The sequence below is a fragment of the Sphingobacterium sp. genome, from assembly GCF_039596235.1.
Lineage (GTDB): Bacteria > Bacteroidota > Bacteroidia > Sphingobacteriales > Sphingobacteriaceae > Sphingobacterium.
In genome coordinates, this window is the sequence record NZ_JBCNKE010000002.1 from 1 (window position 1) to 57,671 (window position 57,671).

At 41.0% G+C, this 57,671-nt stretch carries 46 protein-coding genes and 1 pseudogene (1 of these 47 running past the window's edge); 40 read left to right on the top strand and 7 right to left on the bottom strand.

All coding sequences use genetic code 11. The annotated features are described in order from the left end of the window. From ABDW32_RS04065 to ABDW32_RS04075, 3 genes are all read left to right on the top strand, one after another. Positions 1-647 (top strand): DUF4876 domain-containing protein (locus ABDW32_RS04065; protein WP_343559675.1); only part of this gene is annotated, 647 nt, incomplete at its 5' end. A gap of 141 nt (positions 648-788) precedes the next feature. Continuing rightward, on the top strand, positions 789-2,345 hold the full coding sequence (locus ABDW32_RS04070; protein ID WP_343559677.1) for a DUF6850 family outer membrane beta-barrel protein: 1,557 nt from the start codon (positions 789-791) through the stop codon (positions 2,343-2,345). Between the two features lie 63 nt (positions 2,346-2,408). Next, positions 2,409-3,539, top strand: a complete 1,131-nt coding sequence (locus tag ABDW32_RS04075) for a cytochrome c peroxidase (protein ID WP_343559681.1) — start codon at positions 2,409-2,411, stop codon at positions 3,537-3,539. Between the two features lie 220 nt (positions 3,540-3,759). Here the strand turns inward: ABDW32_RS04075 and ABDW32_RS04080 are convergent, their stop codons facing one another. Further along, positions 3,760-4,077, bottom strand: coding sequence for a hypothetical protein (locus ABDW32_RS04080; RefSeq protein WP_343559684.1), 318 nt, complete (start codon positions 4,075-4,077; stop codon positions 3,760-3,762). Positions 4,078-4,220: 143 nt separating this feature from the next. Between ABDW32_RS04080 and ABDW32_RS04085 the strand changes: the two genes are divergently transcribed. The 6 genes from ABDW32_RS04085 to ABDW32_RS04110 all read left to right on the top strand — a co-directional run bounded on the left by ABDW32_RS04085 (position 4,221) and on the right by ABDW32_RS04110 (position 9,457). Next, entirely contained in the window at positions 4,221-5,204 is a 984-nt protein-coding gene (locus ABDW32_RS04085; RefSeq protein WP_343559686.1) for an AraC family transcriptional regulator, read from the top strand. A gap of 275 nt (positions 5,205-5,479) precedes the next feature. Next, entirely contained in the window at positions 5,480-6,202 is a 723-nt protein-coding gene (locus ABDW32_RS04090; RefSeq protein ID WP_343559687.1) for a response regulator transcription factor, read from the top strand. Between the two features lie 28 nt (positions 6,203-6,230). Next, positions 6,231-7,589, top strand: a complete 1,359-nt coding sequence (locus ABDW32_RS04095) for a HAMP domain-containing sensor histidine kinase (protein WP_343559688.1) — start codon at positions 6,231-6,233, stop codon at positions 7,587-7,589. Positions 7,590-7,718: 129 nt separating this feature from the next. After that, the gene (locus tag ABDW32_RS04100) at positions 7,719-8,237 is read left to right on the top strand and encodes a hypothetical protein (RefSeq protein ID WP_343559691.1); all 519 of its coding nucleotides are present in this window, start codon (positions 7,719-7,721) and stop codon (positions 8,235-8,237) included. Further along, complete coding sequence (locus tag ABDW32_RS04105; protein ID WP_343559692.1) at positions 8,224-8,724, top strand: hypothetical protein; 501 nt, start codon at positions 8,224-8,226, stop codon at positions 8,722-8,724. The genes ABDW32_RS04100 and ABDW32_RS04105 overlap by 14 nt, the downstream gene beginning before the upstream one ends. Next, a complete protein-coding gene (locus ABDW32_RS04110) occupies positions 8,708-9,457 on the top strand; it encodes a YoaK family protein (protein ID WP_120258523.1) in 750 nt (249 codons plus the stop codon). Before ABDW32_RS04105 ends, ABDW32_RS04110 begins: the two co-directional genes overlap by 17 nt. A 59-nt stretch (positions 9,458-9,516) precedes the next feature. Here ABDW32_RS04110 and ABDW32_RS04115 read toward each other — a convergent pair whose 3' ends face one another. After that, complete coding sequence (locus tag ABDW32_RS04115) at positions 9,517-11,994, bottom strand: kelch repeat-containing protein (RefSeq protein ID WP_343559701.1); 2,478 nt, start codon at positions 11,992-11,994, stop codon at positions 9,517-9,519. Positions 11,995-12,397: 403 nt separating this feature from the next. Between ABDW32_RS04115 and ABDW32_RS04120 the strand changes: the two genes are divergently transcribed. The 5 genes from ABDW32_RS04120 (at position 12,398) to ABDW32_RS04140 (ending at position 22,494) form a co-directional block, all read left to right on the top strand. Then, positions 12,398-13,855 carry a glycoside hydrolase family 76 protein gene (locus tag ABDW32_RS04120; RefSeq protein WP_343559703.1) on the top strand — a complete coding sequence of 486 codons (1,458 nt, stop codon included), beginning with the start codon at positions 12,398-12,400 and terminating at the stop codon, positions 13,853-13,855. Positions 13,856-13,920: 65 nt separating this feature from the next. Then, positions 13,921-17,100, top strand: a complete 3,180-nt coding sequence (locus ABDW32_RS04125) for a TonB-dependent receptor (RefSeq protein WP_343559706.1) — start codon at positions 13,921-13,923, stop codon at positions 17,098-17,100. A 19-nt stretch (positions 17,101-17,119) separates the two neighbouring features. Then, a complete protein-coding gene (locus tag ABDW32_RS04130; RefSeq protein ID WP_343559708.1) occupies positions 17,120-19,180 on the top strand; it encodes a RagB/SusD family nutrient uptake outer membrane protein in 2,061 nt (686 codons plus the stop codon). A gap of 150 nt (positions 19,181-19,330) precedes the next feature. After that, entirely contained in the window at positions 19,331-20,143 is an 813-nt protein-coding gene (locus ABDW32_RS04135) for a DUF3823 domain-containing protein (protein ID WP_343559711.1), read from the top strand. Positions 20,144-20,316: 173 nt separating this feature from the next. Then, positions 20,317-22,494, top strand: coding sequence for a hypothetical protein (locus ABDW32_RS04140; protein WP_343559714.1), 2,178 nt, complete (start codon positions 20,317-20,319; stop codon positions 22,492-22,494). Positions 22,495-22,818: 324 nt separating this feature from the next. On the opposite strand, the gene ABDW32_RS04145 is transcribed toward ABDW32_RS04140, so the two are convergent. Both ABDW32_RS04145 and ABDW32_RS04150 read right to left on the bottom strand, forming a co-directional pair. Then, positions 22,819-23,586, bottom strand: coding sequence for a response regulator (locus ABDW32_RS04145; RefSeq protein ID WP_343559717.1), 768 nt, complete (start codon positions 23,584-23,586; stop codon positions 22,819-22,821). Between the two features lie 2 nt (positions 23,587-23,588). After that, the gene (locus ABDW32_RS04150; RefSeq protein ID WP_343559719.1) at positions 23,589-26,744 is read right to left on the bottom strand and encodes a two-component regulator propeller domain-containing protein; all 3,156 of its coding nucleotides are present in this window, start codon (positions 26,742-26,744) and stop codon (positions 23,589-23,591) included. Positions 26,745-26,915: 171 nt separating this feature from the next. On the opposite strand from ABDW32_RS04150, the gene ABDW32_RS04155 reads away from it, so the two are divergent. From ABDW32_RS04155 to ABDW32_RS04170, 4 genes are all read left to right on the top strand, one after another. Then, the gene (locus tag ABDW32_RS04155; RefSeq protein ID WP_343559721.1) at positions 26,916-28,079 is read left to right on the top strand and encodes an aldose epimerase family protein; all 1,164 of its coding nucleotides are present in this window, start codon (positions 26,916-26,918) and stop codon (positions 28,077-28,079) included. A gap of 158 nt (positions 28,080-28,237) precedes the next feature. After that, positions 28,238-30,283: a beta-L-arabinofuranosidase domain-containing protein gene (locus tag ABDW32_RS04160; RefSeq protein WP_343559725.1), complete on the top strand. Its 2,046-nt coding sequence runs from the start codon at positions 28,238-28,240 to the stop codon at positions 30,281-30,283. 29 nt (positions 30,284-30,312) lie between these two features. Next, complete coding sequence (locus ABDW32_RS04165) at positions 30,313-32,157, top strand: sugar-binding domain-containing protein (protein WP_343559727.1); 1,845 nt, start codon at positions 30,313-30,315, stop codon at positions 32,155-32,157. Between the two features lie 123 nt (positions 32,158-32,280). After that, positions 32,281-33,360: a family 43 glycosylhydrolase gene (locus tag ABDW32_RS04170; RefSeq protein ID WP_343559730.1), complete on the top strand. Its 1,080-nt coding sequence runs from the start codon at positions 32,281-32,283 to the stop codon at positions 33,358-33,360. Between the two features lie 184 nt (positions 33,361-33,544). Here ABDW32_RS04170 and ABDW32_RS04175 read toward each other — a convergent pair whose 3' ends face one another. Then, complete coding sequence (locus ABDW32_RS04175) at positions 33,545-34,492, bottom strand: alpha/beta fold hydrolase (RefSeq protein ID WP_343559733.1); 948 nt, start codon at positions 34,490-34,492, stop codon at positions 33,545-33,547. A gap of 308 nt (positions 34,493-34,800) precedes the next feature. On the opposite strand from ABDW32_RS04175, the gene ABDW32_RS04180 reads away from it, so the two are divergent. The 8 genes from ABDW32_RS04180 to ABDW32_RS04215 all read left to right on the top strand — a co-directional run bounded on the left by ABDW32_RS04180 (position 34,801) and on the right by ABDW32_RS04215 (position 42,308). Next, positions 34,801-36,312, top strand: a complete 1,512-nt coding sequence (locus tag ABDW32_RS04180; protein WP_343559736.1) for an ankyrin repeat domain-containing protein — start codon at positions 34,801-34,803, stop codon at positions 36,310-36,312. 4 nt (positions 36,313-36,316) lie between these two features. Further along, a complete protein-coding gene (locus ABDW32_RS04185) occupies positions 36,317-36,802 on the top strand; it encodes a DUF2271 domain-containing protein (RefSeq protein WP_343559738.1) in 486 nt (161 codons plus the stop codon). Positions 36,803-36,808: 6 nt separating this feature from the next. Then, positions 36,809-39,007, top strand: a complete 2,199-nt coding sequence (locus ABDW32_RS04190; RefSeq protein ID WP_343559741.1) for a PepSY domain-containing protein — start codon at positions 36,809-36,811, stop codon at positions 39,005-39,007. Positions 39,008-39,048: 41 nt separating this feature from the next. Further along, complete coding sequence (locus ABDW32_RS04195; RefSeq protein ID WP_343559743.1) at positions 39,049-40,029, top strand: FAD:protein FMN transferase; 981 nt, start codon at positions 39,049-39,051, stop codon at positions 40,027-40,029. Between the two features lie 267 nt (positions 40,030-40,296). Next, entirely contained in the window at positions 40,297-40,854 is a 558-nt protein-coding gene (locus ABDW32_RS04200) for an RNA polymerase sigma factor (RefSeq protein WP_343559747.1), read from the top strand. A gap of 10 nt (positions 40,855-40,864) precedes the next feature. Then, complete coding sequence (locus ABDW32_RS04205) at positions 40,865-41,203, top strand: hypothetical protein (RefSeq protein WP_343559749.1); 339 nt, start codon at positions 40,865-40,867, stop codon at positions 41,201-41,203. 257 nt (positions 41,204-41,460) lie between these two features. Then, positions 41,461-41,754, top strand: a complete 294-nt coding sequence (locus tag ABDW32_RS04210) for a hypothetical protein (protein WP_343559752.1) — start codon at positions 41,461-41,463, stop codon at positions 41,752-41,754. Between the two features lie 101 nt (positions 41,755-41,855). Beyond that, positions 41,856-42,308: an Hsp20/alpha crystallin family protein gene (locus ABDW32_RS04215; RefSeq protein ID WP_343559755.1), complete on the top strand. Its 453-nt coding sequence runs from the start codon at positions 41,856-41,858 to the stop codon at positions 42,306-42,308. A 153-nt stretch (positions 42,309-42,461) separates the two neighbouring features. On the opposite strand, the gene ABDW32_RS04220 is transcribed toward ABDW32_RS04215, so the two are convergent. Then, on the bottom strand, positions 42,462-43,043 hold the full coding sequence (locus ABDW32_RS04220) for a DUF4126 domain-containing protein (RefSeq protein WP_343559758.1): 582 nt from the start codon (positions 43,041-43,043) through the stop codon (positions 42,462-42,464). Positions 43,044-43,311: 268 nt separating this feature from the next. Between ABDW32_RS04220 and katG the strand changes: the two genes are divergently transcribed. Continuing rightward, positions 43,312-45,591: a catalase/peroxidase HPI gene (gene katG / locus ABDW32_RS04225; RefSeq protein WP_343559760.1), complete on the top strand. Its 2,280-nt coding sequence runs from the start codon at positions 43,312-43,314 to the stop codon at positions 45,589-45,591. A 146-nt stretch (positions 45,592-45,737) separates the two neighbouring features. On the opposite strand, the gene ABDW32_RS04230 is transcribed toward katG, so the two are convergent. Continuing rightward, positions 45,738-46,484 (bottom strand): DUF2071 domain-containing protein, encoded by a 747-nt coding sequence (locus tag ABDW32_RS04230; RefSeq protein WP_343559763.1) that lies wholly within the window; start codon positions 46,482-46,484, stop codon positions 45,738-45,740. Between the two features lie 204 nt (positions 46,485-46,688). On the opposite strand from ABDW32_RS04230, the gene ABDW32_RS04235 reads away from it, so the two are divergent. From ABDW32_RS04235 to ureC, 13 genes and pseudogenes are all read left to right on the top strand, one after another. Further along, positions 46,689-47,087 carry a hypothetical protein gene (locus ABDW32_RS04235; protein WP_343559766.1) on the top strand — a complete coding sequence of 133 codons (399 nt, stop codon included), beginning with the start codon at positions 46,689-46,691 and terminating at the stop codon, positions 47,085-47,087. A gap of 87 nt (positions 47,088-47,174) precedes the next feature. After that, positions 47,175-47,519: a hydrogenase maturation nickel metallochaperone HypA gene (locus tag ABDW32_RS04240; RefSeq protein WP_343559768.1), complete on the top strand. Its 345-nt coding sequence runs from the start codon at positions 47,175-47,177 to the stop codon at positions 47,517-47,519. A gap of 13 nt (positions 47,520-47,532) precedes the next feature. Continuing rightward, positions 47,533-48,261, top strand: a complete 729-nt coding sequence (hypB, locus tag ABDW32_RS04245; protein WP_343559770.1) for a hydrogenase nickel incorporation protein HypB — start codon at positions 47,533-47,535, stop codon at positions 48,259-48,261. 80 nt (positions 48,262-48,341) lie between these two features. Further along, positions 48,342-48,821: a hypothetical protein gene (locus ABDW32_RS04250; RefSeq protein ID WP_343559772.1), complete on the top strand. Its 480-nt coding sequence runs from the start codon at positions 48,342-48,344 to the stop codon at positions 48,819-48,821. Continuing rightward, positions 48,811-49,812: an ABC transporter substrate-binding protein gene (locus ABDW32_RS04255; RefSeq protein ID WP_343559775.1), complete on the top strand. Its 1,002-nt coding sequence runs from the start codon at positions 48,811-48,813 to the stop codon at positions 49,810-49,812. The genes ABDW32_RS04250 and ABDW32_RS04255 overlap by 11 nt, the downstream gene beginning before the upstream one ends. Further along, a complete protein-coding gene (locus ABDW32_RS04260; RefSeq protein ID WP_343559777.1) occupies positions 49,809-50,825 on the top strand; it encodes an iron ABC transporter permease in 1,017 nt (338 codons plus the stop codon). The genes ABDW32_RS04255 and ABDW32_RS04260 overlap by 4 nt, the downstream gene beginning before the upstream one ends. Then, on the top strand, positions 50,822-51,643 hold the full coding sequence (locus tag ABDW32_RS04265; protein WP_343559780.1) for an ABC transporter ATP-binding protein: 822 nt from the start codon (positions 50,822-50,824) through the stop codon (positions 51,641-51,643). Before ABDW32_RS04260 ends, ABDW32_RS04265 begins: the two co-directional genes overlap by 4 nt. Before the next feature lie 78 nt (positions 51,644-51,721). Continuing rightward, a complete protein-coding gene (locus ABDW32_RS04270; protein WP_343559782.1) occupies positions 51,722-52,303 on the top strand; it encodes a GNAT family N-acetyltransferase in 582 nt (193 codons plus the stop codon). Between the two features lie 384 nt (positions 52,304-52,687). Continuing rightward, complete coding sequence (locus tag ABDW32_RS04275) at positions 52,688-55,126, top strand: TonB-dependent receptor (protein WP_343559784.1); 2,439 nt, start codon at positions 52,688-52,690, stop codon at positions 55,124-55,126. Positions 55,127-55,247: 121 nt separating this feature from the next. Then, on the top strand, positions 55,248-55,649 hold the full coding sequence (locus tag ABDW32_RS04280) for a hypothetical protein (RefSeq protein ID WP_343559786.1): 402 nt from the start codon (positions 55,248-55,250) through the stop codon (positions 55,647-55,649). Between the two features lie 159 nt (positions 55,650-55,808). Continuing rightward, on the top strand, positions 55,809-56,111 hold the full coding sequence (gene ureA / locus ABDW32_RS04285) for an urease subunit gamma (RefSeq protein WP_075993440.1): 303 nt from the start codon (positions 55,809-55,811) through the stop codon (positions 56,109-56,111). 18 nt (positions 56,112-56,129) lie between these two features. After that, positions 56,130-56,426 (top strand): annotated as a pseudogene (ureB, locus tag ABDW32_RS04290) (urease subunit beta); the annotation flags it as partial. 74 nt (positions 56,427-56,500) lie between these two features. Next, a protein-coding gene (gene ureC, locus ABDW32_RS04295; RefSeq protein ID WP_343559789.1) for an urease subunit alpha crosses the window boundary here: on the top strand, positions 56,501-57,671 show its 5' portion. It continues 551 nt past the right edge of the window; 1,171 of the gene's 1,722 nt are visible here — the first part of the coding sequence; the start codon lies at positions 56,501-56,503; the stop codon falls past the right edge of the window.

Here is a 57,671-nt window from a genome sequence, read left to right on the forward strand (position 1 = left end):
TGATTCCGGGAAATGGGAAAAGTTACCCGGTAGAACCTGGTAAAAGTATTGTGATTGCGCAGAATGCTTTAAACCATAAAGTACCGTTTGTCGGAAATAACGGAAAAGAAGTGACCATTAAAAAACCTGAACTGACGGTTGACCTGAGCAACGCAAGCTTCGAAGTATATTACGGTGATATTCCAGGGAACGAACCATTCGCGTCTGATATTGACAATCCGACGGTACCTAATGTTCAGATAGTGGATTATGTGAGCAACGATTGGATTTTAGATAATTTAGGGCGGGATGCTTACGTGATATTTAAACATGCTGATCGTGCCGCAGTAGCGAACCTTCCCAGCTATCCTGAACCGTCGATAAATCCACCAAGTTCTACAGCAAAAAAATACAGACAGTTGCCTGTCAATTGGATTATGGATGCAGTAGATGTGCAACCTAATACGACAGACGATAGAATTCCTAAAAAACTTCCCCCGGCCTTAGATGCAGGTTTTACATTCGTAACACTCGGCGGTTACTCATCACAATCCGTGATTCGAAAAACCGATAAAACCACTAATGGCGTTCGAAAGTTGAAGGATACAAATAATTCTACAGCGGATTTTGTCGTCATAAAAGCAAACCCATTTGGATTTGTGGATTAAAATGTGCGATGCAATTCTATTCCATCTGCTTACTGTCAAGCGGATGGAATTTGAACTAATAGCTGATGACCGTTCCAGATGATTTTCCATCTAAACGCTCATTTATACCTTGAAAAGGTCATCAATAAAACACTTAAATAGATGAAAAGTATTCAAACTATTACTTCCGCTATCGTATTTTTCCTTAGCTCCATTGCTGTGCAAGGACAGATAAAATCAAGTGCAGTGGTGGATTCATTGACAGCGACACTTTACTGGTACCAACCTTCATCTATTCTATCTCGTGATATGGCCACCCGAAATAGGGTGTGGATTTCTGAGGAAATGAAGGACAAGTCTTCTATACTGGGGATTCAACAAATGGTTGCCAAAGGAAGTTTTCAGTCTGCTCAGGGTGCAAATGAACTAAAACAGACCGGCATTTATACAGAAGGGAAAACACAATGGCAAAAGACTAATTTTTGGGGACGATTTTCCTACGACCGGAGTTCGGAGGATAGCACTGCCAGGCGTCATCAATCCCGATGGAATGAAGACGCTCCGGTTTATTTTGGCTCCCTGAAAAAGAACAAATATAATCGGGAAACATATAAACTGGATGCGGGGATTCAGCATGCATTCCTAAATAATCAACTACCCATTTCCTTGGGGATTGAATATAGGTTAGGTTCTCATTACTCCAATAATGATCCAAGGGGTGATGTTAAAGACATGAATTTACAGTTTGAACTCAGTGTCGGACACAATCTCCCAAAGATTTCTTATCATCTTTCGGGTATTTGGGGCTACGGCTCTGAACGGGTAAATGTAGGCTATAAAAATGAAAAATATACTAAAAATACCGAAGATCCATTGTATGTCAATTGGATAATGAACGGTTTTGGAAATGCACACGAAAGGATAAGCGAGATTAACTACAATGATATCATCAATCGGACTGGAATTGGTGGACATCTGCTGTTAAAACCCAATGGAGCAGATAAGATCTATCTAAACGGACGCTATATAAATGAAAAGCAATCTTTCAGAAGAAATGATAATTCTAAACAGACATATTTATTGTTAAATGATTATACAAAGGATATCAGTTCAATAGATTTTTTATGGAGCCGCCAGATGCAGAACCAGAAATCACTGAAACTGGTATTAACGGGGCAGGTCGAAGAAGGGACAGATTTTAATTATACCTATTTATCCAATAATTATACCTATCAGCAAAATCAGATGCAAATCAAGGGCTTGTTTGGTTTTCGTCAGTTTCAGACCGAAGGGAGTATAGCTGTGCAGAATTTTAGAAAAAAAGATGGAGTGACTGGTAATGAAATGGATGTCGATCAGATCAAAGCAGGTATCGGTCTAAACCGCAGATTTCGGATAAATGAGCGATCTGATTTATTGGGGTCTTTTTGTTTTTCAAGACAATGGTCTCCCGTGAACGATTTAAATGTGTCGGATTTGAATACAGGCAATTTTGCGAAGCAGATTCTTTATCAGGATTTCCTCTATGAGACCGCTTCAAGCAGCATGTGGGAAACATCATGGGTATGGATAACTCATCGGCGTAAAACAGACTGGAGTGTACAATTTCAGGTGTATTATCAGCATCGGGGCGATCTAATGTCATTGAATTATGACTTGTTGACCTTACCTGGTAGAGATAGGTTTCTAGGCAAATTGGGTGTTTCATATATTTTCTAAATGAGATCTATACCGCTGTGAAAGAGCAGTAGGTATTTTAAGATATTTAAGGTTGTTTTAATCATGAAAAAACATTTTGTAGTATTGGTCGGTACCCTCGGGCTTGTTGGCTTACTTTCCATGAAAGATCAACAAAAAGCATGGAATGAAGAACTGCAGTTGCTTTATCGAAGACCGGTAAGCGAGTGGCCGAAACCGACAATTGATGCCGGCGTCAGCTGGAAAGAATTTGAGTCACTACCCAAAATTGATACAAGTTATTTCTCTTTGATGGAAAAGCCAGATGTCAAGTTGGGAAAATATCTTTTCTTTGACCCAATTCTTTCCGGTAGCAACCAGATCTCCTGTAGCAGCTGTCACAATCCCCAGACATCATGGGCAGATAAACTGACGGTTCCGGTTGGCAACGACCATTTGGAAGGAACGCGAAACACACCATCACTTTTGAATGTGTATGCGCGAAAAGAACTGTTCTGGGATGGAAGATCCAAATCGCTGGAAGAGCAGGCGTTGGGTCCTATCGAAGCACACCATGAAATGGACATGGAACTGACCAAATTGATTCCAAAATTAAAAGCTATCCCAGCCTATAACAAGCTGTTTTTAGCGGCCTTTGGAGATGAAGATTATTCGATGCCAGAGGTTTTAAGGGCTTTAGGCGCTTTTCAACGGACGTTAACAAGTAGACGAAGTCGCTTCGACGAGTTTTTGGACGGTAATTATAAGGTGCTATCCGAGCAAGAAGTACGCGGATTACATCTCTTTCGAACAAAAGCGAGGTGTATGAATTGTCACAATGGTCAGTTTTTTACGGATGAAGCGTATCATAACATTGGACTGACCTATTACAAGCGTAAATATCAGGACCTAGGACGGTATGAGATTACCAAAGATCCAGCTGACGTAGGGCGTTTTAGGACACCATCCTTGCGGGATGTTATGAATACTGATCCATGGATGCACAATGGATTATTCTGGAATATAACAGGTTTGTTGAACATGTATAACAGTGGGATGCAAATGAACTCGGCGAAACCAGAACAAAAGGCCAAAGATCCACTTTATCCAGTTACAGATCCTTTAATGCAACCTTTGAATCTTAATAAAGAGGAAATAAAGGATATTGAAGCATTTTTACATGCCATCACAGCAACTTCTTATCGAATGCGTCGACCTGAAAGTTTGCCGCGTTAGTGTCTGCAAACATCTATAGTCTACATGCTTTGCTTACCCCCATTTGACTCTTCAAATGGGGGGTAATGTTTCATTTTGATAAATAATATGAGAAGACTTATAGATCAGTTTCGACGCGTTTGTATTATGTGTATTTTTTAATTATAGAAAATCAAAATATTAACAAAACTCGATCTTCCCAATTCGTTATCCCCTTTTTTACTTTCCTGCAGATAGATTTCTAGAGTACATCCGAGCTCGAAATATTAGCGTCAGGTGTCGTGTTTTGTATATTTTTTAAAAATATGCGGGCCAAATTGATACATTGTTTTTGATGGGCCGAAAGTGGATAGTGCTCATCATTGACCAAGGTGTTCAAACCATTCGGGAATTCCCAGGCAAAGTCCAGTACCATGGCTTTTTCTGCGGCAAGAATAACGTCCAACTTACTAGCTAGGGGATTGCCTATTTTGATATTATTATAAATGCTATCTGGGAGCAGTTGGCTGTCTAAATCCTGGATTAATGACAGTTTAGTTTCAATTTTTTTATTTCGCATACCTTAAGTTGTTAATTAATTAAGAATCATTCTAAATAAATTGTAATTTAGCCAAAGATAACAGATATAGTGCCATTGTAGGGTATGTAATGAGGATTAAAAAGTCCGTGAAAAGGAATAGTTGAAACTTAAAGAAATATGGAATGGGATTAAGACTTTATGACATTGATTCGGCTAGTTTATTGTTGGAGAAAAATTATCCACAGACTTTCTTTTCAATTGATGCCGGTATTCAGGAATGTGTCACACATATGGGTGCTCCATTTGGTGATGGCTATTACAAAGAGATCTTTTTTGATGGAATCCATATTGGCTTTGGTCATGCAAATCTGCACGAACGGATACTGTTTCGTTTTGAAAGTGACTTTGAAACCGTTGAAATGCATTTTGCGTTGAAGGGTAGAAGTCGAGCAACTGGGGAGACATTAGCCGTAACCATAGATTTTGAAGCTTACCAACACAATATCCTTTATGGCAATTCAATCTGCGGCCATATGCAATGGGAGCGAGAAGAATTCCAATTATGTGAGATAAATTTATCCCCTGATTTTTTTAAGAAATTTCTGCCCGATAATTCAATCTTGTTTGATGACTTTAGAAATATTATTGAAAAGGGGAGATCTGGCTTAATGACGGATATTAATAGAAGAATTACGCATGAAATGCATGCTATTATTAATAGCATTATAAATTGCGAACGTAAGGGTGTTTTTAAAAAAATATTTCTCGAAGCGAAGATCTTGGAATTATTGTTGCTTCAGCTGGAGCAGTTAGCTGACAACAGCATTTCCGATACGACCCTGAGAAAGCCTGATGTTGAAAAGATCTATGCAGTCCGTGAATTTTTACTGAATAATATGGATTCAAATAACACTCTTGTCAACCTGGCCCATCTGGTCGGCACAAATGAGTTTACATTAAAGAAGGGATTTAAGGAGTTGTTTGGTACAACAGTTTTTGGTTTTTGGAACGATGCAAAAATGGAGTATGCTAAAAAGCTCATTTTAGACAAAAACATGGCTATTGGTGAAGTTTCTGATGCTATTGGATATAAAAATCAGCGCCATTTTTCAGATGCTTTTAAACGGAAATTTGGATTTCCTCCAAGTAAATTAAAAAAGAGATAAAGATAGTTTAAACGATCTACAGCACGTGCCCCTACCTTATATCCGGGTTTATCTGACAGGAGAAACCGTCCACAATCCCACTGCCATCCCCTGATTGTTTAGCAAACCTCGTTTTTCAATTTTTACTCCTGTTTCTGATGAGATGATGGTGAAAAGATTTTTTTTGACGTATCTATTCTGGCGCCCGAATTTATCTTAGCCCGGAGATTTGTGTCTGTAGGATCAAAACAGTATTTTTATGGTTTGTCGATGAGCGAAAACGGGAAATACACATTATGAATACAGAGGAGCAAAAAATTATTCTAGTTGAAGATGAGCAGGACGTTGCAGATCTGATCGTACAGGGGTTGGGCGAAGAAGGTTATAAGGTCATTCATCTTGGGCGCGCAGAAGGGCTTGAGCAACTATTGGCCAAGCGGGATGTCGCGCTTGTTCTTTTAGATATTCTTTTGCCCGGCACCAATGGACTTGACATCTGCAAACAGATCAGACAATGGGGATATATGGATTTGCCCGTTATGATGTTGACGGCACTGGGAACACCCGAAAATGTTGTTCTAGGGCTTGATAATGGCGCCGATGACTACCTTTCTAAGCCATTTAAATTAATCGAACTCAAAGCGAGAATACGTTCGTTGATCCGTAGGCAGCAATCCATCGTTCAGGCGAGCCAACGCGAAGCACTAGTTCCAAAAGATACTTTCCGTTATGGGTTTCTTTCGATTGACGATTACAAAAAAGTAGCCTATTGTGACGGAGAGGAGCTTAACTTGACGAGCACGGAGTATAGATTACTTTTACTATTTATCCAAAGTCCTAAGAAAGTCTTTGAGCGAAGTGAATTGCTGGATAAAATATGGGGAATTAATTTTGATATCGGATCGAATGTCGTTGATGTATATGTTAATTACCTCCGGAAGAAGATCGAGAAGGTAACGAGCAGAAAGGCCATTCATACCGTTATCGGAATGGGGTATGTGTTAAAAATCGAAGACTGAATAGACAAAGAATACTGAATAGGTAAAAATGAATAATTACAATAGGAAACTCATCTATCTCATAACAATATTAGTCATCTATGTGAGCTGTTTCGTAGGCTTTATTTTTTATTCCATTACTAACTTTGCTTTTACGGATTTTTACAAACGCCTGGATCTGCGAAGAAATATTGCCGCGGAGAAATTCCTCAATAGCAAATCCGCTTCACAAACAGATCAATGGAGCTTGGATTTTATAGAAAGTCTGAACAATCAGCATGAGTTTTTGGTTGAATTTGATAAGAATGGCAAAATTGTGCAAAGTCAAGGATTCAATCCTGAGTTATGGGATAAAATCAACAAGACCGGAACATCGAATTTTAAAGCCGGACATCAGTTTTATTCCACAAAGTACTTTTCAAAAAACAATAAGCATTATATCGTCGGAGCATCCGCTGAAAACTATTTTTACACACATCATTTGGTTTATCTGCGTAATCTGCTTATTATTAGTCTGATTTTGGGGATACTCTTTATTTTGGTTGTTTCTGTTTTCATGAAGCGCTCATTCTTAAAACCTATTCTGACCATGATGAAGGAAGTCCAGCAAATCGGCTCTGAGAACCTGGACAAACGTCTGGATGAGGAAAAATATAAGGGCGAGCTCCAGGACCTAGCATGTACGTTCAATAGTATGCTGACGCGTTTGGAAACATCTTTTGAAACCCAGAAAAATTTTATCAGTAATGCTTCACATGAATTGAATACTCCGCTGACTTCGATTATCGGACAGGCTGACTTAGCCTTGTCAAAGGAAAGAACAATTGAAGAGTATCAGCGTACCTTAGTTAAAATTATAGAATCGGCGGAGCATTTAGAGAAAAAGACCAAAGCACTGCTGTTGTTGGCCCGTACAGGTTTTGTTAGTAATTCGACAACATTAAATCCTGTACGTATTGATCAGATTGTAATGGATGCAGAGCTAACTGTCAAGGCAATTAATGACAAATTTAAAATTACAACAGATTTTAGCCTGTTACCCGATGACAGTATGCGGCTTAAAGTCAATGGAAATGCAATTTTACTACAGCTTGCGCTATCCAATATTATTAGCAACGCCTGTAAGTATTCTTCCAATAGAACCGCTTATATCGCCCTTGGGGCGTTGAACAATAAAGTATTTATTCTGATAAAAGATAATGGTATTGGTATTCCTTCCAACGAATTGGAGTATATCTATGATCCCTATTTTAGAGCTTCCAATACCAGTGGGATAGATGGATATGGCATTGGTTTGCCTCTGGCGAGAAATATTATAAAGCTCCATGGCGGGACATTAAAGGTTAATTCCGTCGTCGGAGAAGGTACAACTGTTGAAATTGAATTGCCAACTTATATTCGGTTTTAATCCCATTTTAATTTCCTTGTTATTTTTAATCCCATTTTAATAAGTCTCTTAAAATTCTAATGAAAAGCTAATTCTAGCTTCATTCCGTTGCCATGTGCACCCACTAACTTTGCTAAAAAATAATTGGGTATGGCAAAAGCGACAAGAATATTGATTCCAAGTGATTTTACAATTGATTCACTTTTTTTTGTAATCCATAGTATTGAACAGTCGAAGGCTGAGCAGCTTGACGTCATTCTGGTTTATGGGAATAAAAGTAGCACTTCAATCAGTGAATTGTTAGGAATCACATTGGAGGACCAGCTCAACGATCTTCAGTCAGAAGATTTTTTGAAGGCCTGTCAAATGATCTGCCATCGCTACGAAAATCGTAAACTGAATATCTATGCAGATATTATCGGTGCAGACAATCCCAATTATTTACATCATTATCTGCGTGGAGCGCGAATTGACGAGATCAAGATTCCAACAGATTATCAATATGAAAAAAGAACAAGACATTTTTTTGATGTTGGGCAGGCTTTGTTACAGCTCAACGAAAGTAAGCGTAAACATGTGGCCATTGTCGAAAAGCCGGCAACGCACAAAACTGGAGGAAATGTCTTAGCGGATTTATTTTTTAACAAACAATGGGATGTTAACTATTAAAAGAAAAATACTGGCAAGATTCAACTTTGTCTTTTTAGCATTGTTGCTTTTTGGGGCATCAACGATGGTTATGTTTTATGAAAACCCCGAACGACTTTTGGAAGGAGAGTGGGAAGAACAGGGCTGGTACTTTGAAAAGGTGGAGAAATCGCCAACCTTTAAAAAACAGGCGATTATCCATGAAGAGATCAAAGATGCCGCCATCGCGCATTTGCCGCCATTACAGGATGGCCTATGGCATTTTGAAAAATTGGGCCAAAAGAATTTGGTGGCCCACCACAAGGATAAGCAGTATAACTGGTTTTTGAAAGGAAGGGGACATATCCTTGAGCTGCGAAAAAATAATGAACTCGTGGAAAGCTTTGTTATACAGAAACTGAACAAAAATCAGCTGGTTCTGCATCTCAATCTGGATATGCAGACCAAGGGAATAGCACGTATCGTACTGAAAAAAGGAGGAAAGGAAGAATATGCTAAGAAAATATAGCAATCATAGGACAATTCAAGACAATATAAAACTAGGAGGACTAACGGCATTTTCTGCCGGTATGGTCAACGTCGCTTCGGTTATTGTATTTTTTTCCTTTACGTCTAATGTAACAGGATATTATGCTGTTTTTGCACAGGAGATCGCGAAAGGAAACTGGTATCAAGGTGCTGTCGTTTTGTTTTGGATATTGTTGTTCCTCATTGGAAGCATGTTTTCCAACCTGATTATCATTCATGGTAAGGGAAAGTTCAGCGCATACCTGACCCATTCGATACCCTTGGTGCTGGAGATATTAAGTATTTTGTTTGTCGGGATATATCTCGATGTTTTCTATGAAGATTCACTTAAGGAGACTGAAATATTGGTTGGGGCATTATTATTTGCGATGGGCCTACAAAATGGACTTACTGCAAGTATATCCAATTCTGTTGTGAAAACAACCCATTTGACTGGATTGACGACCGATCTAGCGATACTAATATCCATGTTCACAAAAGAAGCCAATAGAAGCAATAAAGATTTAGTGGATAAGTTTCATTTGTTACTGACCATTGTCACAAGTTATGTAATGGGAGGACTACTCAGTGGAATATCCTTTAATTACTTGTCTAATAAAACATTTTATGTAGTTTGTTTTGTTTTGCTTATCATAGGTTTATATGATCATTATAAACTATATCTGCTTAAAAAACAATTTGTAAAACGTCATCGCGAGGAATTGGTTGCCTGATCTTTTGGTCATAATAATACGACATAAGCCCCACCATAACAGCGTATGGTGGGGCTTTTTTATATCATTTTATCCAGGTTGTAGGGGAAGTCCTCGTTCATCAGCTGTCTATAGTTGAGACAAAACTGCTGAAATTTAATGCGGGCTTCGTTGTGCTGATTTAAAGCAAACATCGCTCTCATTTCGGAGAATAATGCTTGTTCATTCAGCGGATCCAATAAGAATATCGCATGCGCGATCTCAATGCTTTTTTTATGCAGGTGTAAGAGGTCAGCCTTATGAAGTTCCGCCAGTAAAATGGGTAATAAATTTTGTTCAACCTCAGTCTTCAATGTATCAAACACAGGCAGATCCAACCCCTGTAAGAATTTACCCCTTTGAATGATCTGAATTAACCTACTTTCATAAGCAGTCGAAGGGTTTGCCAGCAACTGTATATAATCTACATAATCACAATAAAATTCATCGTTATGTTCAATAAGGAATCTTCCCTGCTTGTATACGAGTTCAATTCCAGCAAATTCACTCAATACTTTTCGTAAATGATTGATAGTGACACCTCTTGAGTTCTTTACCTTATCTTCTGATTTATCGGGCCACATGATTTGACTGAAATATAGTGAACTAATACCGGCACTGTTCGACAGAATAAGACAAAATGCCTGTTTCAGTTTTGTACTGAACAAATGGGAGATATCACGTTTGTTGCGGTCAAAAGCGCGGAATTCACCAAATAGAAAAATAGCGTTGGCACGTACAAACTCGTCTTTTTGTATTGTTTGTAGGATTCCAGTATCTGCTATCGGTGGAACCTCGAGGACTCCTTTTTCAGTTACGCTTGCTATTTTTCGCTTTTGCCTGCCTCGCTGCCAAAAGAAATATATACCGATTCCACAGATAGCAGATGCCAATAGTATAAATAATAGTCTGCGGTTTGATCCGGATGAAGGGAAGCTATTTAATTCATCAGAACTTATTGGTATCATATTTAAGGAATAAATCTTTAATGTCGACTGTATATCATCCTTTGATTCTTGTACCAGTACCAGAAGCCTACCTAATTGTTGATCATAATAAAGTTGGGCATGGGTACTTATTTTATCTGAATAGATCGGAACAGAGTCCCCTAGGATATCAAAACTTCCATCTTTGACAGAAAAGCGATACAATTGGATATTGGACTTGGTTAGATATTCCGGATAACATAAGGCGTAAAAGTGGCTGCTATCGGCGAACACCAAACCACGGGCAGGTACGATATGCTTATCCTTCCAAAGAAGATCCCATTTTTTTGTAATTTCCTTGGTGTCCAAATTTATCTGATAGAAATCATAGAGGTATTTTCGGCCTACAATATGCTCCCCGGATTCATTTCCCATACCTCCAAAGATATAAGCGATTCGATTATTGCTCCCTTGGCCCGCCGAAAGAAAATAGCGTGGCAAAATTTTATTGCCTGTCCATCCGTCAACGGTTTGCCATTTGCTGGAATTTAAATCGTATCTATTAAACTGCCCACTATAGGCCATGTTTCCATAGCCACCGAAAATATAGAGTTGTCGCTGTTGTGCATCATAAAAAGAACCGTGATGATTCAGTTCTTTCTTCATCAGGTCGTCACTTTCGACCGTCCATTCGAAAGTTTCCAGATCAAGGCTGGCTACCGTAGGACCTTGATAGGGCTGAGTATAGAAAAGTTCATAGACATACAGTTTATTTGTCGTAGCGTCTATAAAATTGTTTGCTAAAACCAATTTTACGGGACATGGTTTCTGAAATGCTCGTTTGTTTGTCTGATTGGTCTTTACGTTGTATATGGTTATAGAATCCTGATTGAAATAATAGATCTCTTTGGTCTGTTGATTGTAGTTGGAACCAGCTTGTGAGAAGGAACTGCTTGCAAAGAGATTTTTCCATTTGTAAGAATCCACAATGAGCCAGTTAGGGTTTGTAGCGGAACCATATGCTACCCCATTTTCATCATGTACGACATTACCTGTGCTTTCTTTTAATGGGAATAAATAGCTTTTAGCTGTATTTCCAATCTGTACATTTTTGATAGACATGGCCGGAACATCGATCAGATAGTCACTTTTTCCAAAAATCACTTGCGGACTATACTGAGAGGGCAGTTTCACTTTTGGAGATTGAAAAATCTGGTTTTGTATCTGAAGCTTAAATAATTCCTTTTGCAGGTCAAAAGTCAGCTGAATCGTGATCCATTCCTCCTTGAATAATTGCTGTTGATTTATTTTTGCGATGATTAGACTGCTTTTACCTTCTTCGTTCAGACGGAAAATACAATTACCGCCCTCCTCATCGTAAAATAAATTGTAAACTGTGTTATTGTCTCTATTCTTGACACGCAAAATATTGCCTAGCGAATTTGATGAATATATAGAAAGCTGAAATTTTAGCGTAAACTCCTGTTCAAACGAAATTGCCCTTTTGTCAAATAATTGGTAGGAGCTGCGTTTGTCTATAGGCTCATGTCCTCCTCTAAATTTGAGCCCCTGGGATTGGGAAAGTAAGGGCATTAAAAGCAAAAAAATAATATATAATATACAGGGTCGCATAGCGCAATCAAAAAAACTTAAACCAATAGTTATCGAAAAAAAGACCTGTTTAAAATAACTTGTCCGCTGCCGGCTTTTTATGAAATATAGTAACGGTTAGTATATCCCTTATCAAATATCTTACAGGACTTAAAAGTATGCAAAAAAAAGCGCTCAGTAAAATAAAAGCTGTGTTACAATTGCTGTCTGTATTGATTTTAAAAACAATGGGAACTGAGGAAATAAAATAGTGGGTTATCGTTTTATTTTTGCATTTTAACCCGATTTTAACCCAAAAATTAATCAGTCAACTTTACCTTGCGTTAGAATTCCTGCCGATATTTTCGGTAGAGATTCGAACTAATTATAAATCGAAATCTTACTTATGAAAGTCTTTAAAAAGCTGCAATTTATTTTTGTTGCTTCCGTGACCATGGTAATGGTGCGGCAGGTTCAAGCTGAAACCCAATTTCCTTTTTCCGTTGACAATATCAAAAGCGATCAAGCTCTGCAGGTGCAAAACCTGGTGCGTGCGATGGCGCTCTTGGACCGGTCAATGGAAGTTTATTTCTCCAAAGATGGACAGTCTATGTATCGTTTCTATAATCCCGATACGAAGGTGCGCTCGGAGGAAAAGGCAAGTGTATGGATGTACTCTGCTTCGATAGAAGCGGTCAACGCAATTTTAAATGGACTTAAAGCACAAAAAGAAAAAGGAAACCATAACCTATTTGACAAACATTACAAGCGTTACGCGGATTTATTGGTCCAGCTTCACGAAAATGCCGCTTATTATTTAGGAACATTTAATCTTATTTCTTTTACACAGACCAGAGACTGGACAGTTTATGCTGTGGATCGTGCAAAGGCAAAGGGGGCAGCAAATGTAACTGGGGTATTAAATGTCTATGATGACCAAATGTGGCTAATTCGGGAACTGATTGAAGCCTATCACCTGACAGGAAAAGAGCGTTATTTAAATGAAGCAGAATACCTAACCAGCTATGTATTGGATGGCTGGGACTGCACACTAGATGATAAGGGCAATGAAAATGGTGGAATTCCATGGGGACCGGGCTATGTAACCAAACATGCCTGTAGCAATGCGCCTATCATCAGTCCATTGGTTTGGCTACATGAGATCTATAAGAAAAAAAATGATCAGATCACCTACAACTATATCGATGCCCGAGATAGACAGTCGCGTCGTTCTAAAATGCTGCGAAAAGCTGATTTTTATTTGGATTTTGCTAAAAGGATTTATGCTTGGCAAAAAGATCATTTATTAAAAAGTAAAGGTGTTTACGATGATATGATGGGAGACTGCTATCCAGATTGTAGTATTGCCTACGAAGTAGTCGATGGTATCAAGTACCGCAAGAATACACAATTAAGAAAAGCCGTGGGAACCTCATTTTCCTATAACAGTGGGACCATGATTTCTGGCGCCGCTGATCTGTACCGTGCGACCCGATCTATGATCTATTTGGAGGATGGAAAGAAGCTGAGCGATGCCAGTTTTCAATACTTTGCCAAATTAGGTTCACAGGTACCGGCACATTACACTTATGCTTCCGATGGGTTCAATAATTGGTTTAACGGCGTATTACTAAGGGGATTTTTTCAGATTTCTCCAGTCTTCGAAAAAGCCAAAAGTTATATGGACTCATTCCAGCAGAATTTGGATTACGGATATGCTCATTTTTTACGTTCCGGCTTATTGCCACCAGATCTTCTCGGTGGATGGCATGATGACAAAGAAAAAAATAACCTAGAGGGAATGTTCATGTTCACTTATGCGGCACAATATGCAATGTTATCTCAATACCAGATCGAAAACTAGCGAGATGAGTAAATAGATAAAATACATCAAATAGCTTAATCACAATTACAAACCAAATTATACAGATGAAAAAGGATTTAGGGAAATCAAGGCAGCGACTTAGCACATTGCTTGTGCTGATGGCGCTGGGTATTCCGTCCATAAGTTGGGCGCAGCAGAAAAATGTCCGCGGAAAGGTGCTGGATAGTAACAATAAGCCTATCGCTGGAGTAACGGTTTCTGTTCAGAATGCGGGTACACGCATGGAAACCACAACCAACGCAGATGGTAGTTATACGATCGTAGTTCCAGAAGGGAAGAAGCTTTTATTTAAATCGTTAGGTTTTAGTGCGAAGGAAGAGATTACAGATGGGAAAACCACAATTAATGTTGTCCTGGAAAACGATGATACCCAATTGGAGACTGTTGTTGTCGTGGGTTACGGTACACAGCGGAAGCAATCGCTGACTGGTGCTATCGCATCCGTAAAGGGAACGGAAATGAGGCAGACAAAGAATGAAAATCCGCAGAACATGCTGACCGGTCGTGTGGCTGGTGTACGCGTATGGCAGAAAAGTGCAGAACCAGGTACTTATAGTGCAAATTTCGACATTCGTGGGCTTGGCGCCCCATTGGTCGTGATCGACGGCGTACCACGGACAAGCGAAGATTTTCAGCGCCTGAATCCCAGCGATATTGAAGATGTTTCGGTATTAAAAGATGCTTCAGCTGCCATCTATGGTGTACGATCCGCAAATGGTGTGGTATTGGTTACAACCAAAAAGGGAAAAGAAGGGAAGACCACAGTCAGCTATAATGGCTCCTATACTTTCCAAAAGCCTTCCGGTATGCCGGTATTGGCCGATGCGATTAGTGCTATGACGATTTACAATGAGAAATCCATGAACAACATCAATGGTGGAAGTCCCGTGTATACCGAAAAAGATTTTGAAGATTTTAGAAATGGAACAAGACGCTCGTCGGATTGGACCTCATTGGTCTTTTCAAAATATGCGCCGCAGACACAACATGACGTCAGTTTTTCGGGGGGAGGCAATAAGGTGCAGTACTACATTGGTGGTGGCTATTCCTATCAACAAGGCTTCTTTAAATCGGGTGATCTCAACTACAATAAATACAATTTGCGTTCGAATATCTCAGCAGAATTGGCCAAGGGATTGAAATTGGATTTGAACATCAGTGGGATGGCCGATCAGCAAAATAGCCCCTACACAAGTTCGGTTGACATTATTAGAAACTATTGGAAACAGGGCATGTTGTTTGCCGCGTATGCTGATCCCGAAAATACCCTGTTAAATTATGAAGGGTTGGACTTGGAGCAAAATACCGTAGCGATGATGGACGCGGATATTTCTGGTTATCGCAAATTCAAAAAGAAAACCTTTCAGTCCTCAGCTGCATTGAATTATGACCTGAGCAATTTATCTCCGTTTCTTAAAGGGTTTTCCGCAAAGGCATTGGTTGGTTATGATTACCGTGCAGATAACAATGCTATGTTCAGAAAGGAATATTATCAATATGCCTTGAATAAAACGACCAATAAATATGATCAGAAACTCTATAATTTGAGTAGCCCAAATCAAATGAAACGGGAGTTTTTTGATAAACAACAGGTTTTAGGTCAATTGATATTGAATTATGATCGCACCTTTGGCGATCAGCATAAAGTATCAGGACTTGTGGGATGGGAATCACAAAAGAACGCTGGCGATAACTTTTATGGACTGAAAAATCTTGCCTTCGGTTCCGATCAATTGCTCGCTGGTGTAGAAGATGGTCAGATGACTTCCATGTATGGTGGTATCAATGACTATTACAATGAAGCCAAGTCAGCGCTATTCGGACGGGTTAATTATGATTTTGCAGGCAGATATATTGCCGAATTCCAATTTAGATATGACGGCTCCTCCCGTTTTGCCAAAGGACATCAATGGGGATTTTTTCCCTCGGCTTCTTTGGGGTGGCGGATATCCGAGGAACCATTTTTCAAATCTATTGACGCGCTTTCCTTTGTCAATCAACTAAAATTCCGAGGTAGCTATGGTGTGTTAGGGGATGACCTATCCTCTTCTTGGGATTTTGGTTGGGTACCCGGCTATGTATATCCTGCGACGAGCGGAAATGCTGAAAATGGTTACAATAATCAGTATGCGCCAGGATACATTTTCGGGGATAAATACATTACCGGGGTAAGTCGAAAAGCCATTGCCAATGAATTAATTACTTGGTATAAAGCGAAAACCTTCAATGTTGGTTTAGATTTCGAAGGATGGAATGGGCTGTTTGGTTTTACATTGGATTATTTTGAACGCACGCGATCGGGGCTATTTCAACGTCGCACGAGTGAATTTCCAACCGTAATTGGCGCTACGGCTCCGATGGAAAATGCCAATAGCGATCGCCACATGGGATTGGAATTGGAATTGAAACATCGCAATAAAATCAATGATTTCTCATATAATGTTCGAGCTATAGCTACTGTGACCAGAAATAAGTACTTGACTGCTGTTCAAAATGGTCCTTATAAAAATTCGTATGACCGTTGGCGCAATGACAATTTCAATAATAGATATCAAGGGATTCAATTTGGTTACGAATCGGCTGGAAGATTTGAGAATTGGGAAGATATCTGGAGCTATCCGATTTATAAGGAACGTGATGTGTTACCCGGAGACTATAAATACCTGGACTGGAATGGTGATGGCGAAATCAATGGTCAAGATGAACATCCTTTTGCCTTTGATCAGACTCCATGGCTTAACTATAGCATGAATCTCGAAACAGCTTATAAGAATTTCGATATGAATATATTGTTTCAGGGATCGGCTTTGGGTTCGATGGAATACAAAGAACCGCTTTATGCGATCTGGGGATCGAATGGTGGCGGAACCTTAGAGCAGTACCTTGATCGTTGGCATCCTGTAAATCCCATGGCTGATCCTTATGACCCAGCGACAGAATGGGTGAAAGGCTACTATGGATTTACGGGTAGATATCCAAAATCAAATTCTGAATTCAATCGCGTCAGTACAGCTTACTTGAGATTGAAGAGTGTGGAACTAGGATATACTTTCTCAAATCTAAAGCCTTCGTCGACGATGCGTTTACGCGTGTACGCGAATGCCTATAATCTATTCACAATAACAGGTGTACGGTTTGTGGACCCTGAGCATCCTGATGATAACCTAGGTCGTATGTATCCATTGAATAAGACCTATACATTAGGTTTATCGCTCACTTTTTAGCACCAAAAAAAATATTCCAATGAAAAAAATACTCATTATACTATCACTAGTTGGCTCAATCGGACTTACAGGTTGCGCTGATCTAGATATTACACCTAAAAATATTGTAACGGATCAAGACCTATTGAATACACCAGCGGGTATGGATATTTATATGGCCAGGATGTACAGTCTTATGCCTTTTGAAGATTTCAAATACATGGCACAATGGGGTATCGAATTCAACGGCTGGCTGGCTGCCATTGGCATTGAAGGAACGGGAGAAGCTGTGACCAGGGATGGTATTAGTACATCTTTTACAGGTGAAAGGACTGCTTATTGGGGAAGAGCATTCGAATTACTTCGCGATGCAAATCATCTAATTGAAACCCTGCCCAATTACAAGGACAAATTTTCAGAAGAACTTTATAATCATTATCTGGGCGAAGGATATTACGTTCGGGCAACAGTATTTTATGCCATGGCGCGACGTTTTGGAGGGATACCTTTGGTGACGAAAGAACTACAATATCCGAATACCTTGGATAATCTGGAAATACCTCGTTCCAGTGAGGAAGACACCTGGAATCAGATCTTGAAAGATTATGATGAAGCCATTAAGTTACTCATGGCAAAGAGTCCCAAAACAGGATATTCCAATAAGTTCGTAGCCCTTTCTTTTAAATCCGAAGCTATGCTCTACGCAGGAAGTGTGGCCAAATACAACGAAACTGTTTCTGGTCGCTTGACAGGCCTCGGAAGAAAAACTGGTGTACGGGTTATCGGTTTCGATGCCGCTAGAGCAAAAGCAGCTTCACAAAAGTACTTTGCAGAAGCTTACGCCGCCGCCCGACAGGTAATAACAGCGGGAGGCTATTCTCTGTATAAAAAGAAATGGGCAGCGAACGATAAAGAGGCACAATATCAAAATATGGTGGATATGTTTAGTGACCTCAGTAGTCCTGAAAATATCTACGTTAAAGAATACGTCTATCCGACATTGACACATAGTTTTGATGCATTTAGTTCCCCCTTCACCTTTCGATCACCACTTTCGGCAGGTACCTGTCCTACAGTAGATTTTATGGAACTGTTTGATGGATTTGACAAGTATTCCGATGGAACAATCAAAGTGACTACTGGACAGAGCAATAAGGATGGCGAATATAAGTTATACGATAAACCTATGGATTTCTTTAAAAACGCCGAACCCCGTTTACGTGCTTATGTTATTTTTCCGGATGATATCTTCAAAGAAAGAAAAATGGATATACGCGCAGGGATTTATACCGGTCAAACTCCTATAAAGCCTTTGTTTTCAGATTATTCCTATGCTACAGCGGATACGCGTTATCAGCAGCTGGGCGCTTATACGGGGTCCCCAAAGACTTTACATCTGAGTCCAAGAGAAGGTAGTGGACAGCAAACTGTTGATTATAATGGAAAAAAAATGAATGCTGCCGGTAACGAAGGACCCTTCTTTGATAACGGCGAAGCAACATTAACAGGCTTTTATGTCCGTAAATGGCTCAATACAAATCCAGCAAAAGAAGTCGGAGAAGGGAAATCTGACCAACCTTTTATTTTGATGCGTTACGCGGAAGTATTATTGAATGCCGCCGAAGCAGCCGTTGAACTCAAAATGTTGGGTGCTAGTCCGGCAGATGGAAGTGATCTGCTGCAAACAGCGACGACTGCAGTTAATGAAATTCGTACACGTGCGGGCGCAGATCTATTGACAGGCACAATTTCAGGAGATAATACAGGCCGAGATATCGTTCGAAGAGAGCGTCGCAAAGAACTTGCATTTGAACACAAGGCGAAATGGGATTTACGTCGTTGGCGCGTACTGCATTTTGAAGGACGCGACGGTTTCTGGGGAACACAAAAGGACAAAAATCTATACAGTAACAATGAGAATTTTAGATTTAGGGGACTGTATCCGTTTTTTTCCACAGCAACAGGGAAATACTTCTTTGATGCACGCTTCCAATGGGTAAGCACCAAAACGTTTCGGTACACACCTGTAGACTATTATTTTGAAATACCAGGCGACGAAGTGGCTAAAAGTCAGGTAATAGATCAACAGCCTAATCGATAGACAAGAAGTTGTGCTGAGTATGTTAATGTCCCAGCACAGCTTGTCGGGAAGGAGTGAAATTTAATAAAACAATAACTGGTGGAAAAAATGAAAGTATCGGAAATTAGGAATAAACACTAAGAAACCGTGCCACCACAAAACGTATAACAAATGAAAAATAGTATTTTAAGCGTATTAGGCATACTATGTATGTTGAGTTCGTGTAGTCTTTTTGAGGCAGATAACTACGAAGCCCCCTCCGTTGAATTGAAGGGCATAGTCGTCGATGCACAAACGGGCGAACCTGTATTGACAGATCAGGGCAGTGAGGGGATCCGCGTTCGATTGACTGAGCTTAGTTGGGGAGATAATGTGGAGCACAATCCTGACTTCTATTGCATGCCCGACGGAACATTTCAAAACACAAAACTGTTTAAGGGAAATTATAATATCACCGTAGATGGCCCTTTTATACCTTTGGTACGTACAGATGGAGATGGTAAGGTGCTGTCAGACGATAGCAAAAATATGGAGCTGAATGGTTCACATGACATAAAAATGGAAGTTCACCCCTTTCTTAAAATAGAATGGGTTGGCGATCCAGTTGTTGAAAATGGCAAGATAAAGGCGAAAGTCAAGGTTACCCGTGCCGTAACTGAGCAATTTTTTCGCGATAAGATCGAGCCACTGGGAAACTATAATCCAGATTTTTTAAATGTTACAGATGTACAGCTCTTTGTTAGCTATTCCTCTACGGTTGGGTATCGTGCACGAGATGAACGCTGGTCGAGCAAAATCGAATACAGTGGTGACAGCTTCAAAACAAAGTTAGGGCAGGTCATTGATATTGTGTCCACCGGCGAAATTCCAAAAGGACGTACGGTCTTTGTGCGAGCAGCCTCTCGTATCAACTACGACACTCCGCGTGGAACGGGCAATCGTAGGTGGAACTACAATGTGGCCAAACGAGTCGATATCCCATAACGGGACCAATACTTATGTTGAACCGTCCTGTTTAAGACCATTTGGATGAAAATGAATCTTAAATTAGAGACGGTTCCATTTGGGCAATCAAAAAGAGCCGCCTGCTCTTTTAAAAGTAAGGATTACAGATGTTCAATCAATATTTTTTATAGCTGAAAAATCAACAACAGATTATGGTAAAAACGAATATACTCGCTTTAATGTTGTTGGTAGCGCTAACAGCGACCGCTCAAAAAGGAGATCCTGTGAAGACGACCTTTCAGAGCTCCCGAGAATGGCGCCCAACAATTGACAATCGTGCAGATGCTGTCATGATATATGGAACAGGGGGAAACCCTTCAGACAAATCCCGAAAAATTCCTTTTGAAGAACGGGTAAAATCCTGGCGTGATAGGGGATATATTACGCATTTTATGACGGGTATTGCCTGGGGAGAATATCAGGATTATTTTACGGGAAAATGGGATGGGAAAATGCATCTGGATGAGGGGCAAGTCGATGTAAAAGGTGATACCATCTGGCACGGTCACATGGTTCCCTATATTGTTCCTACTCAAAATTATTTGAAATATATCAAGGAGATGCATATCAAACGTGTTATTGATGCGGGGATTGACGCCATTTTTATGGAGGAGCCCGAATTTTGGGCAAGGGCAGGTTATAGCGAATCGTTTAAGAAAGAATGGAAAAAGTATTACGGTTTTGATTGGCGCCCACAGCACGAATCGCCTGAGAATACCTACTTATCCAATAAATTAAAGTACGCTTTGTACCTCAATGCATTGAATGAAGTCTTTACTTACGCCAAATCTTATGGGAAAACCAAAGGGATGGATGTGAAATGTTATGTGCCCACCCATTCGTTGATCAATTATTCACAATGGATGATTGTCAGCCCTGAGGCAAGTTTAGCCACGCTACCTTGTGTCGATGGGTATATCGCACAGGTATGGACTGGGACTTCACGTGAACCCAATTATTTTAATGGTGTGGCGAAAGAACGTGTTTTCGAAACGGCATTTTTAGAATACGGTGCAATGGAATCCATGACAGCACCGACTGGACGAAAGATGTTTTTTCTGACGGATCCGATCGAAGATTGGCCTCGTGATTGGGCAGATTACAAGAAAAATTACCAAGCGACTTTTGCCGCACAACTTTTATATCCGAATATCGCCGATTATGAAGTCATGCCCTGGCCCGAACGTATTTATGAAGGATTGTATAAGACAAGTGCCAAGAGTGACCAAAAAGAAAAAATACCACGGCATTATTCGACCCAGATGCAGGTGATGATCAATAGTCTGAATAGCATGCCCAAAACGAACAGTAAAGTGTCCGGATCGACAGGGATCAGCATCCTGTTGGCAAATTCACTGATGTTCCAACGTTTTCCGACGCATGCCGGATACGACGATCCGCAATTGGCCAACTTTTACGGGCTTGCTCTTCCTTTCTTAAAACGTGGTGTTCCTGTTAAAACAGTTCACCTGGAGAATTTAGCGGTCAAGAATGCCTTAGCTGAGACCAAGGTACTGCTGATGTCGTATTCCAATATGAAACCCTTGGCGCCCGAGGCCCATCAATATCTAGCGGACTGGGTAAAAAATGGGGGTGTAATTATATATTGTGCGACAGATCTCGATCCCTTTCAGTCCGTACAGGAATGGTGGAATACAAATGGCAAGCAATATCAAAGACCATCAGATCATTTATTTGAAAAAATGGGCCTGCGTGACGGGATGCCAAAGGAGGGACAATATAGCTACGGGAAAGGTACTTTGTATGTGTTGCGCTCAGATCCCAAAGAATTTGTTGTCAAGCCAAACAACAGTCAGAAACTGTTGGACCTGACTAAAAGTCTTTACGAAGCTAAGGGCAAATCCGGGAAACTTCAATTTAAAAACTATTTTACATTGACAAGGGGTATTTATGACCTGATCGCTGTATTGGATGAGAGTGTAAGCAATCAACCTTATCGGGTAAAGGGGAATTTAATCGATCTTTTTGATCCGACTCTACCGATTGTTACTTCCAAAAATATCCAACCGAATGAACAGTGCCTGTTTGTCAATATAGATCGTGTTGCAAATAAACAAAAGCCGCAGGTATTGGCATCGGCAAATCGTATTTACGATGAAAAATCGACTGGGCGTCAATACTCATTTACGGCCAAAAGCCCCATCAATACCACAAACATTTCGCGGATATTATTACCCGGCAAACCCAAGAGTCTTGTCGTGGATAAAAAGGAAGTTTTTGCAGAAGCAAATTGGGATACAAAAACAAAAACCTATCTGCTGGAATTTGAAAATAGCCCCGAGGGCGTATACGTGGATATCAAATGGTAGCATGTTAGATCGCTTGAATTTTAGTATGATGAAAGAGAGTGTGCTGTCCATATAAAAAGGACGATATCAAAGACGATGCGGTAAACTTAATACGAAATAGACTTAGTTGCCGAATCTGATAGCAAAAGACCAGATCCGAATGGATCTGGTTTTTTTGTGAACAACTGAATTCAGAATACCAGCCTGAACCTTTTTCAAGGCAGGTTCTTTGCGATTGTTTCAATCAGATAGCTACAATGATCCACTGTTAAATTTTCCGTTCGAAAGTGCGTATATTTTTAACCGAAATAGCAATTTTAATCAAAGCTACCATCAAAAAGAATATTATTTCGATTGCGATTCCTGGAATTCCGTCGGGCTGAGTCCAAATTGTTTTTGGAAATTTCGGGAAAAATGTGTCGCCGAACTATAGCCTAATAAATTGGAAATTTCGTAGACCTTGTATTGTCGTAAACTAAGTAGTTCCGCCGCTTTCCGAAGCCGGGTCAAATTGATTAACTCATTTGGCGACAGGCTCGACACCATATTGATTTTTCGATACAGTGTTGGTCTACTCATGCAGAGTATATCCGCCATTCTATCGACATTAAATTGCGGGTCATCCAAATGTTGCATAATGATTTCCTCTATCCTGAGCAGGAAATCCTGATCGTTTTGGTTCTGTCCGATTTGCTGGATTTGGGACATCGGATTCTTGACGAAAAATTCCTTGACTTTAATTCTATTTTTCAGCAAGCTGGCAATTTGTGCCCGTAGAAATGCGGGCGAAAAAGGTTTTTCGATATATGCATCAGCACCATATTCCAGGCCTTGAATCTTTGATTCTATGCTGTTTTTTGCTGTTAATAGAATAACAGGAATATGTGCGTAAGCGATATTTTCTTTAATTTTTTGACAGAGTTCATAGCCATCCATCTCGGGCATCATCACGTCGCTGATGATCAAATCAAAGTATTCAGATGCAAGTAGGTCCAAGGCCTCATTTCCATTTGTACTGGTGGTGATATGGTAATCCTCATTGAGGTCATCTGCAATAAATTCAAGTAATTCAGCATGGTCATCTACCACTAATAAATTGGCTTTTGCATTCATAATTATTGGTTTGAGTTGTGGTTTAGCGGTAACTTTAGGCGGAATACATTCCATCGAAAATTTTCAACATCATACACTAAACTGCCCTGATGTTTTAAGACCAGGGATCTCGTTAACGCCAGGCCTAAACCACTGCCTGGAATGTTCTTGTTTTGTTTTAAGCGATTGAATGGTTCGAAAATTCTTTCCCTTTCCTCCGAAGGAATTAATGCGCCATCGTTTTTCACGGTCAATATAGCAATATTTTTCTGTTTATCCACCGCTAAATTCACTTCAATGACCTGTGAAGAGTATTTTAGTGCATTACTGAACAAGTTAGAACAGATCTTATCAAAGGCATCTATCGCAACGAATCCAATGATATCGGGACTGATGGAAACTTGCATGCTCTTTCCCTGCGCTTGAATAGTGACACCAAAATCGTTGCTGATTTTTTGTACCATCTGACTAATATTCGCCAGCTCAAAATCTAATTTAAAACCTTCAGTTTCGACCTGTCTAAAATCCAGTAACTCATTACTGAGTGCAATTAGTTTTTCCGTATTGTTCTGCATGGTCGACAGTAGCTTATCCGTTACCGGATTGTGCTCGACTTTGGCCATGAGTTTTTCCAAAGGCGCCTTGATCAATGTTAATGGTGTACGTATCTCATGCACTACATCCGTATAAAAATTGATTTTCGCCCGATAGAGCTCCTGTTCCCGAAGATTCTGCACCGTCAGCAAATGTTGGCGGTTACGTAGTTTTATCTTTTCATTAAAATGATAAATAATAAATATAAGCAGTCCAATGAGAATCAGCGCATAGCAGATATAGGCTGGTATACTTGCCCAGATAGGCGGCAGAATAACAATTTTAAGACTTGCAGTAGTGGGAATGACATTTCCATTGGGATCTTCAGCTTTGACGGTAAAAACATAGCTTCCGGGGGCGAGTTTAGTGAAATACACCCGTTGATTGCCGGTGATATCCACCCAATTGTTATCGAGGCCTTCCATCTTATAGCTGTAATGGACAGAATGGGGAGCTTGATAATGAAGTGCTGCCACATCGAGACTAAACGACGATTCATCATGTTTCAATTGAATCTTATCCGTAAATAAAATTGATTTCGAAAGGATATGTCCGTCTGTATACTGATTGATTGCTCTGTTATTGATGTAAAGGTTGGTGACATAAATCGGAATCCGGGTATTATAATTGATCTGATTGAGTTTTTTTGGGTCGAAACGGATCAAACCATTGATTGTGCCAAAGTAAAAACGACCATCACCATCATCAAATGCAGAGTTGTAATTAAACTGAATCGAAGGTAGGCCAGATTCCAAGTTAAAAATTCTTTTTTTTCCATTCAATAGGTGATAACGGACGAGCCCTTTGGAAGTACTTACCCAAAGATTGTTTTGTTGATCTTCAAGAATGGCCAAGATCACATTACTGGGCATCCCTTCATTTATACCAATCTTTTCAAAACCTTCACCTGTGGGAATTTTTTTCGCCATACCACCTTCTGTAGCAATCCAGATCTGTTTTTTAGAATCTTCAAATAGACTATTGATACGGTTGTTCGGAAGTGAGTTCGGATTATCCTTTTGATGCGTATAATGCTTGAGATTTCCATTATTGGGATTATAGCAATATAAGCCATCTCGCCAGGTACCTAACCAGATATTTCCCTGTTTATCTTCGAGCAGAGTTGTATAAAACATATATTCCGGAACGCTGCGTATCAAATGAAACGATTTATTGGCGAAATCAAAACGATACAGACCTCGGGTGGAAGCAGCCAAAATTTCCCCCTTCTTCGTTTTATATAGGTAAAAGAGAAAGTTACTCTGTAGATCGGGATTCGGAGAACTATTTCGATCAATATGGTAAACAACTTTTTCCTGTATCGGATCGAAAATATCTAATCCATTGACGAAAGTACCAACCAATAATTTATTGTCAAAGGGCAGGATTCCATGAATATTATTGTTCGCCAGATTTCCCTTTTTCTCAGAAAAATTTTGAATCTGTCCTGAACTGGGATCTAACTTGGACAGTCCCCCATTTTCGGTTCCGATCCAGACCTTGCCTGTCGGATCTTTGGTAATGATACGTACAACAGAACCTGTTAAGCTGCCGGGTTTGTCCTGAGGTAAAAACTTTTCGATAATGCTGTTGTTCTTGTGATAGTAGTTGACTCCACCAAAGTAAGTACCGATCCAGATTCCCTGATCTTTGTCCTGCAGGATATTGTAAACCGCGTTGTCAGAAATACCCCATGGATTTTCCGGTTCTTTTTGGATATTGATAAAGCTCTGGTCAGCAATTTGGTAAATAAATAAGCCTGATTCGGTCGCAAACCAATATTCCGTATCATTCGGTTGGAGGATATCCCGGACATAAAGGAATTGCTTGAGCCGGTCCGGACCAAGCATAGATTTTAGCGTTTTTTCCTTAAAATCGTAAACATAAACACCAGATTTAGAGGTGCCGATCATAAGTTCCCCCTTACGGTTCTCCGTGATTTTTTCTATACTGAACCAATCTTTTGAACCATATTTTACCTGAAAATCCAATAAGAGTGAGGGTTGGTCCGAACTATTGATCTGGAAGATTTTACCTTCTGGAGTACCATAGAAGATGGTTCCATTTTTTGTACAGCTTACTGCGGTAATATAAAGATCAGCTGTGGTAATCTGTTTGATTTCGTTGTTGATCAGATTGTGGTAGTAGAGCATCCCATTGGATATAAACCAGATCCTCTTTCTTTGGTCCGTAATGATAACGGGTACATCCGCATGCTCAAACTGTTTGCTTAATAACTTAAACTGTTCATCGATGGGATTGTAACAATAGATCCCCTGATCCGTACCAATCCAGATTCTTTTTTTGAAATCCTCCTTGAGGGAGATAATGTTATTGCCGCCTAAACTATTCTTGTCGGAAGCCGAGGAATCAAAATGTTTGAAACTATTTCCATCAAATCGATTTAAGCCATCCTTCGTGCCAAACCAGAGAAATCCATAACTATCTTGCATACTACAGATCACCGCATTGTTTGAAAGCCCTTCATTGATCTGATAATGGTTGAAGTAATAGGGTTGTGCCTGGATCAGAAAAGGAAACAGCAACAAGAAAGATAGAAAAAGGATCGGCTTTAGGTTGATCATGATCATTTGGTTATTGATACAAAATAGCTCAAAATTGAAACAATTTAATCCCAAAAAAATAAAAAAAATTAGGATTTTAGTATTTGTATTGTAACCAATAAAATTATAAAAAATATAGAAAACAACACATTTGTCATTCAATAAAGATTATAAACCATTAAATCATAACAAATGAAAGGAAAATTGATGTTGCTGGGTATTTCCGGTATACTTAGCTATTATTGCCTGTCTTGTCAGCAAACGAATAGTTCAAAAATCACCCCAAACGACACTGTAGCAGCCTTGATGGACACTTCATCATTTAGCACAACGATTGATACGAAAAAAGTCTATTTATACGAATTAACAAATAAGAATGGTGTACAGGCCTATTTTACAAATTATGGAGCACGCCTGGTAGGCCTTTGGGTGCGCGACAACAAGGGAGAATTGTGTGATGTGGTTTTGGGATTCGCGAAGGCCAGTGATTACAATAATCCCAAAGAACCCTTTTTTGGAACAATTGTGGGGCCTTTTGGCAATCGGATTGCAAAAGGGAAATTTAAATTGGATGACAAAAGCTATACATTGGCGGTGAATAATGGCCCGAATACCTTGCATGGCGGTTTTAAGGGCGTACATTTTGCACATTGGACCTTAAAGAAGGCTGATCAATCTTCCCTTACTTTCGCCTATACCTTACCGGATGGACAGGAGGGCTTTCCAGGCAATATTCAGATGGAAGTTACCTATTCGCTGAATGACAACAATGAACTGATGATTGCTTACCGTGCCGAAACCGATAAAAAGACTGTCATTAACTTAACGAATCACGCTTACTTTAATCTGAACGGTGAGGGTAGTGGTACAATACTGGACCATCAACTTCAATTGTTTGCCAATCAATATACACCTGTTGACAGTACATTGATACCAACCGGCCAATTGGTAGCGGTGAAGGGGACTCCTTTTGATTTTACTTCGCCCAAAGCGATCGGAAAAGATATCAATATCAACGATAAGCAACTCGGTTATGGAAAAGGTTATGACCATAACTTTGTCTTGAACAAAGAAAAAGAAGGGGAGTGGTATAAAGCTGCACATGTTGTAGGGGATAAATCCGGTATTGTGATGGATATTTTGACAAGTGAACCGGGGATCCAATTCTATAGTGGCAATTTTATGAATGAGCAAGTGCAGTTGAAAAACGGGAAAAAGGATGCTTTCCGAACAGCTTTCTGTCTCGAACCACAGCATTTTCCTGACGCCCCAAATCAACCCAAGTTTCCAACAACAGTTGTAAGCCCGGGACAAGTTTATCAAACGAAATCACTGTATCGTTTTTCGGTAAAATAATACATATTTATAATGATTGGTTTTGGAAGTACATCTCGATAGAGATGTGCTTCCTTTTATTGATACAAATAGGCAGTGTTTTGAGAAAAATCAATCATCCAACTCATTGATTAAAACTTAAATTTGGATAATCAGTTATAAAACTAATCAAGCCAATCATGACGAAAAAACTAGGCCTATTATCTTATTTAATTGGGATTTGTTTTCTAAGTTCAGCGCAAAGCAGTGCTGTAATCGCTGTTGATCAGCTGCCAGTTGAAGGGAAGAATCTAAACTATATTAATAACCGTTTACCGTTAAAGCAGAATGCCCTGCTGAAACTACCTGTTGGTAGCATTGTTCCTCAAGGTTGGTTGGGAAAATATTTGGAATTACAGAAAAACGGCCTTACCGGACATTTGGGTGAGATTAGTGCATGGTTATCCAAAAAAAACAATGCCTGGTTGAGTTCGGATGGAAAAGGTGATTACGGCTGGGAGGAAGTTCCCTATTGGTTGAAAGGTTATGCAAATCTGGGCTATATTCTGAAAGATCCTAAAATAATAGCGGAATCAAAAATATGGTTGGAAGCAGCAATTAAAAGCCAAAGGCCAGATGGTTATTTTGGCCCCCTGATCCTGCGCAATAATAAACCGGATTTATGGGGTAATATGATTATGCTTTGGTGTCTGCAGTCCTATTACGAATATAGTGCTGATCAGCGTGTTCTGACCTTGATGACCAATTATTTTAGGTGGCAGGCAAGTTTACCGGATAGTTTTTTTCTAAAAGATTATTGGGAGAACAGTCGTGGTGGAGACAATTTATTGTCAGTCTATTGGCTTTATAATAGGACACAAGGGAATGAATGGTTGATGGACTTGGCCGATAAAATCCATCGCAATACAGCAAATTGGCGACAAAAGAATGATTTACCCAATTGGCACAATGTCAATATCGCACAGTGTTTCAGGGAACCGGCTACCTACTATCTTAAGAGCCAATCAAATGACGACCTGAAGGCGACCTATGCTAATTTTCACTTTGTCAGACAGGTATTCGGTCAGGTGCCGGGTGGCATGTTTGGTGCTGATGAAAATGCCCGCCCAGGGTATACCGACCCTAGGCAAGGCGTCGAAACCTGTGGTATGGTTGAACAAATGGCTTCCAATGAGATCCTGCTGGGGATAACAGGAGATCCTTTTTGGGCTGATCATGCCGAAGATGTGGCCTTCAATACCTATCCCGCAGCCGTAACTGCCGATTTTAAGGCACTACGTTATATTACCAGCCCCAATATGAGCATTAGCGATAGCCACAATCATGCTCCGGGCATTGATAACAATGGTCCATTTTTGATGATGAATCCATTTAGTTCACGTTGTTGCCAGCACAACCATAGTCAGGGATGGCCGTATTATGCGGAGCATCTCTATATGGCAACAAACGATAATGGTGTTGCCGCGGTATTATATGCTGCATCCAATGCGGATATTAAGGTCGGAAATAATCAAAAGATCCGAATTCAACAAAGCTCTAATTATCCATTTGAAGAAGCTATTCGCTTTGTCATCGGAACAAATGGAAAGACAATTGATTTCCCATTTTACTTACGGATTCCGGCTTGGGCAAAACAGGCGCAGATCAAAATTAATGGAAAGACAGAAAAGGTTGAATTGGGGGCAAAGTATATCCGGATTGATCGAAAATGGAAAGATAACGATCAGGTTGAACTTTCGCTGCCGATGTCCATTGTATTGAATACCTGGACAGCGAATAAAAATGCGGTGAGTATCCAACGGGGACCATTGACCTACGCTTTGAAAATCAAGGAGAAATATGTGCAGAAGGATAGTAAAGCTTCAGCCATTGGCGATTCAAAATGGCAGGAAACCGCTGATCCGGCCAAATGGCCTTCCTATGAGATCCTTCCGGCAAGTGATTGGAATTATGGTCTTGTTCAAAATCAGTTAACAGCACCGGATCAATTGAAGGTGGTCAAGCGGGCTTGGCCAAAAGATGCCTTTCCGTTCGAAGCAGATGCAGTACCCATTTCCATTATGGTCAAAGCAAAAAAAGTTGATGGTTGGAAAATTGATGAAAATGGATTGACAGGGGTATTGCCATTGAGCCCTGTAGCGAGTCAAGCTGCGGTACAGGAAGTAGAATTGATTCCTATGGGTGCCGCCCGTTTACGTATTGCGGCATTTCCAACAGTAAAGTAATTAATGATATAAATGACATAACGATTTTTATGATGAAGAAAACCTTATTTTTTGCCAGTCTGATGATGGCTGCTCAACTGAATTTTGCGCAGGAGTGGAAACCTGTTGGTTCACGCATTCTGACGCCCTGGGGCGAAAAAGTAACAGCCGAAAAGCCCCATCCAGAATACCCAAGACCACAATTGGTGAGAAGTAATAACTGGCAAAATTTAAACGGCTTATGGAAATATGCCATTACCCCGGCAAATACAAAAGAAATTCCTCAGCACTGGGATGGAAATATTTTGGTTCCTTATGCCATAGAATCGGCGCTTTCTGGGGTAGGTAAGGAAGTTGGCAAGGATAAGGCCCTGTGGTATACGAATACGGTTACCTTGGACAAATCTGTCAACAAAAACAATGTGTTGCTCCATTTTGGCGCGGTGGACTGGCAATGTGATGTCTATGTAAATAACCAATTTGTCGGAAGACATGAAGGTGGTTTCGATCCTTTTACAATGGATGTGACCTCTTATCTCAAAAAAGGAGCTAAGCAGGAAATTGCCCTTCGCGTATGGGATCCTACCGATGATGGGCCACAGCCACGCGGTAAACAGGTTAACCGTCCCAATGGTATCTGGTATACACCCGTTACAGGGATATGGCAAACGGTATGGTTGGAGAGCGTACCAAAGTCTTATATTGTGAAAACAAAACAGACACCAAAATTAGATGAAGGTGTACTTGCCTTTCAGGCTACAGTAGCAGGTAGTCAGGCAGGGGATGAAATCAAAGTTCGCGCACTAAATGGAACGCAAGTGATTAAAGAGCAAGTGGGGTTACCAAATGCGGATTTTGAACTTTCTGTCCACAATTTGGAAGCCTGGTCACCGGGTAATCCAAAACTTTATGACCTGGAAATTCAGTTACTTCGCAAGGGTAAGGTCATTGATCAGGCAAAAAGCTATTTTGCCATGCGTAAGATTTCAATGGAAAAAGACGAAAATGGAATACAACGCATGCTGTTGAACAACAAGTTTACCTTTCAATATGGACCACTTGATCAGGGCTGGTGGCCCGACGGCTTGCATACAGCCCCTACGGATGAAGCTTTAAAATTTGATGTGATCAAGACAAAAGAAATGGGTTTCAATATGATCCGTAAGCATATCAAGGTTGAGCCTGCGCGCTGGTATCACTATTGCGATAGCATTGGTATGCTTGTGTGGCAGGATATGCCAAGTGGTGACCTAGGGGGAAATCATTGGGATATGCAACCTGGAAAAATATCAGGTGGAAATCGGGATAAAGCACGTTCGCAGGAGTCTGAAGGATACTACCGAAAAGAATGGAAGACCATTATGGATGTGCTGCACAATTACCCGAGCATTGTGATTTGGGTACCTTTTAATGAAGCCTGGGGGCAGTTTAAGACAAAGGAGATTACCGAATGGACAATGGCCAATGATCCTTCCCGATTGGTAAACAGCGCCAGCGGTGGTAATTTTATGGAAACAGGTCATATATTGGATATACATAATTATCCAGATGCAGCCATGCCGGATCCAAAATTATTTGGAGCGAAACAGGTACTCGCACTGGGCGAATTTGGTGGACTGGGGCTGCCGATCGATGGTCATTCCTGGCAGCAAAAGGATAACTGGGGGTACCAGAGCTTTAAAAATAAAACCGAACTTCTCGAACGATATAAGCAACTCATCCGTGATCTGACCCGACTTATCCCCATGGGATTGTCAGCTGCAGTTTATACACAGACGACAGATGTGGAGGTGGAGACCAATGGTTTAATGACTTATGATCGTAAGGTGGTAAAAATGCCTGAAGCGGAATTAAATACGGCCCATCAGGCCCTATATCAAGCGCCAACGAAGTAAGTCAGTCAATGCTTGGACTCCATCAATTCCATCAACGGAGGCTGTAGCGGCTTAGAAATAATTTTCGAGATACAATGTGTGGAAGTATCGTGATAAAATAAAAATAATAAAATGTTGCAGTCAATGTTGCTAAAATATTGGAGTGGAGTTTTGTGCCTGTGCCTGTTGAACTCCTGTAAAAGTTCTTCAGGTTCAGGTGCGCAAGCTGTACAGACTACAGGGGCGTCCGTAAAGAAGACAACCTACATAAATCCTGTTTTTGAACCGATACTTGCGGATCCCACGGTGGTACTTAATCCGCGGAATAAATTATTTTATGCTTATGGAACGGCGGACAACTGGGGTGATGGCAAAGGACAGCGTCTAGTTTCTATTTTGCAATCCAAAGATTTGGTGCATTGGACCTGGATCGGGACAGCGTTTTCGGCTAAACCAAACTGGAAGTCAGCAGGTGGGATCTGGGCACCTGATGTGGTATTGTTAAATGGAAAATATGTGATGTACTATGCGTACTCCACCTGGGGAGACCCTAATCCAGGTATCGGAGTAGCTGTAGCGGACAAACCCGAAGGGCCATTTATAGATCGGGGCAAGCTGTTCGACAGTAAATCGATCGATGTGCCTAATTCGATAGATCCCTATTTTTTTAGGGAAAAGGACCATAACTACCTCTTCTGGGGAAGTTTTAGCGATGCCGCTACGCAAGGTACTTATGGAGTACCTCTGGATAAAGATGGGGCGCAAGTACCAGATTTAAATAAGAAATTTAAAGTTGCGGCTGGCGATTTTGAAGCGGTGGTGATCCATAAAAGAAAAAACTATTATTACTTTATCGGTTCGAAGGGCTCCTGTTGCGAAGGTGAAAAAAGTAGTTACCACGTACTCGTTGGCCGATCGAAAAAGTTGATGGGACCTTATTTGGATCGGGAAGGCCGTGATTTGGCCCAGAGGGGAAATGGAACCTTACTGTTGAGGGGTAATGATAAATTTGTCGGGACAGGGCATACCTCCAGGATTATAACCGATGATAAGGGGAATGACTGGTTGCTGTATCATGCCATGGATCCTAAACGGCCACGCGTTTCTACAGGTGGGAATCGGCGCATGCTATTGTTGGATCAGGTAATCTGGACAGAAGATTGGCCGAGGATTGAAGGCGAGACAAGCAGTGTCGTCGCGAAAAAGGCTCCCATATTTAAATAGATCTTAAAGTAATAGTTGATTAACTTTATAACCGTAATTGGGCAAAGACTTCGTCCCCATTGCAGTTTCCCTCAGAAAATATACATGCTGAATCAAATGCAAGGATATTGTTAACCTGATTATTTCTTCGTATTTGCTGCTAAAATATGTCAATGAACCAATCCGCAGATACTTTGGGCGACGATTAGTTTAAATGCTCGTCAAGCCAATGATCAATGAACTGAAAGACTTCTTCCTTGCAATCTTCATTGAGTATTTCGTGACGCATGCCTTCATAGAGTTTTACAGTAATATCGGCCTGTCCCTGCATACGTAATTGGGCGGCAGTATCTTCCACTCCCTTCCCGAAGTCACCAATAGGGTCATCCTGTCCGCTAATAAATAATAGGGGTAAACCTTTCGGAATGCGTTTTGTCAGTTCTTTATCTGTCGCGCGTAGTGATAAACTCAATACAGTATAAAAACCATTGTTTGTAAATAAGCCACCGCATAATGGATCTTCGATAAAAGCAATGCGATTCGCTTTGTTGACACTCAGCCAATTGCTATTATTTTGATTGGGCTCACTTTTAAATCCGGCATTATTACGCTGGCTAAAAATGTTGTTAATCAATCGGCTTCGTTTTTTAGGTGCAAAGGAATTGAGCATTGCCAATAGCATACGAAAAACGGTGGATCCTTTTTGCCGTGCGCCCGTCCCGACGATTATTGCCCCTTTAAAGCGATCTCCTGCTTGTTGTAAGACACAACGGGTAACAAAAGATCCCATGGAATGCCCTAAGATAAAATGCGGTTGATCGGGATAGCCTTGTTGCAAGACAGCGCTCATTGTTAAGGCATCCTGTACCAATTGTTCCGCAGGATCAGATTGTTGAAAATACCCTAATCCATCTGTATTAACGGCCGTCTTTCCATGCCCCAACTGATCATAGCTGAGTACAGCAAAACCACGGTCAGCCAGATGATCGGCAAGCATTTGATACCGGCCACTATGTTCCTGCATGCCATGAACAATCAATATTGTCGCTAATACCTTTTGGTGCACAGGTTCAAATATACTGTAGAAGAGTTTATGGCTTAGTCTACCCTCAAAAGAACTTATTGGAAAAAGATTGGACGATACCGTATTCATTATGCCGCTTCCTTAGTATTAGTGTAAACTAAGATAATTTTGTTGGATTTGCAAGTCGGGCTTGTGGGGTTTGGATAAAAAATTCTAAAGAGATGTATAATGAGCAAATTTAACCCGTATTAATTTTTTAGTATCAGAATATTTTTTAGATTTGCAGTAATTTAGAATTAATTTAAATAAGAGATTAGTTCTTCGGTTTAATATTTGTATCCAGCTGAGGTTAGCAAGATCCATACGATATTCACAAGCAGCTAGCAAGAATAGCGATCGTTCATGATGACTTCATTATCAATAAAAAATACGTTCTAATGAAAAAGACACTTTTAGCAGCTTTACTTTTGGCGGCATCTTATGCCCAAGCACAAACAAACTCGTTGATGAATGGTGAGTTTTGGAAAGGTAAACCTACTTTGGCTACCGTTAAGGAGGAAATTACAAAAGGAAATAGCCCTTCACAACCCAATGCGGCATCTTTTGATCCCGTAACGATGGCAATCCTAAATGGAGCTCCGACAGATGTTGTCAAATTCATGATTGAACAGGAAGGGAACAGTGTAACGAAGAAAACCCACCATAGCCGGAGTTACCTGCATTGGGCTGCTTCAAGTGGTAATGCTGAGTTGGTGGATTATCTTATTGCAAAAGGTTCCGATGTAAACTACCAGGATAGCCATGGCTACCCGATCGTTGCCTATGCTGCGTCGACGGGAAATACCAATACCGCTGTCTATGATGCTTTATTTAAAGCTGGAGTAGACCCAAAACAAAAATATGAAGGTGGAGCTACGTTAATGATGCTGGCGGCTTCTGCGGATAAAGATCTTACATTGACGGATTACTTTATCAAGAAGGGACTTTCTATACAAGATAAAGATGAGTACGGCCGTGTCGTTACGGATTATGCGGCGAAATTAGGTAACATGCCGTTGGTCGAAAAGTTTATCGCCCGTGGTGTAAAACCAACAAATAATGCCTTGTTTTTTGCTACACAAGGATCTAGACAAGCATCAAATGGACTGGAGACTTATACTTATTTGGTGGAGAAACTTAAATTGGACCCTAAATTCATCAATAAAGACGGTGCGACTTTATTACATGCGCTTGTACGCCGTCCAGATATGGCGGTGATCGATTACTTTTTAAATAAGGGAGTTGATGTTGCAAAAGCGGATAATGAAGGCAATACAGCGCTTATGGTTGCGGCGAATGGCAAAGACGCAAAATTAGTGGAACTATTACTTTCCAAAGCAAAGAATGTGAATGCTGTGAATGAAAAAGGTGAATCTGCATTGACTAATGCTGTGGGTAATGGTACAGCTGAGATTGCAGCACTCTTGATTAAAAATGGTGCCGATGCGAAATTATTGGACAAAGATGGTAATAACTTAGCTGTTTACTGGTTTAATTCATTCAAAGAAGCCCCACAGGGTGGACGCCCACAACAGGCTGCGCAATCCAATAGCCCTCAGGTGGATGATTTTAAAGAAAAATTAGTAGTTCTTAAAGCGGGGGGATTGGATGTTGCCGCACCACAGAAAGACGGTAGCACGCTCTATCACCTCGCTGTTGCTAAAGAAAGCGCAAACCTGATTCGGAAAGCAAGCGAACTGGGTGCAAATATCAATGCTCAGGATAAAGAGGGGACCACTGCACTACATAAAGCAGCTTTGATTGCCAAAGACGATTCATTATTGAAAACACTGGTTGCGTTGGGAGCAAAAAAAGAACTGAAAACCGAATTTGATGAAACTGCATACGACTTGGCAAAAGAAAATGACTTTTTGTCAAAAGGAAATGTACAGTTGGACTTTTTAAAATAATAAGATGAATACTATAATTAAGATCGCACTAATCACACTTTTGTTTTTTTCAGTTTCTATCAGCACATTTGCCCAAACGGGTAAGTATAAATGTATGATCCAAATGAACGCCTATCAGGGGGAGGGAGCTTATGTTGTTATTTCACTCATCAATCCGAAGGGAGCATACGAAAAAACACTTGCCGTATTGGGACCAGACAAACAATGGTATAACACATTGAAAGAATGGTATAAATTTCAGGCTAAAACCAAAGAAAAGCTGAGTGCAGTGACCGGTGCTTCCGTTGGTGGCGGTGATCGTGCGATGCGTACATTGGAAATAGATGAGTCTAAATTTAACAAAGGGTATAAACTTCGTTTTGAATCCGCTGTCGAAGAACAGAAATATCATACTGCAGATGTAGAGATCCCATTAACAAAAGAGGCTATCACTGAAAAAGCAAATGGTAAGGGATACATTAAGCTTGTCAAATTAAATAAAGTACAATAAGAAAAAATGTTGGTATCTATCTGGAGGTATGCACATTTAGCCTTAGCTCTTGTTTCTTCTGTTTTTTTACTATTATTATCGATCACGGGAGTAATTTTAGCCATTGACGCCATCAATGAAAAAATACCGCCCTATCGAATAGAAAATATAGATTCTTTGGATCTTTCGCAGACCATTACTGGTCTGCGAAAGGTCTATCCTGAAATTATTGAAATCTCGGTTGACCACAATCAATTTGTGAGCATTGACGCCATAGATGCTGATGGAAATACTGTAAAAGGATATATTGATCCGCAAAACGGTAAATATCTGGGTGCGCAAAAGAACAAAACACAGTTTGTTCAATGGATTACAGCCCTGCATCGTTCCCTATTCTTAAAGGTAACAGGCCGAATTATTATTGGCATCGCTTCTTTTCTACTATTTTTGATTACAATCTCAGGTTTGGTGCTGATTATCAAACGTCAACAGGGCGTTCGACATTTCTTTGCCAAGATCAATCGGGATTTCTTCGCACAATATTTTCATGTTGTTTCAGGGCGCTTGTTTCTGATACCCATTTTAATTTTGGCTTTGACGGGGACCTATTTATTTATGGTCCGAATCGAACTGTTAAAGAAGACAAACCAAACGGTTGAATATCCCGTGAAGGAAAATGAGACTGAGGAACTGCCGATAGCCGATTTTCCGATCTTCAAAAAAACGAAGCTTAACGATATCGTGAAGGTGGAGTTTCCTTTTTTAGAAGGAGATCCTGACGAGTATTATATCCTCAAACTGAAAGACCGCGAGTTGACCGTAAATCAATTGAACGGTGCCATACATAAAGAAGTCAAGTATCCCTTTACTTTACTTGCAGAACAATTTTCGCTCGATCTTCATACCGGCAAAACCAGCGTGATATGGGCCATCATTTTGGGGCTTGCATCACTGAATATTGTGTTTTTTATTTATACAGGTTTTGTCATAACTTTCAAACGTACGCGAACAAAGATTAAGAATAAGTATAAGGCAGCTGACGCCGAAATTGTTATTTTGGTAGGTACTGAAAATGGAAGTACCTTGTTTTTTGCCAATCAGATTCATAAACAGCTGTTGGCGGACGGTAAAAAATCACTTTTGCTTGGCATGAACCACTATCAGTATTTTCCAAAAGCAAATCATTTTTTACTGTTTACGTCCACCTACGGTCTCGGAACAGCGCCTTCCAATGCAACTCAATTTGAGAAAAAGCTATTGGCCTATCCACAACAGCAGTCGATTCATTTCTCTGTTCTCGGTTTTGGATCGAAAGCATACCCTGATTTTTGCGCTTATGCATATGCGATAGACAAGTTGCTCAGTGAGCAAGCATGGGCCTCCCGACTGATAGATCTACATACGGTCAATGACAAAAGTGTTGATGATCTGATTTCATGGGTACATCATTGGAGTGAACATACCAATATTGCCTTGGCTTCTGCTCCAGCGATATACAGCTCCAAAGTTGTTGGATTGAAGAAATTTAAAGTGATAGCCCGATCAGCTGTTTCAGAGAGCAACAGCACCTTTACACTTTTATTGAAACCTCTTGGAAAAATGAAAGTACAGTCCGGAGATTTGTTGGCCATCTATCCGGCGCAGGATCAACGGGAACGTTTCTATTCCATTGGATGTAAGGATGGGATGGTTCAATTGGTCGTCAAGCTATTTCCTGATGGTTTTGGTTCGGGATTTCTATACCAACTAAAAGCGAATCAGGTTCTGGAAGCGCGTGTCATGGCCAATCCAAGTTTTCATTTTCCAAAGGCAGCATCTGCTGTAGCCTTGATTGCAAATGGAACCGGTATTGCACCATTCTTGGGTATGATTGCAGAAAATCAGCATAAAGTACCTCTCAAACTCTATGCGGGCTTCCGCAAGAACAATGAGATGACGGCACAATATTTGGAATTTACCGATGAACAAAAAAAACTGGGACAACTGAACGATGTACAGCTGGCTTTTTCAAGGGAACAGCAGGGACAGTACGTGATGGATCTGATCCGTCAGGATGGTACGTACTTCGTTGAATTGCTCGAACAGCAGGGTTGTATCTTATTATGTGGTTCACTCCGTATGCAGCAGGATGTCGAAGCAACTTTAAATGAGCTACTGCTGGTAGGTACAGGCAAATCAATCAAGATCTACAAAGAAAATGGTCAGATCCTGACAGATTGTTATTAAACACGACAATCTTATGCTATCATTTATTTTGACAATGGGTAATGAATTCTTATAAGCAGTATCTACTGATTTCAATATTTTGGTTGATAGCCGTCGCTAACGGTTTTTCACAGGTATTGCTCAAAAAACAGGTGACCCTTATGGGGTCTGTTTTTGAGATCACCCTAGTTGATCGGGATAGCGTACAGGCCGACCAGCATATTGTCGAAGTCATTGCAGAGATTGAACGCATCGAAAACCTGATTTCGGAGTGGCGCCCAAATACGCAGATTTCGGAGGTCAACCGCAATGCAGGGATTAAACCTATTAAAGTTGACCGCGAAGTATTTGACCTGACCAAAAGGGCAATTCAATACAGCCGGAATTCACAAGGAGCCTTTGATATTAGCATTGTCGCTTTAGATAAAATATGGAAGTTTGATGGCAGTATGGATACAATGCCTTCTGCCGATGCGATCAGAAATTCAGTTGCCAAAGTTGGCTATAAACATATTATTTTGGATAGTGCTGCTTCGACTATTTTCTTGGAACTTCCGGGTATGAAGATTGGCTTTGGCTCGATCGGGAAGGGGTATGCGGCGGATCGGGGAAGGGAGATCATGAAAGCCCGTGGAATCACTGCCGGAATCGTCAATGCTTCGGGAGATCTATCGACCTGGGGCAGCCAACCCAATGGTGAGCCCTGGAAGATTGGAGTGAATAATCCCTTCAAATCACATCAGATGGTTCGGGTTCTTCGCTTGAATGAAAAGGCTGTCGCTACCTCAGGCAGCTATGAAAAATATGCCGAAATCAATGGAAAACGTTATTCTCATATTATTAATCCCATCACCGGATATCCAGCTACGGGATTGACTTCGGTAACAATCTATGGACCGTCGGCAGAGATAGCCAATGCACTGAGTACTTCCATTATGGTGCTGGGTGAAAAAGAAGGAAAGAAATTAATCCGCAATTTTCCAAATTATCGTTTTATCTTTATGACAGACAAAGGAAAGGTTGTCCGGGATAAACGCAAGTAATCCTATTGAACAACAACCTTTATGGTTATGTAAACATTATGATTTATTTATCACCGGATGAACCGAACGATTCATGAATGTGGTTTAAAACGTACAGCAGATGAATAAATCAGATAGCTGCATTACAGATGCAACCGCCAAAAGCAGCATGAAGGCCTTAAGGAGAAAATTGACTCATGAATAAAAAATTAGGCAGATGCAAATAATTTAGAGTAAAAGCGTTGTTGCTTCGTCTATGTAATTATGGACATTGCATACCAAAATCATATGGCAGAAAAAAACTCCAGATCATTTACAGATATCGTCAAAACTTATGGGGGTCAGTTGCTGCGTTTTGTAAAAGGAAAGGTCAAAAAGACGGAAGACGCCGAGGATATCTTGCAGGAAGTCTGGTATCAATTCAGCCGTTTGACCAATATGGACGAACTGGAAAATGCTGGAGCATGGTTGTATGCGGTTACGCGGAACAAGATTACAGATAGTTATCGAAAGAAGAAAGATGAGTCACTGGATGATTTAATGGCGGATGGGGAGGAAGTGGATACAGCCCTTCCGATACGTCAGTTTCTACTGGCCGATGATTCGAACAATCCTGAACTTAAATTATTTAAAGACATTTTTTGGGATGAATTGATGAAAGCTCTCGAAGAATTGCCCGAGAAACAACGTCGGGTTTTTATGCTCAATGAAATTGAAGATAAAACCTTGCAGGAGATTGCCGACATGGAAAATGAAAATCTGAAAACGATCATAAGCAGAAAGGGCTATGCGGTAAAACATCTGCGTTTACGTTTGCGGAACTTATATGAAGAATTAAAATTTTAAAAATATAGCTATGAATAGAAGAATGAGAAGACAGGGAAAAGGCAAATTCGCTTTTGTGTTTGTTGCCATTGTCATTGGAGTTTTCTTGCTGGTAGCCTTGTTGCAATATCTGTGGAATACATTGATGTGTGATATTTTCAATTTAAAGGCAATCACCTATTGGCAGGCGTTTGGCTTGTTTGTGCTATCACGCATTCTATTTGGACGTGGGTTTGGTAAGCCGGGAAGAGGCGGGTTCCGTAAAAATTTTCCCCCTGATATGGGCCGCCATGAAGATCTTTCAGAGGAGGAAAGGGAGCGCTTGCGGGAGGAATGGAAACGTCGTTTCAGTGGACGGTGTGGATTCTGAAAAAAAAAAAAGTAAATTTTTTAAAGTAAAAACCTGGTACAGGCGTCTTCTTCTATAAAGGCGCCTTTTTTTATGCCAAGAGCTGAAGAAACACGATAAAGGTAATGACAGAACGCGATGATCTGTTACCAGAGACATATAACAATTATACTGCTCGAGAAATTGACAGCGAAAAAAGTTTATAGGTTAACGAATAGAATTACCAATAAGTGGGTTGACAGATTTTGGGGTTAATGAACAATTAAATTAAAGAAAAAATGAAAAATAAAATTCGATTTATATTGCCGCGCTTGATCGCATTGACGGTAATAGTGGGTTTAGCTAGCTTGATTATGGGAGCGATCTTTAAGCTGTTACTGGTCGCAACGATCCTATTCGGAATAGGAAGCTTTGCAATGGCCAAAATGCGCAGGAGAGAAATGCGTTCATTTAAAATGGGCAAAGCTCCGGTCCATCCCGGAATGTACAGTGCTTCGAGGACGAATCGTGCAATCGTTCCTTTATACAAACAACAACGCGTTAAGAATGCGACAATTGTCCCGGTATATTAATGGCAGGACTTGTAGAAAACCATATAAATACAAGCAATAATGCAGTCCTTTGGGCTACTCGTTGCTCAATACACAATATTCATTACTAAAATAATAAAGACATGTTTAAAAGAAATCATTATTCCAGCGGATATTCAAATCAAAATAAATTTTGCGGTCAACATTTCAAAGACCGTTTTGAAAAATTTCAACAGCATTTTTTTGAAGGTGATGCGGGACATCGCGGAGAGGGACAGCAATTTGTTCCTGTAAATATTTCTGAAAATTCTGAGTTCTACGAAGTGCAGGTGTTTGCTGCCGGCCGAAAAAAAGAGCAATTTCAGGTCAGTATTAATGAAGGAATCTTAACAGTTTCCTGTACAGAAAACACAAACGATGCAGCAGATTATATCTATAAAGAGCATTTAGGTACTGCATTTGAGCGTGAATTTCAATTAAATGAACAAGTGCTTACAGATAATGTACATGCAAGTTTTGAAGACGGTGTACTTACTGTCATTCTTCCCAAGGATCTTGACAAGGTAAAAAGGCCACAAGAAGTTATCATTGACTAGGTTTGACGGATTGTAACGCTTTTATAGCGCATAGAAAAAGGGGTGTCTCCAGTGTGGACACCCCTTTTTCTTTCATTTAGTTGGTGCCCTCTGTATAACCTCTTTTCGAATACTCAATTCTAAGAAGTTTTACTTTTTGGACGCTTTTCTTTTTTATGTTTTTTTGAGCTTCTTTTGCAATTGTTTTTTTCCGAATTTCCCGAAGAAATAGTATAAGGCGAAAACGACCAGGACAGCCATAAAAGGAACAAATACTGCCAGAATAGTTAAGACGGAGGAGCCAATGGTTTCCATGGTCGAAATAATGAAATTGCCAAGACCCGCGGTTCCAATAGAGGAAGCAGCCCTTGTACCGGCCAATACCGTGCTGATCGTCGCCGCAGTTCCCCCTCCGGCAATAATGGCCGCTGACCAGCGGAAAAACGGAGAAATATCTGTAAACTGTACCGCAAATAGTAATGTTCCCGCAATCGTTGCCAACGGAATGGAAATGCTGTCCAGTATATTGTCAACAACGGGTATGTAGTAAGCGGCAACTTCAATCACCATCGCGATACTCGTCGTAATCAGCACTAAATTAGAACCCGCCCAAGCCCACTCATTTCCCACCTGAAATAATTCCAGACGACAGCCCAGGCTGAGCAAAAACAAAGGCATAAAAACTCGGAAACCGGTCGCTGCAGCCAGACTAATACCAATAAATGCACTGATTAGATATGTGGATACTTCCCCCATGACAAATGGATACTTACTTCTATCTATTAGTAGAATAAAAAAAACGTGTTTTTTGTTTTTGGAATTGTTGTAATCGCTCGAAATAAACGACCGTTTTATCGTCATTATAACTGCTTGTTATTTATAATGTTTGGTCCTGTTAATAGATTTTGATTATATTGTATCGAATCATTCGATGAGTAGGAGATGCTGTATTTGTTTAATTTTATGAAAGTAAAAGTCAAACAATTTGATCATTTAGATATTATATAATAAACTTTCTTTTAATATGGACAACAACGAAAAAGACATTAGCAAATGCCCATTTCACAATGGAACTATGCGCAACGCCGTTGCGGGAGGGGGAACCCAAAATCAAGATTGGTGGCCAAATAGACTTCGTGTGGACCTTTTGAGACAGCATGCAACGAAATCAAATCCAATGGATGAGGGCTTTGATTATGCCGAAGCCTTCAAGCAATTGGATTTGGAAGCCGTTAAGAGAGATTTACATGCCTTGATGACGGATTCACAGGATTGGTGGCCAGCAGATTTTGGACATTATGGTCCCTTATTTATTCGGATGGCCTGGCATAGTGCCGGGACCTATCGGGTCAGTGACGGCCGCGGCGGTGCTGGAACCGGACAGCAGCGTTTTGCTCCTTTGAATAGTTGGCCGGACAACGTGAGCTTGGATAAAGCGCGTCGACTCTTGTGGCCGATCAAACAAAAATATGGTAAGAACATTTCCTGGGCGGATTTACTGATTCTAACGGGAAATGTCGCACTGGAATCAATGGGATTTAAAACCTTTGGCTTTTCAGGAGGACGTGTGGACGCTTTTGAACCGGAATTGGATGTATACTGGGGATCAGAAAAAACCTGGTTAGGTGGTGATGTACGTTATGCACATGGCTCTGAAGGTGTGGTTGAATCGCATGGTGTTTTATCAGCGGATGATGATGCAGATGGCAAACAACATTCCCGCAATCTTGAAAAACCTTTAGCAGCTGTACAGATGGGATTGATCTATGTGAACCCAGAGGGGCCAGATGGAAATCCGGACCCTATTGCAGCCGCAAAAGATATTAGGGACACGTTCGGCCGTATGGCGATGGATGACGAGGAAACTGTTGCGCTAATCGCCGGCGGGCATACTTTTGGAAAAACACATGGTGCCGGACCGGCAGATAACGTTGGTAAGGAACCCGAAGCTGCAGGGATTGAACAACAAGGGCTTGGATGGAAAAGCAGTTATGGTACTGGGGTCGGTACTGATGCCATTACCAGTGGTCTGGAAGTTATCTGGACACAAAAACCGACCGAATGGACGAACCTCTTTTTTAAAAATCTTTTTGAAAATGAATGGGAGCTTACAAAAAGTCCCGCTGGTGCGCACCAATGGGTGGCAAAAGGAGCTGATTCAAGTATTCCCGATCCTTTTGACCCTAATAAAAAACGCAGACCAACGATGTTGACAACGGATCTGTCCTTGCGCTTTGATCCTGTTTACGAGAAGATTTCCCGTAAATTCTACGAAGATCAGGACGCTTTCGCAAATGCATTTTCACGTGCCTGGTTTAAATTAACACATCGTGACTTAGGTCCACGTACACGTTATCTAGGCGCAGAAGTACCAAGTGAAGAATTGTTATGGCAAGATCCTATTCCTACTGTAGATCATGTATTGGTCGATGCAAATGATGTTGAGGACTTAAAAACAACTATATTGGCTTCTGGTCTTACTATCGCAGAGTTGGTGACTACGGCATGGGCTTCGGCTTCAACATTCCGTGGTTCTGATATGCGCGGCGGTGCAAACGGAGCCCGGATTCGTTTAGCGCCCCAACGTTATTGGCAGGTCAATAACCCAACGCAGTTGCAAAAGGTGCTGACGGTGCTGGAGCAGATCCAACAGGACTTTAATCGTAAGCAACAAGGGGGTAAAAAAATATCTCTAGCCGATTTAATTGTCCTTGCCGGTGCAGCAGCAATCGAACAGGGAGCAAGAGCTGGCGGACATGCGCTCAAGGTTCCGTTTAATCCGGGACGAATGGATGCTTCTCAAGAGCAGACTGATGTGGAATCAATGGGTTATCTCGAGCCTATTGCTGATGGCTTTAGAAATTATCGGAAAGGTTCTTATACAGTTTCCACAGAATCCTTATTGATTGATAAAGCGCAATTACTGACTTTATCTGTTCCGGAATTGACCGTTTTAATCGGTGGTATGCGTGTATTACAAGCTAATTTTGATGGTTCTCAGACGGGGGTAATGACCGAACGTCCTGGACAGTTGACCAATGATTTTTTTGTGAATCTATTGGATATGGGAACAGCTTGGACTGCAATTTCGCAAGATCGGGAATTGTTTGAAGGAACGGACCGTAAAACGGGTGCAAAGAAATGGGTCGCTGGACGCGCGGATCTGGTATTTGGTTCTAACGCTGAACTAAGAGCTGTTGCTGAAATCTATGGTAGCGCTGATGCAAAAGAAAAATTCGTTAAGGATTTTATTGCTGCCTGGAATAAGGTGATGGAGTTGGATCGTTTTGATTTACACAGATAAATCCAATTGGTCACGGCCTGCTAAAATAAGCCCAAAGCACGGTAGCTGCATGATAAGCAATTGATAAGTGAGCCTGTACTGATGTGACCCCGAAAAGTTGGACAAAAACTTTTCGGGGTTCACTACACAGAAGTACAGGCTCTTTTTTATGGAGATGGGCGGTCAGGCTTGATCTGCCTCGCTTCCCAAGCGAGTACTTGTACACCTGGGGAATAGTGTATAAGCGCAATATTTTCGTTATGGAGGTGAATATCACCAGCTGTATAGTTCAACTGGCATTCCTTCAACTGCAGGGAAAACAAGGGCCATTCTGGATGATGGATGTCGAAACAATATATCCCAGCGGGTTTGTCCAGGTAAAGGCAATAGCGTTCGGTGAGCCAGGTATCAAGGCTGGATTTTAATGTAATCTCATCGGTCACCTCAAAGATCGTTTTCAACCTAAACTCCCTTTCCTGATTGAGATTGTGATACCCTTGCGCATTCCGCAGTATGGCGGACTTTTCGTAAGGTAGTCCCGACAATTTTTTTGCGACTAGGGCGGATAAGTATTTACTTGCTTCAATATTGATAAAATAGACTCCCTTTTTACCGTCCTGATCAATATAGGTACGTACATTGATCTCATAAAAGTTCGAGAGAGGTGGGAATGCAGGCAAATTTTTGGGGCGGATATTTTTCATCTTGAATGCTACCAAAGAGACATAACAGCTTCCTTGGTGCTGATCAATATGCAGTCCGGCGGGAACCAATGGACGGAGCAAATCATAATCGACCTGAAAATGTAAAAAAAGGAGATCAAGCCATTCCTGATAATATCGCCAGGGGCGAGTTGGCAGAGGCCAGGGACGATGATTATAATCTCTTAAAATTGTTTTAATTTTTTTCGCCAAAATCGTCAATTTATGCCTCTAAGATCATTTTAATCTTGCTTTAACCAAATTTTAATTTAATATATGAAGAATTATGGAATTTTCTTTGGGCTTTTCCTATTTTGTGAAATAAAATTCAAGATTTGTGCTACTTTTTGTTATTTGATCGGTAGTAACTTTGTATTGTTTTCAAAGGGAAACTTGTTACTTTGTTAGTTTACAGCTATGTGGAAGCACTTTATTTTTCTAATTACAGTTCTGTTTGTTTCATTTAAAAGTTTAAATGCAAACAGTATTGTACCGAAAAGTGACAGTTTTCACCGCGAGATTTCTTCCCTAAAAACTGAACCAAATAAAGCTGATTTTCCGCTTTCAGCCCTGCTAAAAATAGACAATCCAGATTTAGATCCTTTATACCCGTCGATGCAATCTATCGCCGAATTGGACGTCGAGAATAATCAGGATTGGTTGACAGACCGCTGGGTGGTTTTCGTTAATTTGCTCTGGCACGAATTACTGCCTTCAGCATCGCAGAACGATTACCGTTATCTGCATATTTTGGATATCGAACCGATTCCCATAGCACGGTTCCTGCTTTTTGAGCAACTGAAAATCCCATTTTAACGATTTTGAGCCTTCATGCTTAACGGAAATTGAACGAAAAATCGTATTTCTTTTCTAATTATTTTATTGATTTCTTAAAATATACCCATGCACGAGCTAAGTATAGTAAAGGATATTTTCGATACGCTGACCTCGCATTACGAGAATAGAGTAGACGATATCCAGAAAATTCAGGTGACAGCGGGACTATTGTCCAATGTGCAGCCTGTGCTGATCCAAAATGCTTTTGATGCATTTATCACTGAAAATACCCATTATAGGGATATGGAAATGGAGGTTGTGGTAAATGATATCATCGCCTATTGTGAGCACTGTCAGAAGAATTTCCCTGTTCATTTTCACCGATTTGTTTGCGATTGTGGGCAACCTTCGAGTACAATTGTTCAAGGAAATGAACTTTATATTTCCAAAGTAATTTTTAAACACGATTAAAAAATCATTTATCATGTCAGACAATACTCAAAATCCTAAAAGTTTAGGTAACCGCGTCGGTTCGGTTCAATGTGAAAATACAACCCTACATTTATTAAAAGCCAATGATTTTGTCGCCAAAAGTATCCGCGACAGGCTGAAAGATGTATGTGTGATTAATGTATGTTCTTCCCCGGGCTCTGGTAAAACAACGCTGATGCAAGAGACCGGAAAGCGCCTTTCCAAAGACCTGAACATTGCTGTTTTAGTAGGAGATCCTGAAACAGAACGTGATGCCGTCCGTATGCGTGATGTTGGAATCAATGCGTTGCAGATTGTTACCGGCGGTATGTGCCATATTGAGGCACAAATGATTTTGCAGGCCTTGGATCACATCGATATTGAAGGCATTGATTTGTTATTTATCGAAAATGTCGGAAACTTACTTTGTCCTTCGGCTTTTGACCTTGGTGAAGATTACAGGGTTACTTTATTGGCCACAACCGAAGGTGATGATAAACCCAAAAAATACCCACGTATGTTTTTGACCAGCGAATTGATGCTTGTTTCAAAAGCGGATTTGTTACCTTATGTGCCTTTCTCCGTAGATGCAGTGACAAAAGATGCACGTGAAGTCAACCCAAATTTGGAAGTGATCACAATCAGTACCTTGAACGGAGATGGCCTAGATAGCTGGTGTGACTGGTTGAAAGAGAAAGTTCAACTGAAAAAAGAACAGCAGAAAGTAGCTGCGGCGAAATAGTAAATGCGCGAAAGTGATCAACGATTGGATAGAACGATGTTGATCACAGCGCAAAGTGTGATGACATACACCACATAACAATGAATAGATTGCCGATAACGATAGATAAAATTGTGCCCCAGTCCCAAGTCAGTACTGATCAGGTAGATCGGGTGTACATCGAATGGTTTGAAATAAATAAACGGCGTTTGACCAGAAATACCTTGTCTGGCAAGACAATCCTAATGCAATTGGAGCAGGGGCAGGAGTGGCATCATGGAGACGCCCTGTACCACAATGGGCAACTACAGGCAATCGTCACTGTTAAGCCGACCTTGGCGATCAGGTTTAACCCTTCGGATTTGGTTCAACTGGCCGATTTTGGTTATTTCGTCGGTAACCGACATCTACCGATTTTTCAGGTTGATCAATTGGAATCGCTCCATTTGCCCTACGATGGTCGACTCTATGAGCAAATTGCAGCAAAATATGGTGCATCTGTCCAATTGGAGGAAGCGGTATTGCTATCCGAGAATCAAATTCGTCAGCAGCTAAAGAATAGCAGAAAGCATGAAAATTAGAATATATATAGTGCTGTTGCCACTGGTCTTGCTTGTATGCTTACTAGCCTGCCAAAACCAACAGTCCAATGCAAGTAAAAATGGGGTGAAGGCCATGGATAGCCGTGGCAAGGAAATTACATTGGAGCGTCCGGCCCAACGTGTTGTTGTCCTATATCCTTCGCTGGTGGATGAGGTTTATATGCTACAGGCCGGCGACCGATTGGTGGGCATTCCCGAGCAAGTCTATCAAATGGAAGATACCTATGCTTTTTTATCAAAATTAGACCCACGTATCGTTCAAAAAAGTATCGCCACCCCAACGTTTGGCGGTCAGGCCAACAATGTAGAAAGCATCGTAAGTCTGAACCCGGATCTTGTCCTGACATTCAATACCGATCAGGATAATATCACACAACTCGAAAACCTGGGTATTCCCGTCTTTACCTTTTCATCGAAAGACGAAACCAGTATCTTTAACGAATTGATCGGGATGGGAACGCTTCTGGACAAGAAAGCACGGGCTGAGGAAATTGTGGAATTTGTCGGCAATGAGGCTAAAAAGATGACGATACCCCTGGATCAACCGCAAAAAAAGGTCTATTATGCCTGGTCAAAGGGACGTATACTTTCGACCTCGGGACGAGGTAGCCTCATCGATATGGCCATCCGCCTATCGGGAGCGGCGAATGCCTGTCCTTTAGAAATGGAAGCGCCAAATGTAGGTGCTGAAACAATCTACAAGTGGAACCCCGATCTCATGATACTATGGAATTCCAAAAGCTCTGATGTTTATAATTTAAAAGAACTGGCCGCACTGCCCGCCGTAAAAAATAAACAGGTATTTGTGATGTCACCTTCTTTTCCTTTTGATCCACATACAGTGAAATTTATGCTCTTTGCCAAACAGGTGCGGCATTGGTGTTTCCCAAATTATACCAAGGAACAGCTTGATCAGGATATGACAATTGCTTTTGAAAAATTATACGGTAAAGCGGGGCTTCTGCAATGATACTTCAACTAAAAAAACTTTTGCTGCTGGTGATATTGCCACTAATGCTGCTGCTGCTTTCGTTATTGATTGGCTCAAGTCAGCATATTGGTTTTATTGAACTCTGCCACCGTATCGGATTGGAACTAGGGCTTTATAAGGCAAATGATACGACAGTATTGATGGATAGTATGGATACCATTTTGTGGCAGGTACGTTTACCGCGGATTTTATTGACCTTTATGGTCGGTGCGGCACTTGCCTCATCAGGAGGGACTTTGCAAGCTATTTTTCGGAACCCAATCGTGGACCCATTTACGTTGGGAATATCTTCCGGTGCTGCTTTCGGTGCCGCTTTAGCCATGCTGTTTCCGCTCTTGTCCGTGAATGTTTCGGCCTTCCTATTTGGTGTCTGTGCTGTGGCCCTGACTTACTTTGTATCCAATGCAGGCTTAAAGACATCTATCATTGGGATGGTTTTGGCAGGAATGGTTATTTCAGGGGTATTTACGGCGATGCTTACCCTGTTACAATATATCAGTGATCCGTATAAATTGCAGGCTATTGTACAGTGGACGATGGGAAATCTCCATACGGCCTCCTGGTCAAAAGTGCAAAACGCCTTTTTACCGATAACGATCGGGTTGATCATATTGGTCTTATTGCGTTGGAAATTGAATTTGTTGGCCCTGGGAGATCAGGAAGCAATTGCGGTGGGTGTAAATCCAAAACTATTGAAATTGGTAATGATCGGGGTTGCGACCATGATCACGGCATCAGCTGTTGCTGCAGTGGGAGTGATTAGTTTATTTGGACTTATTGTTCCCCATATCAGCCGCATGATTTTTGGCCCCAACAATAATATTGTGGTATGGGCGAATATCAGTATCGGTGGAACATTTCTGTTATTGATTGATGATTTTTCCCGTGCAGTCATGCCTTTCGAAATTCCGATAGGTGTATTTACAATGATTATTGGCGCTCCACTCTTTATCTACCTGATGCGCCGGAACGATATTAACTGGAACTCATGAGCAAATCCATCCATATCGAAAATCTATCTTTTGCCTATGGGAAGGATACTATTTTACGGGACGTGAACGTGGCCTTTCCCGAAGGAAAACTTTCGATTATTCTGGGCCGGAACGGTAGTGGTAAGTCGACCATGTTCAATGTTATTGCCGGATTGGAAAAACATTATCAGGGATCGATATTGATCGGTGAAACGGAGCGTAGAAACTGGAAAATCGGTAAATCAAATGGACTTAAACTGGGGTTCTTAAACCAGTTTCATCAGACGACTTTCCCTTTTAAGGTGGCGGATGTTATTTTAACAGGACGGGCATCGTTTTCTCGCTTTTCACCAGGCCGTGAAGATTTTGAGGCTGTGGATGCCATCCTGGAGAAATTTAATCTCGCACATTTAAAACATAAATCTTATACGTCCTTATCAGGTGGCGAGCGGCAGCTGGTCTTGCTTTGTCGGGTATTGGTGCAACAGCCTGATCTGTTGCTTTTGGATGAACCGACAAACCATCTTGACTTGAACTATCAGATTGCAGTGTTGCAGTCCGCTAAAGAACTGGTCAAGGAGGGTACAACGGTGCTCTGTGTGATGCACGACCCCAATATGGCTTATCTTTTTGGCGACCATTTTTATTTGATGCAGGACAATACATTAGTGGATTTACAAGGGATGGATAGAGAGCAGGTTCGGAAAATATTGGAACAGACCTATGAGTTGCCATTGATCAGTTTGGAAAACCAAGGAAAGTGGATGTTTGCACCAATGCTTCAGACACAGGACTGGGCTTCGATAAAATCCTTTGAACTGGATGAAATAAATAAATAGACCACAGCCGGCTGTACACAACCTGCAAACACGATGGCAGCTCCTTGTGGCGACGTGGACGCTAAAAACGAAAATAGTATGAATAAAATAGGTATGCAAAGGACAGATGCAATTAGAAATATCGCGATAAGTACAGTCTCTGTTCAGGACCTCGATACAGTGTTACCTTATGTTATTGAATTTCGCAAACAGCTGTTTCCAATGCTTGACCCGCAAAAGGTGCCCAGCGATTTGCTGAACTTTAGACAGCTGTATTTGGATGAAAAAGCTGGAACATTTCTACAGGCAAGGGACAGCAACGGAAAACTGGTCGGTGTGATCGGTATGCTCGCTTACGACTATCGTTTTCCACATCTGGAGTTAGACGCACGCAAGACTGTCGAGGTTGCTCGTCTTTTTGTCGATCCCGATTACCGTCGGTCTGGACTGGGGACGGCGCTTTTCCAACAATTGACCAAGGTGGCCAAGGAGAACGCAGTTGAAAGACTTTACTTACATACCCATCCTTTTTTGGAGGGAGCCTATGAATTCTGGTCAAAACAGGGCTTCAAGCTTAAAGAGTTTTGTGATGAATCGGGCTTTCCGACAATTCATATGGAGCAAGTATTAGAACAGTCCACTGACGAGAAACTTTTGATGGAACTGGAATTGACAAAATAAGATTCTCAGTTTTGTGAACAAACTTCGCGCGTAATACAAGAAATAAAATAATTCAGCAACAGATAATAAAATAATTCCAGATGAACTGTCCCTGTTTAGAATTTTTTCAATAAGGTTGCCCTAGGAATTTTATACAGGATATGTGTCCTCTGAGCCATGAAAAAATACGGATGAAACTATCATGATTTATTCAGACCGAGCAAAGGGAGCTATAGATGCCACCAAACATACAGTCATTGCTAAAACTGATCGCTTTCTCCCACTAGAAACCGCCGAAGGCAGCATGAACAGAGTGAAACGAGCTCATGAATACCATGAAAATAAATACTTATGAATAATACCTTAAAAGGAAAATCGACTCATAAATAAAAATATTTTATACGGATGAAAAACACAATGAAAGCGCTCGCTTTCGCATTATTGGCAAGTGCTGTCACACCAGTGGCCGCTTACGCCCAACAGAGCTTTATGATTTTTGGGAAGATACAGGATGAAAACGGACACCCGATTCCCGGCGTGACTTTGACACTTGAAAACCAAGGACAAAAGACAAGTACTGCCACGAATGGCGAATTTGCTTTTACTACAGCAACTACCTTTCCCGTACAATTGCGCGCCGAAGCGATCGGCTATAAATCACAGCTTATCCGTATTGATGAGGCTTCCTGGAATTCGAAAAGAGGAGTCCGGCTCATGATGGAAGAGGGCGGGCGGACCTTGGATGAAGTATTGGTTACCGGCCGTCGTAATAATTCCTATTTGACAAACAACATGGAGTTGGGTGGTAAGTTCGCTGGAAAGCTGAAAGACCTACCGCAATCTGTGGCTGTGCTGAGTAAGGAATTTATTGAAGATAAGCAAGCATTTACAACAGGAGCACTGGTGCAGGACCTGGCAGGTGTCACTGAGGCTTCATCGTATGATGATGTGGTGATCCGTGGTTTTAAAAGTGGTTATGAAACCGGAGTCCGTTTGGTAAACGGTCTACGCTCGGGCTATGGTTACGGCAATAGTTACTATAATCCTCCACTAACAATCAATCTCGAAAACCTGGAGGTGCTGAAAGGCCCTGGAGCTTCTCTATTTGGCGATATTGTACCCGGGGGTACTATCAATATGACGACGAAAAAGCCTTTGGAGGATTTTAAAGGTCATGTCAGTTTTGCTGCCGGAAGTTTTGAAACCATGCGCACCACAGTAGATCTGGGCGGTCCATTGGATCCTGCAAAACGAATTCTCTATCGATTTAATGCAGGCTATGAAGATACAAAAACCTTTCGCGATGTGAATCGTCAAAAACGGATGATGCTGGCACCTTCATTTACATTTAAGCCAGCTGCAGGGACAACCGTAGACATCGATGTGGTCTACAATCAGTTCAATGGTTACCTGGATCGGGGAATGGGGATAAAGGAAAATAACTTTTATGCCCTGCCACGTTCTTTTACGTTAAGTCAGCCTTCTGATTTCTATAACTCGAAGACTTTTTCATTGAGTGGGCGATTGGCACAAAGGCTGGCAGAGAATGTGAGCCTGAACCTGAGCTATATGAAGTCCATCTATCAAGAAGATGTCAACGAGCATCGTACGCTAAATACTTTTGCGGATGCCCCGCATAACACCATTATGAATATGCGTTTCTTTGACCGGCATGGTCGGGATTATACCGACAACTTCGTTGGATATATCAAATGGGATCTGCTAGGGGATAAAGTTGACCATCATATTGTTGCTGGAGTCGACTTCGCACAGTATCGTGGTGATAAAGAAAATCAGTTACGGGAAGCCAGACAGCAAACTGTGGATGGCAAAGTGGTGCCCTTGACTTTTGACCTGAACAACCCGACCTATACCACACATGACCTGACCAACTACGTCTGGCGTACACAGGTCGCTTATCCTTTTTTGAGTCCCTATAAAACGACGGGTAAATACATACAGGATCAGATCAGCATTGCGGATCGTTTGAAATTAATTGTGGGGTTGAGACATGAACATTATGCTTCGGAAACTATTGATGGACAGAATCATTTCCATGCTACACAAAATGCCTTGTTGCCCCGTTTTGGTCTGACTTATGGAATCAACAAGCAGATTAATTACTTCGCAAGCTACTCGCAGGGCTTTGTACCGGTAGGCGCTAATTTTATCCAAAACTATAAAGATTATGGTGCTGACAAAGCTTTTGAAGCTGAACGCAGTTTTCAAATTGAAACAGGGCTGAAAACAGGCTTTTTTAAGGATCAGCTGCAAATGGATCTTTCCTTGTTTCAGATCGAGCGTAGAAATATGCTTATTGCAACAGGGACAATCAATGACTCAGGACTGCCAGAGTATAGACAATCTGGAAAAGCAATGTCACGAGGAGTGGAGTTGGATGTCCGCGGGCAGCTGACCAAAGAATTCCAGGTAATGGCAAATTATACGTTTAACCATACCGAAGTGAAGGCCTCCTCTGTTGCTTCTGAAGTTGGGCAGGCGCTGCCGGGAGCACCTAAAAATATGGCCAGCGCCTGGTTAAAATATGTATTTTCCAATACTTCCTTAAAGGGACTTGGCTTTGGTGCCGGAGTTTATTATGTTGATAGCAAACGTATGGACAACAGCATTGGGAAGGATAGCGAAGGAAATGCCCTTTGGGGACAATGGCCTTCTTATACAACAGTTAATACGGCTGCTTATTATCATATCGGTGCCATGAAAATGGCACTTAACCTAAACAATGTATTTGATAAATACTATTTTTTAGGGGGATTTGACTATACACGGGCCTTTGCTGGGGCACCAAGAAATATTATGGTTTCAATCGGTTATTCCTTTTAACAAAAAAAGCAATCAAAGTAGGTTTTTCGACAAATTTAGACTATTTAATTCAAGATTTGTACTAGTGAATGGCCTGCTTTGGTTGTAAATTTGAACAACAAATAATAGGATTGTGAATTCAATGATTAGACATAGTTTAGTATTTTTAGTTTTTCTTTTGAGCGTCCTGCTCCTGAAAGGAATGACTATTTCTGAACAGCTTAAAATTCATAATTCCACCGGTACCTATTTTGGTTTGTCCAGTACACATAAACAAATTGATAAAGGTGCTGACCAACCCGAAAGGGAAAATATAGTTGCTGCTGTACACGATCATGACCTTTATGATGTCAGTGAACAGGTCGACTTAAAAGATGAGTGGAGTAAGCTCCTCGGTCTGAGTGTATTATATATTTGTCTTTTTATATTCTGCTATCCTGTATGTCTCAACATGCGGAATAACAGAACACCTTACATGGATCGACTGATCCTACCACCAAAATACATTCTTTTCCAAAGTTTAAAGATTCCATTTCAGGGATAATCCTTTCCTTTTCTTACAACGCTGAACACTGAAACGCTATGCCGTAAGCATTCACTATGGGCTCCGTTTATCAGGTTTTTTGAACGATTTTTTTAAGTCGTCAGGGCTTGTATTGATTTGTTTTCGACTGAAATAACAATAATTTAAATAATATTTTATATGCATTTATTACCTAGAGAGACAGAGAAGCTATTGCTTCATCTTGCCGGTGAACTAGCGAAAAAACGTAAAGCTAGAGGACTTAAACTAAATTATCCGGAGTCTATCGCATTGATCAGCAGTGAGCTTCTGGAAGCTGCACGTGATGGCCGCACGGTGGCTGATCTAATGCAGTATGGCGCCACATTATTGACACGTGAAGATGTTATGGAAGGGGTGCCCGAAATGATTCACGATGTGCAGATTGAAGCGACTTTTCCAGATGGAACCAAATTGGTGACCGTTCATAATCCGATTCGATAATTGTTAAAAATAGAATTTATGATTCCAGGAGAATTTTTTATAGCGGATGGCCATGTCATCTGCAATGAAGGTAGAGAAGTTACGACGATTACCGTAACAAACACAGGGGACAGACCAATTCAGGTAGGTTCGCATTTTCACTTTTTTGAAGTGAACAAGATGATGGAATTTGACCGTGCAAAAGCTTTTGGTAAGCGATTGAATATTATCGCAAGTACTGCAGTGCGTTTTGAGCCGGGAGAATCCAAAGATGTAGAATTGGTTCCTTATGCAGGTGCCAGAAGAATCTACGGGCACAACGACTTGGTCAACGGTGATACCGAAACCGAAGTCGCGAAAGAAAATGCAATGAAAAAAGTGAAAGAACAAGGCTTTAAAAACAAAGTATCATGAGTTTAAAAGTTAGCAAAGTAAATTATAGTGCCATCTTTGGTCCAACAAGTGGCGATAAAATCCGTCTAGGTGATACCGATATCATTATCGAAGTTGAAAAAGACTACGCTTATTATGGCGATGAAGCCAAATTTGGTGGTGGTAAAACCGTGCGTGACGGCATGTGTCAATCTTCGGTTCACACACGTGACGAAGGTACTTTGGACATGGTGATCACCGATGCGATCGTGATTGACCACTGGGGAATTGTGAAAGGTGATATCGGTATCAAAGATGGTAAGATTGTCGGTGTCGGCCGTGCAGGAAATCCAGATACCATGGATAACATTACGCCAAATATGATTATCGGTGCTTCTACCGAAGTGCATGGCGGATCCGGCTATATCCTAACGCCGGGTGGTATAGATACGCATATTCACTATATCAGTCCTACACAGGTAGAAACAGCCTTATACAGTGGTATTACGACCATGATCGGCGGTGGTACTGGTCCAGCGGACGGAACAAATGCGACTACGGTAACACCAGGAAAGTGGAATATCCGCCGCATGATGCAAGCGGTAGAAGATCTGCCGATGAACTTTGGCTTCTTCGGAAAAGGAAATGTGGGAACCGAACAACCTATTATCGAGCAGATTGAAGCCGGAGCTCTAGGGGTTAAAATTCACGAAGATTGGGGTGCTACACCCGCAACAATTGATAGGGCATTGACGGTAGCGGATAAATACGATGTACAGGTAGCCATTCACACCGATACATTAAATGAAGCGGGTTTCTTAGAAGATACCATTCAGGCGATCAACGGTCGTGTAATCCATACCTTCCATACAGAAGGTGCCGGTGGTGGTCACGCTCCGGATATCATCAAATCGGCCATGTATCCAAATGTATTGCCCGCTTCTACAAATCCGACACGTCCTTTTACAAAAAATACGATTGATGAACACTTGGATATGTTGATGGTTTGTCACCACCTGAGCAAGGAAATCCCTGAAGATGTCGCTTTTGCGGATTCACGTATCCGTCCGGAGACAATCGCAGCTGAGGATGTATTGCAAGATCGTGGCGTATTCAGTATCATGAGCTCAGATTCACAGGCAATGGGCCGTGTAGGTGAGGTGATCACACGTACCTGGCAGACAGCGGATAAAATGCGGAAACAAGTGG

Coding starts and splice junctions, on each gene's coding strand:
- ABDW32_RS04070 (WP_343559677.1), top strand. CDS start 789: ATGAAAAGTATTCAAACTATTACTTCCGCTATCGTATTTTTCCTTAGC.
- ABDW32_RS04075 (WP_343559681.1), top strand. CDS start 2,409: ATGAAAAAACATTTTGTAGTATTGGTCGGTACCCTCGGGCTTGTTGGC.
- ABDW32_RS04080 (WP_343559684.1), bottom strand. CDS start 4,077: ATGCGAAATAAAAAAATTGAAACTAAACTGTCATTAATCCAGGATTTA.
- ABDW32_RS04085 (WP_343559686.1), top strand. CDS start 4,221: ATGGGATTAAGACTTTATGACATTGATTCGGCTAGTTTATTGTTGGAG.
- ABDW32_RS04090 (WP_343559687.1), top strand. CDS start 5,480: ATGAATACAGAGGAGCAAAAAATTATTCTAGTTGAAGATGAGCAGGAC.
- ABDW32_RS04095 (WP_343559688.1), top strand. CDS start 6,231: ATGAATAATTACAATAGGAAACTCATCTATCTCATAACAATATTAGTC.
- ABDW32_RS04100 (WP_343559691.1), top strand. CDS start 7,719: ATGGCAAAAGCGACAAGAATATTGATTCCAAGTGATTTTACAATTGAT.
- ABDW32_RS04105 (WP_343559692.1), top strand. CDS start 8,224: ATGTTAACTATTAAAAGAAAAATACTGGCAAGATTCAACTTTGTCTTT.
- ABDW32_RS04110 (WP_120258523.1), top strand. CDS start 8,708: ATGCTAAGAAAATATAGCAATCATAGGACAATTCAAGACAATATAAAA.
- ABDW32_RS04115 (WP_343559701.1), bottom strand. CDS start 11,994: ATGCCCTTACTTTCCCAATCCCAGGGGCTCAAATTTAGAGGAGGACAT.
- ABDW32_RS04120 (WP_343559703.1), top strand. CDS start 12,398: ATGAAAGTCTTTAAAAAGCTGCAATTTATTTTTGTTGCTTCCGTGACC.
- ABDW32_RS04125 (WP_343559706.1), top strand. CDS start 13,921: ATGAAAAAGGATTTAGGGAAATCAAGGCAGCGACTTAGCACATTGCTT.
- ABDW32_RS04130 (WP_343559708.1), top strand. CDS start 17,120: ATGAAAAAAATACTCATTATACTATCACTAGTTGGCTCAATCGGACTT.
- ABDW32_RS04135 (WP_343559711.1), top strand. CDS start 19,331: ATGAAAAATAGTATTTTAAGCGTATTAGGCATACTATGTATGTTGAGT.
- ABDW32_RS04140 (WP_343559714.1), top strand. CDS start 20,317: ATGGTAAAAACGAATATACTCGCTTTAATGTTGTTGGTAGCGCTAACA.
- ABDW32_RS04145 (WP_343559717.1), bottom strand. CDS start 23,586: ATGAATGCAAAAGCCAATTTATTAGTGGTAGATGACCATGCTGAATTA.
- ABDW32_RS04150 (WP_343559719.1), bottom strand. CDS start 26,744: ATGATCAACCTAAAGCCGATCCTTTTTCTATCTTTCTTGTTGCTGTTT.
- ABDW32_RS04155 (WP_343559721.1), top strand. CDS start 26,916: ATGAAAGGAAAATTGATGTTGCTGGGTATTTCCGGTATACTTAGCTAT.
- ABDW32_RS04160 (WP_343559725.1), top strand. CDS start 28,238: ATGACGAAAAAACTAGGCCTATTATCTTATTTAATTGGGATTTGTTTT.
- ABDW32_RS04165 (WP_343559727.1), top strand. CDS start 30,313: ATGATGAAGAAAACCTTATTTTTTGCCAGTCTGATGATGGCTGCTCAA.
- ABDW32_RS04170 (WP_343559730.1), top strand. CDS start 32,281: ATGTTGCTAAAATATTGGAGTGGAGTTTTGTGCCTGTGCCTGTTGAAC.
- ABDW32_RS04175 (WP_343559733.1), bottom strand. CDS start 34,492: ATGAATACGGTATCGTCCAATCTTTTTCCAATAAGTTCTTTTGAGGGT.
- ABDW32_RS04180 (WP_343559736.1), top strand. CDS start 34,801: ATGAAAAAGACACTTTTAGCAGCTTTACTTTTGGCGGCATCTTATGCC.
- ABDW32_RS04185 (WP_343559738.1), top strand. CDS start 36,317: ATGAATACTATAATTAAGATCGCACTAATCACACTTTTGTTTTTTTCA.
- ABDW32_RS04190 (WP_343559741.1), top strand. CDS start 36,809: ATGTTGGTATCTATCTGGAGGTATGCACATTTAGCCTTAGCTCTTGTT.
- ABDW32_RS04195 (WP_343559743.1), top strand. CDS start 39,049: ATGAATTCTTATAAGCAGTATCTACTGATTTCAATATTTTGGTTGATA.
- ABDW32_RS04200 (WP_343559747.1), top strand. CDS start 40,297: ATGGCAGAAAAAAACTCCAGATCATTTACAGATATCGTCAAAACTTAT.
- ABDW32_RS04205 (WP_343559749.1), top strand. CDS start 40,865: ATGAATAGAAGAATGAGAAGACAGGGAAAAGGCAAATTCGCTTTTGTG.
- ABDW32_RS04210 (WP_343559752.1), top strand. CDS start 41,461: ATGAAAAATAAAATTCGATTTATATTGCCGCGCTTGATCGCATTGACG.
- ABDW32_RS04215 (WP_343559755.1), top strand. CDS start 41,856: ATGTTTAAAAGAAATCATTATTCCAGCGGATATTCAAATCAAAATAAA.
- ABDW32_RS04220 (WP_343559758.1), bottom strand. CDS start 43,043: ATGGGGGAAGTATCCACATATCTAATCAGTGCATTTATTGGTATTAGT.
- katG (WP_343559760.1), top strand. CDS start 43,312: ATGGACAACAACGAAAAAGACATTAGCAAATGCCCATTTCACAATGGA.
- ABDW32_RS04235 (WP_343559766.1), top strand. CDS start 46,689: ATGTGGAAGCACTTTATTTTTCTAATTACAGTTCTGTTTGTTTCATTT.
- ABDW32_RS04240 (WP_343559768.1), top strand. CDS start 47,175: ATGCACGAGCTAAGTATAGTAAAGGATATTTTCGATACGCTGACCTCG.
- hypB (WP_343559770.1), top strand. CDS start 47,533: ATGTCAGACAATACTCAAAATCCTAAAAGTTTAGGTAACCGCGTCGGT.
- ABDW32_RS04250 (WP_343559772.1), top strand. CDS start 48,342: ATGAATAGATTGCCGATAACGATAGATAAAATTGTGCCCCAGTCCCAA.
- ABDW32_RS04255 (WP_343559775.1), top strand. CDS start 48,811: ATGAAAATTAGAATATATATAGTGCTGTTGCCACTGGTCTTGCTTGTA.
- ABDW32_RS04260 (WP_343559777.1), top strand. CDS start 49,809: ATGATACTTCAACTAAAAAAACTTTTGCTGCTGGTGATATTGCCACTA.
- ABDW32_RS04265 (WP_343559780.1), top strand. CDS start 50,822: ATGAGCAAATCCATCCATATCGAAAATCTATCTTTTGCCTATGGGAAG.
- ABDW32_RS04270 (WP_343559782.1), top strand. CDS start 51,722: ATGAATAAAATAGGTATGCAAAGGACAGATGCAATTAGAAATATCGCG.
- ABDW32_RS04275 (WP_343559784.1), top strand. CDS start 52,688: ATGAAAAACACAATGAAAGCGCTCGCTTTCGCATTATTGGCAAGTGCT.
- ABDW32_RS04280 (WP_343559786.1), top strand. CDS start 55,248: ATGATTAGACATAGTTTAGTATTTTTAGTTTTTCTTTTGAGCGTCCTG.
- ureA (WP_075993440.1), top strand. CDS start 55,809: ATGCATTTATTACCTAGAGAGACAGAGAAGCTATTGCTTCATCTTGCC.